The 57,671-nt window shown below is 68.7% G+C and carries 52 protein-coding genes, 1 tRNA gene and 1 riboswitch (2 of these 54 cut by a window edge); of the genes, 35 read left to right on the top strand and 18 right to left on the bottom strand.

Annotated features, from left to right (window positions below):
* Window positions 1–17, top strand: partial view of an alpha/beta hydrolase domain-containing protein gene (locus AC1MFI_RS15420; RefSeq protein WP_479817953.1) — the 3' portion only. Its footprint begins 1,537 nt before the window's first position; 17 of the gene's 1,554 nt are visible here — the last part of the coding sequence; its start codon lies beyond the left edge, outside the window; the stop codon is at window positions 15–17.
* A gap of 85 nt (window positions 18–102) precedes the next feature.
* Here AC1MFI_RS15420 and AC1MFI_RS15415 read toward each other — a convergent pair whose 3' ends face one another.
* From AC1MFI_RS15415 to AC1MFI_RS15405, 3 genes are all read right to left on the bottom strand, one after another.
* Window positions 103–654 (bottom strand): hypothetical protein, encoded by a 552-nt coding sequence (locus AC1MFI_RS15415; protein WP_479817952.1) that lies wholly within the window; start codon window positions 652–654, stop codon window positions 103–105.
* 106 nt (window positions 655–760) lie between these two features.
* Complete coding sequence (locus tag AC1MFI_RS15410) at window positions 761–1,531, bottom strand: type 1 glutamine amidotransferase (protein WP_479817951.1); 771 nt, start codon at window positions 1,529–1,531, stop codon at window positions 761–763.
* Window positions 1,531–2,802, bottom strand: coding sequence for a MurT ligase domain-containing protein (locus tag AC1MFI_RS15405; protein ID WP_479817949.1), 1,272 nt, complete (start codon window positions 2,800–2,802; stop codon window positions 1,531–1,533). Before AC1MFI_RS15405 ends, AC1MFI_RS15410 begins: the two co-directional genes overlap by 1 nt.
* Window positions 2,803–2,913: 111 nt before the next feature.
* Here AC1MFI_RS15405 and pdxT point away from each other — a divergent pair, with 111 nt between their 5' ends.
* From pdxT to AC1MFI_RS15360, 9 genes are all read left to right on the top strand, one after another.
* Entirely contained in the window at window positions 2,914–3,723 is an 810-nt protein-coding gene (gene pdxT, locus AC1MFI_RS15400) for a pyridoxal 5'-phosphate synthase glutaminase subunit PdxT (RefSeq protein WP_479817948.1), read from the top strand.
* A gap of 2 nt (window positions 3,724–3,725) precedes the next feature.
* Window positions 3,726–4,484: a YebC/PmpR family DNA-binding transcriptional regulator gene (locus AC1MFI_RS15395; protein WP_479817946.1), complete on the top strand. Its 759-nt coding sequence runs from the start codon at window positions 3,726–3,728 to the stop codon at window positions 4,482–4,484.
* Window positions 4,485–4,532: 48 nt separating this feature from the next.
* Complete coding sequence (gene ruvC, locus AC1MFI_RS15390; RefSeq protein ID WP_479817944.1) at window positions 4,533–5,105, top strand: crossover junction endodeoxyribonuclease RuvC; 573 nt, start codon at window positions 4,533–4,535, stop codon at window positions 5,103–5,105.
* Window positions 5,106–5,286: 181 nt separating this feature from the next.
* Entirely contained in the window at window positions 5,287–5,916 is a 630-nt protein-coding gene (gene ruvA / locus AC1MFI_RS15385) for a Holliday junction branch migration protein RuvA (RefSeq protein WP_479817942.1), read from the top strand.
* Complete coding sequence (ruvB, locus tag AC1MFI_RS15380) at window positions 5,913–7,028, top strand: Holliday junction branch migration DNA helicase RuvB (RefSeq protein ID WP_479817940.1); 1,116 nt, start codon at window positions 5,913–5,915, stop codon at window positions 7,026–7,028. The genes ruvA and ruvB overlap by 4 nt, the downstream gene beginning before the upstream one ends.
* Before the next feature lie 111 nt (window positions 7,029–7,139).
* Entirely contained in the window at window positions 7,140–7,715 is a 576-nt protein-coding gene (gene yajC, locus AC1MFI_RS15375; RefSeq protein ID WP_479817939.1) for a preprotein translocase subunit YajC, read from the top strand.
* Window positions 7,716–7,807: 92 nt separating this feature from the next.
* Window positions 7,808–9,568, top strand: a complete 1,761-nt coding sequence (gene secD, locus AC1MFI_RS15370) for a protein translocase subunit SecD (RefSeq protein ID WP_479817938.1) — start codon at window positions 7,808–7,810, stop codon at window positions 9,566–9,568.
* The gene (gene secF, locus AC1MFI_RS15365) at window positions 9,565–10,563 is read left to right on the top strand and encodes a protein translocase subunit SecF (protein WP_479817936.1); all 999 of its coding nucleotides are present in this window, start codon (window positions 9,565–9,567) and stop codon (window positions 10,561–10,563) included. Before secD ends, secF begins: the two co-directional genes overlap by 4 nt.
* Window positions 10,564–10,733: 170 nt before the next feature.
* A complete protein-coding gene (locus tag AC1MFI_RS15360) occupies window positions 10,734–13,151 on the top strand; it encodes a RelA/SpoT family protein (RefSeq protein WP_479817935.1) in 2,418 nt (805 codons plus the stop codon).
* A gap of 25 nt (window positions 13,152–13,176) precedes the next feature.
* Here AC1MFI_RS15360 and AC1MFI_RS15355 read toward each other — a convergent pair whose 3' ends face one another.
* Entirely contained in the window at window positions 13,177–13,827 is a 651-nt protein-coding gene (locus AC1MFI_RS15355) for a hypothetical protein (protein ID WP_479817934.1), read from the bottom strand.
* 100 nt (window positions 13,828–13,927) lie between these two features.
* On the bottom strand, window positions 13,928–15,643 hold the full coding sequence (locus AC1MFI_RS15350) for a DUF349 domain-containing protein (RefSeq protein ID WP_479817933.1): 1,716 nt from the start codon (window positions 15,641–15,643) through the stop codon (window positions 13,928–13,930).
* A gap of 359 nt (window positions 15,644–16,002) precedes the next feature.
* Between AC1MFI_RS15350 and hisS the strand changes: the two genes are divergently transcribed.
* A complete protein-coding gene (gene hisS, locus AC1MFI_RS15345) occupies window positions 16,003–17,331 on the top strand; it encodes a histidine--tRNA ligase (RefSeq protein ID WP_479817932.1) in 1,329 nt (442 codons plus the stop codon).
* A 48-nt stretch (window positions 17,332–17,379) separates the two neighbouring features.
* Here the strand turns inward: hisS and AC1MFI_RS15340 are convergent, their stop codons facing one another.
* On the bottom strand, window positions 17,380–18,639 hold the full coding sequence (locus AC1MFI_RS15340) for an APC family permease (protein WP_479817931.1): 1,260 nt from the start codon (window positions 18,637–18,639) through the stop codon (window positions 17,380–17,382).
* 178 nt (window positions 18,640–18,817) lie between these two features.
* Here AC1MFI_RS15340 and aspS point away from each other — a divergent pair, with 178 nt between their 5' ends.
* The 9 genes from aspS to hisF all read left to right on the top strand — a co-directional run bounded on the left by aspS (window position 18,818) and on the right by hisF (window position 26,701).
* A complete protein-coding gene (aspS, locus tag AC1MFI_RS15335; protein ID WP_479817930.1) occupies window positions 18,818–20,584 on the top strand; it encodes an aspartate--tRNA ligase in 1,767 nt (588 codons plus the stop codon).
* A 181-nt stretch (window positions 20,585–20,765) separates the two neighbouring features.
* Window positions 20,766–20,907: riboswitch (FMN riboswitch) on the top strand.
* Between the two features lie 116 nt (window positions 20,908–21,023).
* On the top strand, window positions 21,024–21,707 hold the full coding sequence (pnuC, locus tag AC1MFI_RS15330) for a nicotinamide riboside transporter PnuC (RefSeq protein ID WP_479817929.1): 684 nt from the start codon (window positions 21,024–21,026) through the stop codon (window positions 21,705–21,707).
* Window positions 21,704–22,756, top strand: coding sequence for a bifunctional diaminohydroxyphosphoribosylaminopyrimidine deaminase/5-amino-6-(5-phosphoribosylamino)uracil reductase RibD (ribD, locus tag AC1MFI_RS15325; protein WP_479817928.1), 1,053 nt, complete (start codon window positions 21,704–21,706; stop codon window positions 22,754–22,756). Before pnuC ends, ribD begins: the two co-directional genes overlap by 4 nt.
* Window positions 22,757–22,796: 40 nt before the next feature.
* Entirely contained in the window at window positions 22,797–23,447 is a 651-nt protein-coding gene (locus AC1MFI_RS15320; protein WP_479817926.1) for a riboflavin synthase, read from the top strand.
* On the top strand, window positions 23,444–24,130 hold the full coding sequence (gene ribB, locus AC1MFI_RS15315; RefSeq protein ID WP_479817925.1) for a 3,4-dihydroxy-2-butanone-4-phosphate synthase: 687 nt from the start codon (window positions 23,444–23,446) through the stop codon (window positions 24,128–24,130). Before AC1MFI_RS15320 ends, ribB begins: the two co-directional genes overlap by 4 nt.
* A 57-nt stretch (window positions 24,131–24,187) precedes the next feature.
* Entirely contained in the window at window positions 24,188–24,670 is a 483-nt protein-coding gene (gene ribH / locus AC1MFI_RS15310; protein ID WP_400484165.1) for a 6,7-dimethyl-8-ribityllumazine synthase, read from the top strand.
* A gap of 74 nt (window positions 24,671–24,744) precedes the next feature.
* Window positions 24,745–25,008, top strand: coding sequence for a phosphoribosyl-ATP diphosphatase (locus AC1MFI_RS15305; RefSeq protein WP_479817924.1), 264 nt, complete (start codon window positions 24,745–24,747; stop codon window positions 25,006–25,008).
* 63 nt (window positions 25,009–25,071) lie between these two features.
* Window positions 25,072–25,917, top strand: coding sequence for an ATP phosphoribosyltransferase (gene hisG, locus AC1MFI_RS15300; RefSeq protein ID WP_479817923.1), 846 nt, complete (start codon window positions 25,072–25,074; stop codon window positions 25,915–25,917).
* A 13-nt stretch (window positions 25,918–25,930) separates the two neighbouring features.
* Window positions 25,931–26,701, top strand: coding sequence for an imidazole glycerol phosphate synthase subunit HisF (hisF, locus tag AC1MFI_RS15295; protein ID WP_479817922.1), 771 nt, complete (start codon window positions 25,931–25,933; stop codon window positions 26,699–26,701).
* A 53-nt stretch (window positions 26,702–26,754) separates the two neighbouring features.
* Here hisF and AC1MFI_RS15290 read toward each other — a convergent pair whose 3' ends face one another.
* Window positions 26,755–27,399 (bottom strand): TIGR03085 family metal-binding protein, encoded by a 645-nt coding sequence (locus AC1MFI_RS15290; protein WP_479817920.1) that lies wholly within the window; start codon window positions 27,397–27,399, stop codon window positions 26,755–26,757.
* Window positions 27,400–27,479: 80 nt separating this feature from the next.
* Between AC1MFI_RS15290 and hisI the strand changes: the two genes are divergently transcribed.
* From hisI to pyk, 11 genes are all read left to right on the top strand, one after another.
* The gene (gene hisI / locus AC1MFI_RS15285) at window positions 27,480–27,920 is read left to right on the top strand and encodes a phosphoribosyl-AMP cyclohydrolase (protein WP_479817919.1); all 441 of its coding nucleotides are present in this window, start codon (window positions 27,480–27,482) and stop codon (window positions 27,918–27,920) included.
* A 4-nt stretch (window positions 27,921–27,924) separates the two neighbouring features.
* Entirely contained in the window at window positions 27,925–29,478 is a 1,554-nt protein-coding gene (locus tag AC1MFI_RS15280) for an anthranilate synthase component I (RefSeq protein WP_479817918.1), read from the top strand.
* Window positions 29,475–30,329: a Trp biosynthesis-associated membrane protein gene (locus tag AC1MFI_RS15275; protein ID WP_479817917.1), complete on the top strand. Its 855-nt coding sequence runs from the start codon at window positions 29,475–29,477 to the stop codon at window positions 30,327–30,329. The genes AC1MFI_RS15280 and AC1MFI_RS15275 overlap by 4 nt, the downstream gene beginning before the upstream one ends.
* Window positions 30,330–30,549: 220 nt before the next feature.
* On the top strand, window positions 30,550–30,855 hold the full coding sequence (locus AC1MFI_RS15270) for an HGxxPAAW family protein (RefSeq protein WP_479817916.1): 306 nt from the start codon (window positions 30,550–30,552) through the stop codon (window positions 30,853–30,855).
* Window positions 30,856–31,680, top strand: coding sequence for an indole-3-glycerol phosphate synthase TrpC (gene trpC, locus AC1MFI_RS15265; protein WP_479817914.1), 825 nt, complete (start codon window positions 30,856–30,858; stop codon window positions 31,678–31,680). It abuts the gene before it with no gap.
* Window positions 31,681–31,833: 153 nt separating this feature from the next.
* A complete protein-coding gene (trpB, locus tag AC1MFI_RS15260; protein ID WP_479820908.1) occupies window positions 31,834–33,189 on the top strand; it encodes a tryptophan synthase subunit beta in 1,356 nt (451 codons plus the stop codon).
* The gene (gene trpA / locus AC1MFI_RS15255; RefSeq protein WP_479817913.1) at window positions 33,186–34,019 is read left to right on the top strand and encodes a tryptophan synthase subunit alpha; all 834 of its coding nucleotides are present in this window, start codon (window positions 33,186–33,188) and stop codon (window positions 34,017–34,019) included. Before trpB ends, trpA begins: the two co-directional genes overlap by 4 nt.
* Complete coding sequence (gene lgt / locus AC1MFI_RS15250; RefSeq protein WP_479817912.1) at window positions 34,016–35,146, top strand: prolipoprotein diacylglyceryl transferase; 1,131 nt, start codon at window positions 34,016–34,018, stop codon at window positions 35,144–35,146. The genes trpA and lgt overlap by 4 nt, the downstream gene beginning before the upstream one ends.
* A gap of 387 nt (window positions 35,147–35,533) precedes the next feature.
* Entirely contained in the window at window positions 35,534–40,099 is a 4,566-nt protein-coding gene (gene gltB, locus AC1MFI_RS15245) for a glutamate synthase large subunit (RefSeq protein WP_479820906.1), read from the top strand.
* A complete protein-coding gene (locus AC1MFI_RS15240) occupies window positions 40,092–41,549 on the top strand; it encodes a glutamate synthase subunit beta (protein ID WP_479817910.1) in 1,458 nt (485 codons plus the stop codon). Before gltB ends, AC1MFI_RS15240 begins: the two co-directional genes overlap by 8 nt.
* A gap of 48 nt (window positions 41,550–41,597) precedes the next feature.
* Complete coding sequence (gene pyk, locus AC1MFI_RS15235; RefSeq protein ID WP_479817909.1) at window positions 41,598–43,088, top strand: pyruvate kinase; 1,491 nt, start codon at window positions 41,598–41,600, stop codon at window positions 43,086–43,088.
* A 92-nt stretch (window positions 43,089–43,180) separates the two neighbouring features.
* Here pyk and AC1MFI_RS15230 read toward each other — a convergent pair whose 3' ends face one another.
* On the bottom strand, window positions 43,181–43,783 hold the full coding sequence (locus AC1MFI_RS15230; RefSeq protein WP_400484150.1) for an ANTAR domain-containing response regulator: 603 nt from the start codon (window positions 43,781–43,783) through the stop codon (window positions 43,181–43,183).
* Between the two features lie 144 nt (window positions 43,784–43,927).
* Between AC1MFI_RS15230 and AC1MFI_RS15225 the strand changes: the two genes are divergently transcribed.
* Window positions 43,928–44,009: transfer RNA gene (locus AC1MFI_RS15225), tRNA-Leu, on the top strand.
* An 86-nt stretch (window positions 44,010–44,095) separates the two neighbouring features.
* Window positions 44,096–45,226 (top strand): tyrosine-type recombinase/integrase, encoded by a 1,131-nt coding sequence (locus tag AC1MFI_RS15220; RefSeq protein ID WP_479817908.1) that lies wholly within the window; start codon window positions 44,096–44,098, stop codon window positions 45,224–45,226.
* A 35-nt stretch (window positions 45,227–45,261) separates the two neighbouring features.
* Here AC1MFI_RS15220 and AC1MFI_RS15215 read toward each other — a convergent pair whose 3' ends face one another.
* Window positions 45,262–45,390, bottom strand: coding sequence for a hypothetical protein (locus AC1MFI_RS15215; protein ID WP_479817907.1), 129 nt, complete (start codon window positions 45,388–45,390; stop codon window positions 45,262–45,264).
* A 573-nt stretch (window positions 45,391–45,963) separates the two neighbouring features.
* Here AC1MFI_RS15215 and AC1MFI_RS15210 point away from each other — a divergent pair.
* Complete coding sequence (locus AC1MFI_RS15210) at window positions 45,964–47,085, top strand: acyltransferase family protein (protein WP_479817906.1); 1,122 nt, start codon at window positions 45,964–45,966, stop codon at window positions 47,083–47,085.
* 72 nt (window positions 47,086–47,157) lie between these two features.
* Window positions 47,158–48,555, top strand: a complete 1,398-nt coding sequence (locus tag AC1MFI_RS15205) for an O-antigen ligase family protein (RefSeq protein WP_479817905.1) — start codon at window positions 47,158–47,160, stop codon at window positions 48,553–48,555.
* On the opposite strand, the gene AC1MFI_RS15200 is transcribed toward AC1MFI_RS15205, so the two are convergent.
* From AC1MFI_RS15200 to AC1MFI_RS15160, 9 genes are all read right to left on the bottom strand, one after another.
* A complete protein-coding gene (locus AC1MFI_RS15200) occupies window positions 48,506–50,365 on the bottom strand; it encodes a hypothetical protein (RefSeq protein ID WP_479817904.1) in 1,860 nt (619 codons plus the stop codon). The genes AC1MFI_RS15205 and AC1MFI_RS15200 overlap by 50 nt on opposite strands.
* Before the next feature lie 35 nt (window positions 50,366–50,400).
* Window positions 50,401–50,784, bottom strand: a complete 384-nt coding sequence (locus tag AC1MFI_RS15195; RefSeq protein ID WP_479817903.1) for a hypothetical protein — start codon at window positions 50,782–50,784, stop codon at window positions 50,401–50,403.
* Window positions 50,785–50,788: 4 nt separating this feature from the next.
* Window positions 50,789–52,456, bottom strand: a complete 1,668-nt coding sequence (locus AC1MFI_RS15190; RefSeq protein ID WP_479817902.1) for a peptidoglycan DD-metalloendopeptidase family protein — start codon at window positions 52,454–52,456, stop codon at window positions 50,789–50,791.
* Between the two features lie 36 nt (window positions 52,457–52,492).
* A complete protein-coding gene (locus AC1MFI_RS15185) occupies window positions 52,493–53,437 on the bottom strand; it encodes a hypothetical protein (RefSeq protein ID WP_479817901.1) in 945 nt (314 codons plus the stop codon).
* Window positions 53,434–53,718 (bottom strand): hypothetical protein, encoded by a 285-nt coding sequence (locus tag AC1MFI_RS15180; RefSeq protein WP_479817899.1) that lies wholly within the window; start codon window positions 53,716–53,718, stop codon window positions 53,434–53,436. Before AC1MFI_RS15180 ends, AC1MFI_RS15185 begins: the two co-directional genes overlap by 4 nt.
* Window positions 53,719–53,799: 81 nt before the next feature.
* Complete coding sequence (locus AC1MFI_RS15175) at window positions 53,800–54,792, bottom strand: hypothetical protein (RefSeq protein WP_479817898.1); 993 nt, start codon at window positions 54,790–54,792, stop codon at window positions 53,800–53,802.
* Window positions 54,792–55,925, bottom strand: a complete 1,134-nt coding sequence (locus AC1MFI_RS15170) for a Gp37-like protein (RefSeq protein WP_479817897.1) — start codon at window positions 55,923–55,925, stop codon at window positions 54,792–54,794. Before AC1MFI_RS15170 ends, AC1MFI_RS15175 begins: the two co-directional genes overlap by 1 nt.
* The gene (locus AC1MFI_RS15165; RefSeq protein WP_479817896.1) at window positions 55,925–56,854 is read right to left on the bottom strand and encodes a phage tail family protein; all 930 of its coding nucleotides are present in this window, start codon (window positions 56,852–56,854) and stop codon (window positions 55,925–55,927) included. Before AC1MFI_RS15165 ends, AC1MFI_RS15170 begins: the two co-directional genes overlap by 1 nt.
* Window positions 56,854–57,671: the end of a matrixin family metalloprotease gene (locus AC1MFI_RS15160; RefSeq protein ID WP_479817895.1), read on the bottom strand. It continues 3,202 nt past the right edge of the window; only the last 818 of its 4,020 coding nucleotides appear in the window; the start codon falls outside the window, past its right edge; it ends in the stop codon at window positions 56,854–56,856. The genes AC1MFI_RS15165 and AC1MFI_RS15160 overlap by 1 nt, the downstream gene beginning before the upstream one ends.

The following is a 57,671-nucleotide window of genomic DNA, read 5'->3' as shown; positions in this document are numbered from 1 at the left end:
GCAGCGACATCCCCTGAGGCCGACGTAGCGTCCACCGTCGTCCTGCCGGCGAGGGAGGTTCCCGTCACGGGGGAGCCTCCTTCGGCCGGTGACCGAACGGCGTCAGGTCATCGGGCCCGGGTGGCCCGGAGCCGCGTCCGTCCGCCGGTCCCGCAGCGCATCCCCGGCCACCACGGCCAGGGTACTGAGCACGGCCAGTGCAACGCCGATGCGCGTGTGGGCCAGGCGGACGCCCCGGCCCGACAGCCTCTCGCCGAACCGGTACACGACCCGTTCCATGCAGACGGTGACCGCCGCGACGGCTCCGAGCAGGACGGCGGCCACGCCGATCAGTGCAGGACGTCCGGGTTTCGTCCGGTCCGACCGTGCCCCGGGACGCCCCGGTCCCGACTCCTCCGATGCAGGCTCCCCGGGAACCGGATCTCCGGGTGCGGGGTGTGGGAGCACCGGGCTCCCGCCGTCCGCTGACACCGACACTCCCCTCAGCACATACGCACCGTACGCGGCGCTTGCTGCGATGATGCCGGTCTTCACCACCGCGCGGGTCCTCCGGCGTGCGGTGTAGTCGGGCAGGGAGTACCAGAGGGCGATCCCTGCACCGGACACGACATCGGGCCAGACGGATGGACGGGCAGGATCGGCAGGGGAGGTCATGGTTCCAGCCTAGGAAGCGGTCCGCCGGCGCACATCCGCCGTCGTGCTGATCCGGGCGTCCTCCCGCGGGGTGATGCGTACCGCTCAGCTGCCCGTGCGGTCCCTCCTACCGCGGCCTGGCGGCGGCGTGCTGCCGGGCGAGCTCGGCCAGGGAATCGTCCACGCCGTCGTCCTCGAAAGCGCCGAACCTCCGCTCCGCAGCGGTACGCAGCAGGAAATCGGCGATCGCGGGGTTCTTGGGCAGCAGCGAACCGTGGAGGTAGCTCGCCACGATGTTCCTGTACCGGGCGCCCTCGTGCTTCTCCTCGGCGTTGTTCCCCGCTCCCTTGACCACGGTCGCCAGGGGCTTCAGCCCGTCGCCGAGGAAGGTCTGGCCGCTGTGGTTCTCGTAGCCGTGGATCTCGCCGAACTCGTCACTGATGGCCACGACGTTGCCGATCAGCCGTTCCGTCCCGCCGCGCGTCTCGAGGTCCAGCGCACCGATGCCGGGGATGACAGTGCCGTCATGCGTGCGGAAGACGTTGCCGAAAAGCTGGTACAGCCCGCAGATGAGCAGCATCGGGGTGCCGTCCTCCGCGAGTTCGCGGAGCCTGGGGGCGATCGACTGGAGGTCGTCCTGGATGACCACCTGCCCGCTGTCCTGGCCGCCGCCGCCCACGATCAGATCGACGTCGTCCGGGAACGGGTCCCCGGCGTTGTGCTCCAGGATCTCGGCGCCGTAGCCGCGCCAGGCGAGGCGCTGCTTGAGGACCAGGACGTTCCCGTAGTCGCCGTAGATGTTCATCTCGCGCGGATACAGCTGCAGGATGCGCAGGGACCCCTTGGACGGATCGGCGGGGGCTTCGGTCAGGGCACTGGCGGATGGGGCGTCACTCATCAGGAGACCACCTCGACCTTCGTGATCTTGGAGAGCTCGCGACGGACCGCGAGCATGGCTGTGTAGGTGCAGAAGATGCGCTTGGGCCGTCCTGCCGAGCCTCCGACGAACTGCCCGAGCGCGTCCGCGATGTCGGGTTCGACCGTGCCCACGCGGACGTCGTCGTACTTCAGCCGGAGCGCCATGTCGTACGCGCGGACACCGCTGACGACGTCCACGCCGCCGAGGCCGAGCGAATCGAAGTCCACGTCCCAGAGCCAGGACATGTCGCGTCCGTCGGCGTAGTTGTCGTTGATGGCGATCATCGTCGCGCAGCCGGCCGGGTCGAAGGACTTCAGGCCCAGCCGGAAACCGCTGGGATTCTTCACCAGCACGAGTTCGAGGGCCTGGCCGTCGACGACGAGGCTCTCGCCGCGTCCGAAGGCGGGTTCCACGGCGGCCAGCGAGGAGAAGAGCCTGCCGGGGTCCGCCGTCCCGCCGAGGACGGCACGGGCCGCCGCGAGGGCGGCCGCGGCGTTGAAGATGTTGTACACACCCCGCAGGCGGAGATCGGTGCGGGTCCTTGTCCCGTCCACCTCGAACTCGGCCGAGTTGCCGTCCACCGAACGGAGGACGACGTCGGCCGGCAGCGCGGACGCCGGCTCGGCGCCCGCTGCCCCGCGCAGTTCGTCGTCGTTCGGGAACGTACTCCGGAGCGATGCGTCGAGGCCGAAGTAGACGACATCGGCAGCGGTGATCGACGGCGCGAGTCCGGCGACCCGGGGATCCTCCCGGTTGAGGACGACGGTCCCGGTGGTGGCGAGGGCGATGCGTTCGAGGAGGCGCGTCGTCGCGTCGATCTCGCCGAAGCGGTCGAGCTGGTCGCGCAGCACGTTCAGGAGCAGGGAATACCGTGGGGGCACGAGCTTCACGAAGTGCACGGCGTGCGCCTCGTCGAGTTCGAGGACGGCGACGTCCGCCTTCAGCCGGCCGCGCAGGTCGACCTCGCCCAGCAGCGCGGCGGCGACACCGCGCGTGAAGTTGCTGCCCGTGCGGTTCGTGAAGACTGTCAGGCCCTGGCCCTCGAGCAGTTCCACGACCATCTTCGTGGTGGTCGTCTTGCCATTGGTCCCGCTGACGACGACGACGCCGTGGGGGAGGGCGGAGAGCGCCCGGCCCATGAAGCCGGGGTCGAGGCGCTCGACCACGAGGCCCGGGAACGCGGAGCCGCCGCCGCGCAGGCGGGAGGCGAAGCGCACGGCCTTACCCACGAGGACTGGAAGGGGATTCATGCCTCCACAGTATCGCTGGCGCGCCCTCCTGCCCTGTATCCGGCGGGGAGGTGCTGCTCACGCCTGCCGTGCGACACCGGGAACGGGGCCCGAACGGCCTAGAATCGGGGGATGACCTCCCCCTCCTTCCCGGCTCCGCTGCCGACGCCCGAGGCTCCGGGCCCGGGCGGACCCGTCGTGTCCGTTCCCGGCCACGCAGCCGGTGCGACGACGACGGCGACTCCCGCGCACGCGCGCCGCGAGGTCGTCGTCGGCGTGCTGGCCGTGCAGGGCGACGTCCGCGAGCATGTCGCCACGATCGAGTCCCTCGGCGGGCGCGCCGTGCCGGTCCGGCGCGCGTCCGAACTCGCCGCGGTCGACGGCCTGATCCTTCCCGGTGGCGAATCGACCACGATCGACAAGCTGACGCGCAGCTTCGGCCTGGCCGGGCCGCTGCGCGAACTGATCAGGGGCGGCCTCCCCGTCTACGGCTCCTGCGCCGGGATGATCCTGCTGTCCGACGTCATCGCGGACCCCTCGACCGACCGGCAGGGGAACCCGCAGCAGACGTTCGGCGGGCTCGACATGGTGGTGAGGCGCAACGCCTTCGGACGCCAGCGCGAGTCCTTCGAGGCGGACCTCTCCTTCGCGGGCCTCGCGACGACGGGCGAGGCCGCGGGAGACGATCCGGTCCGCGCGGTCTTCATCCGCGCACCGTGGGTCGAGAAGGTGGGCGAGGGGGTCGAGGTCCTGGCGCAGGTGCCCGCGGCCGAGACGCCGCAGGCCGGCCCGTCCGAGGGTGCGGATGCCGACTTGGAGCCGGTCGCTAGAATTGTCGCAGTGCGTTCCAGGAACCTGCTGGCCACGAGTTTCCACCCGGAAGTCACGGGTGAGCGGCGGGTCCACGAACTGTTTATTCGGATGATCAGAGGAGAAGCGTAAGCATGTCGGGGCACTCTAAGTGGGCAACAACCAAGCACAAGAAGGCCGCGATCGACGCCAAGCGCGCGAAGTCCTTCGCCAAGCTGATCAAGAACATCGAGGTCGCCGCGCGGGCCGGTGGCGCCGACGTCGCCGGTAACCCCGGTCTGGAGCTCGCCGTCTCGAAGGCGAAGAAGACCTCCGTGCCCATCGACAACATCAACCGGGCGGTCAAGCGCGGCGCGGGCCTGCTCGGGGAGGCCGTCGACTACCAGACCATCATGTACGAGGCCCGCGGACCCCAGGGCTCGGCCCTGCTGATCGAGTGCCTCACGGACAACAAGAACCGCGCTGCGTCCGAAGTGCGCCTCGGGATCAGCCGCAACGGCGGGACCATCGCCGATCCCGGTTCGGTGGCGTACCTGTTCGCGCGGAAGGGCGTGGTCACCCTGCCGAAGAACGGGCTCACCGAGGACGAACTGCTCATGTCCGTCCTCGATGCCGGCGCGGACGAGGTCAAGGAATCGGCCGACACCTTCGAGATCATCTCCGAGCCGCAGGATCTCCGGGCCGTGGTGGCGGCGCTCGATGAGAGCGGCATCGAGTACGAGACCGACGAGGTCGAGTTCGTGCCGTCCATGCAGGTGGACCTCGACGCCGAGGGCGGCCGCAAGTTCCTCAAGCTCGTGGACGCCCTGGAGGAGCTCGACGACGTCCAGAACGTCTACTCGAACGCCAACCTCTCGGACGACGTCCTGGGCGAGCTCGAGAACGACGACTGACATCGCACCGCTCCACGCCCTCGTCGCCGGCCCGGAACGGGTAGCACCGTGACCTACCGCGTGATGGGCGTCGATCCGGGACTGACGCGCTGCGGGCTCGCCGTCGTCGACATCGAGCCGAACCGGCGCTCGACGCTCGTCGCCGTCGGCGTGGTCGGGACGGAGGCGGGCAGGAGCCTCGACGAGCGGCTCCTGGTCATCTCGGAGGCCGTCGACTCGTGGCTGGACCTGCACAGACCGCAGGCCCTCGCCGTCGAGCGCGTGTTCAGCGGGACCAACATCAGTACCGTCATGGGAACCGCGCAGGCGTCCGGGGTCGTCATCGTGGCCGCCGCGCGCCGTGGCATCCCAGTAGCGCTCCACACGCCGACCGAGGTCAAGGCCGCCGTCACGGGCAACGGGCAGGCGGACAAGGTCGCGGTCACGAAGATGGTCACGAAGATCCTGCGCCTGGAGACGGCGCCTCGACCCGCCGACGCCGCCGACGCCCTGGCCCTCGCGATCACCCATGCCTGGCGCAGGGGAGTGGGACTGCAGGGAGCGGCCGCTGCCGCAGGCGGCTCCGTCACGCCGGCCCAGCGGATCTGGGCCGAGGCCGAGGCCCGTGCCCGACGCCGGTAGCGCCGGGCACGGGTGATGGCGAGGTCCTCCGCACGCCGCGCCGACCGGTCACGCCGGGCCGTTCGCGGTGTGGCGCCTCGCTCCTGACCGAGGGAGCCGGTACCGTTGATCAATAGAACGTATGTTCGACACCGGGTGACCGCCCGGTCGTCCCTTCCCGCACGTGCCCTTGGAGCCCTTCATGATCAGTTCACTGCGCGGAACAGTGACCCACGTGGGCCTGCACTCCGCCGTTATCGACGTCAACGGCTTCGGCATGCAGGTGCAGGCGACGCCGCAGACCCTCGCCGGCCTCCGGCTGGGCGAGCAGGCAACGGTCGCCACCGCCATGATCGTCCGTGAGGACTCCATGACGCTCTTCGGGTTCGAGGACGCGGACCAGCGCGAGGTCTTCGAGACCCTCCTGGCGGTCAGCGGGGTGGGCCCCCGCCTGGCCCTCGCGGTCCTGGCCGTCCACGCGCCCGACGCCATCCGCGTCGCGGCGTCCTCGGGGGACGACAAGGCCTTCAGCAAGGTGCCCGGCATCGGACCGAAGGGTGCGCGCCGGATCGTGCTGGAGCTCGCCGGGAAGCTCGTGCCGCTCGAGGCGAAGCCGGGTGTGTCGAAGCAGACCTGGCAGGGCCAGGTACTCACGGCGATGATGGGCCTCGGCTGGTCCGAGAAGGACGCCGGCGCGGCCATCGACGCCGCTGTGGCCGAGGCGCCCGAGGTCGCCGCCACGGGCGACGTCGGCCAGATCCTCAAGCTCACGCTGCGCCGGCTCGGCCAGGACGGCGCCCGCAGCTCGGCCCGCACGAGGGTCGGATCATGACGGACGGGCAGCCCGAGGAGGCGCCGCTCGTCGCCCCGTCCGCCGATCCCGAGGACCGTGCGGTGGAAGCAGCCCTCCGGCCGAAGAACCTCGACGACTTCGTGGGCCAGAAGCGTGTGCGGCGGCAACTGTCGCTCGTGCTGGAGGCCTCTCGGCTGCGCGGACGCAGTGCCGACCACGTCCTGCTGTCCGGTCCTCCGGGCCTCGGGAAGACGACGCTGGCCATGATCATCGCGGCGGAGATGAACGCGCCGCTGCGCATCACGTCCGGCCCCGCCATCCAGCACGCCGGTGACCTCGCGGCGATCCTCTCCTCCCTGACCGAGGGCGAGGTGCTGTTCCTCGACGAGATCCACCGCATGTCCCGGCCCGCCGAGGAGATGCTCTACATGGCGATGGAGGACTTCCGCGTCGACATCATCGTCGGCAAGGGCCCCGGCGCCACCGCGATCCCCCTGGAACTGCCGCCCTTCACGCTGGTCGGAGCGACGACGCGCGCGGGCCTGCTGCCCGGTCCGCTGCGGGACCGGTTCGGGTTCACCGGACACCTCGAGTTCTATTCCACCGGGGAGCTCGAACTGGTGCTCCGCCGCTCGGCCATGCTCATGGACATGAAGGTCAACTCTGCCGCCTTCGCCGAGATCGCCGGCCGCTCACGCGGCACCCCCCGTATCGCCAACCGATTGCTGCGGCGCGTCCGGGACTGGGCGCTCGTGCACGGAATCGACCTCATCGACGCCCGGTCCGCGAGTGCGGCCCTCGACATGTACGAGGTGGACGCCCGCGGCCTCGACCGGCTGGACCGTTCCGTGCTCACCGCACTCATCACCAAGTTCAACGGCGGGCCCGTCGGTCTGTCCACGCTGGCGATCGCCGTCGGGGAGGAACCGGAGACCGTCGAGACCGTCGCCGAGCCCTACCTGGTCCGCGAGGGCATGCTCGGGCGGACCCCGCGCGGAAGGATCGCGACGGCGGCGGCGTGGAAGCACCTCGGCATCGAGATGCCCCAGAACGTCGCCGCGGCCATGCCCGAGGACCTCTTCTCCGTGGCACCCGAGGACCTGCTGGGCGCCGAAGCGGGCCTTGACAGCTGGGCGCAGCCGGACTCCTGACGCGGGAACGCCCAGCTTTCCCCTTTACACTGGAGTCTTCCGATGTGTGCCGGGGCACAGTCCTGCCGCCCACATCCAGTCCCAGCCCCATTCCCAGGAACGGAATTTCCAGTGCTTGCACATGTAGTCGCCCAGCCCGCGTCCGGAGAAGCTCCGGGCTTCGATATCTTCTCCCTCCTTCTGCCGCTGGCGCTGGCCTTCCTGATCTTCACCATGTTCCGGCGGCAGCGGAAGGCGCAGCAGCAGGTGAAGGAGATGCGGACGAACATGGAACCGGGCACCGAGGTCATGACGCAGTTCGGACTCTTCGGGACGATCGTCTCGATCGACCAGGAGAACAACAAGGCAGTGCTCGAACTGTCGCCCGGCAACCTGGCGACCGTCCACACGCAGGCCCTCTCCAAGGTCATCCAGCAGGAACCCGTCGTCGCCGCTGATACCGAGGACGACGCCGCTACGCGCCTGGACGCCGACGCCCACCACGGCACCACGGTGCCGGACGACGTCTCCTCCATCGACGGCGCCGACCGCACTCCCGCCGCAGGGTCCACCGCGGCGGGATCCTCGAGCACCACCTCGGGCGTCGAGAGCCCGGAAGAGACCCTGGAGCGGCTGAACCGGGAGGCGTCGCGGGAAAACCGCGACGCGCGCGGCTCCCACGACCCCAAAGCGAACCCGGAGAACTAGCATTCCGTAGGGCGCTGCCGCTCGGCCGAGCCCTACGATCCGCCCGCACCCGGGCAGCGCACCTGAACAGCCATTGAATAAGGACACCCACCATGCCTCGTACCGGTCCCGGGACGGCAGCCAAGCGGACACTAGTCTGGCTGGGCGCATTGACAGCACTGCTCGCGATCCTGCTGGGGGCGGGCTCCTACTGGAGCACCGCGAGCTGGAGCCCCCGGTTGGCCCTCGACCTCGAGGGCGGAACCCAGATGATCCTGGCTCCCAGGGTCCAGGGCGGCAGCGAGATCACCCCCGAACAGCTCGACCAGGCCGTGGAGATCATCCGCCAGCGCGTCGACGGCTCCGGTGTCGCCGAAGCCGAGATCAACACGCAGTCGGGCCAGAACGTCATCGTCTCGCTGCCCGGTACGCCGGACGCGCAGACGCGTGACCTCATCCAGGCCTCGGCGCAGATGGAATTCCGTCCGGTCCTCGCCGGCGGGCCCGGCCAGGCAGCCGCGGCGACCACCCCGACACCGGAGGACCAGCTGCCGAAGCCGGCCGCCGAGCCGCAGGACGCCAGCGATCCGAACTGGATCACGCCCGAGCTGTACAAGCAGTTCGAAGCCCTGGACTGCCTCGATCCGGCTGCTCTCGAGCCTGCCGAGGAACCTGCACCGGCCGACCAGCCGATGGTCGCCTGTGAGCCCGACACGCAGGGCAAGTACATCCTCGGACCCGTCGAGGTCCCGGGTACGGACATCTCGACGGCGAGCTACGGGCTGCAGCGCAGCCCGCAGGGCCAGGCGCTGAACACCTGGGCCGTCAACATCGACTTCAACGACGAGGGCACCGAGACTTTCCGCGAGGTGACCGAGCGCCTCTACGCGATCGGGACCGGCGATCCTCGCAACCAGTTCGCCATCGTGCTGGACGGCAGGATCGTCTCGGCGCCGACCACGAACGCGGTCATCGCCGACGGCAACCCCCAGATCAGCGGCAACTTCACGGAGGAGTCGGCCGCGGCGCTGTCGGAGCAGCTGAAGTACGGTGCGCTGCCGATCAGCTTCGAGATCCAGAGCGAGCAGCAGATCTCGGCGACCCTCGGTGCGGACCAGCTGCGGCTCGGCCTGATCGCCGGGCTCATCGGGCTCCTGCTGGTCGCCGTGTACTCGATGTTCCAGTACCGCCTGCTGGGCCTGGTGACGATCGCCTCGCTGGTGGTCGCCGGGATCCTGACCTACCTCGCCATCTGCATCCTCGGCTGGACGGAGAACTACCGCCTCTCGCTCGCGGGCGTGGCAGGCCTCATCGTCGCCATCGGCCAGACGGCGGACTCGTTCATCGTCTACTTCGAACGCATCCGCGATGAACTGCGTGACGGGCGCGGCCTCATCTCGGCCGTGGAGAACGGCTGGCGCCGCGCCAAGCGCACCGTGCTCGCCTCCAAGGCCGTGAACCTCCTGGCCGCACTCGTCCTCTACTTCGTCGCCGTCGGCAACGTCCGGGGCTTCGCGTTCACGCTCGGCCTGACCGCCATCGCCGACCTCGTGGTCGTCTTCCTGTTCACGCACCCCGTGCTCAGGCTGCTGGCGAAGACGAAGTTCTTCGGCGAAGGCCATCCGTGGTCCGGGCTCGACCCGAGCCGTCTCGGCGGCATTCCGCTCTACCGCGGAGCCGGAAGACTGCGCGAGCCGGTCGAGAAGCCCGTTGCCATCACGCGGGCCAAGAACAAGGGCGCGACGGCGGAAGCCGAGCGGCGTCTGACCATCGCCGAGCGCCGCCGCGCGGAGCAGCAGAAGGCCCTCGCCGGGCGCACCGGTTCCTCCGCCGTAGGGCGCGCCGGTTCTTCCGAGAAGGAGAACAACGAATGAGCCGCACAAGCTTTGCCACGTTCGGCAACGAGCTGTACTCGGGGAAGCGCTCCTACCCCTTCGTCCAGAAGCGGAACCTCTGGTTCCTCATCGCGGGCATCGCCCTCCTGGTCTCGATCATCATCCCGGTGGTCAAGGGCGGCTTTAACCTCGGTATCGACTTCCGCGGCGGATCGGAGTTCACGGTCTCCGCCACCGAGAACACGGATGTGGCGATCGGCGAGGCGGCAGTGACCGACGTCGTGCCCGACGCCGTTCCGCGGGTCACCAACATCGCCGGCGACACCATGCGCGTGCAGACGGAGCGGTTGTCGGACGACCAGACACTCAACGTGCGTGACAACCTCATCAGCGGGTACGGAGTGGGCGAGGACCAGGTGACCTCGAGCTTCGTCGGGCCGACGTGGGGGGAGGACGTGAGCCGTCAGGCCCTGATCGGGTTCGGTGTGTTCGTCCTCCTGGCCGCGATCCTGATGGCCATCTACTTCCGTACCTGGAAGATGTCCCTCGCGGCGATGGCCGCGCTCGTCGTCGTCATGGTGGTCACCGCAGGTTTGTACTCGCTCAGCGGATTCGAGGTCACGCCGTCGGCGATCATCGGATTCCTGACGATCCTCAGCTACGCGCTGTACGACACCGTGGTGGTCTTCGACAAGATCCGTGAGAATACGGCGGACATCACCACCACGACCAGGCGGACGTTCGCGGAGCAGGTGAACCTCGCCGTGAACCAGACGCTCGTGCGGTCGATCAACACGTCGGTGGTGGCGATCCTGCCGGTCGCCTCGATCCTGTTCATCGGTGCGTTCCTGCTCGGAGCGGGCACGCTGCAGGATCTCTCGCTGGCCCTGTTCATCGGCATCATCCTGGGCACCCTCGGCACCATCTTCATCGCCGCGCCTTTGTATGCGGCGCTGCGGCTCAATGAGCCGGACCTGAAGAAGCAGGAGAAGAAGGTCCTGGACCGGCGAGCGCTCGAAGCGGCGTCCGCCTGACAGCCGGGTCCGTCCGGCGCGAGGACACCGGCGCCGCCCTTCAGCCGCAGGAAGCCCTCCGGGCCTCCTGCGGCTGAGCTGTTCGCGGCGCGGCTAGAATTGGAGTTGTCGCGCTACCTGTGGCATCTTGAATCCTTTCGGGTTCCGGGATCGAGATTGAGGGACTGTACATGGCTGAAGCGGTGAATCCCGCGGTACGGACCGGGGACGACCAGGGTGCCGAGGCGCCGGGCGCGTCCCGTCCGTTCACCGGCGGTGCGCCGCGGCCGGCTCCGTCCCGCGGACTCGTGCAACCTGCTTCGCCGACCTCCGCGCCGTCGGCGACGAGCGCCGACCAGGTGGCCCCCGGACGGCGCGGCCGGACGCGGGCCCGTATCGCCCGCCTCACGGGCCGTGGCTCATCCGGCTACTCCCCGGTCCTGGAGCCACTGCTCCGCACGGTACGGGTGAACAACCCCAAGGAAGACCTCGACCTCATCCAGCGTGCCTACCTCGTGGCCGAGCGGAGCCACGAGGGCCAGACGCGCAAGAGCGGCGATCCGTACATCACGCACCCCGTGGCCGTCGCCACCATCCTCGCCGAGCTGGGCATGACGGGCACGACCCTCGCCGCGGCACTCCTCCACGACACCGTCGAGGACACCTCGTACACGCTCGAGGAGTTGAAGCGTGACTTCGGCCCCGAGGTCGCAATGCTCGTGGACGGCGTCACGAAGCTCGACAAGGTGTCCTTCGGGGACGCGGCGCAGGCCGAGACCGTCCGCAAGATGGTTGTCGCGATGGCCAAGGACATCCGCGTGCTCGTCATCAAACTGGCAGACCGCCTCCACAACGCCCGCACGTGGCGCTTCGTCTCGCCTGCGTCCTCGGCGAAGAAGGCGCGGGAGACCCTCGAGATCTTCGCGCCCCTCGCGCACCGGCTGGGCATGAACACCATCAAGTGGGAGCTCGAGGACCTGTCCTTCGCGGCCCTGCATCCCAAGGTGTACGAGGAGATCGTGCGGATGGTGGGGGACAGGACCCCGGAACGCGAGAAGCACCTCAGCCTGGTCCGCAACCAGATCGAAGAGGACCTGCGCGCCGTGAAGATCAAGGCGACGATCACGGGGCGCCCGAAGCACTACTACTCCATCTACCAGAAGATGATCGTGCGGGGTAAGGACTTCGACGACATCCATGACCTGATGGGTGTGCGCGTGCTGGTGGACAGTGTGCGTGACTGCTACGCGACCCTCGGTTCGCTGCATTCGCGGTGGAACCCCCTGCCGGGGCGGTTCAAGGACTACATCGCCATGCCGAAGTTCAACATGTACCAGTCGCTGCACACCACGGTGATCGGCCCGGGCGGGAAGCCGGTGGAGATCCAGATCCGGACGCACGACATGCACCGCCGCGCCGAGTACGGTGTCGCCGCGCACTGGAAGTACAAGAACGGCGGCAGGCAGCTCGAGGCCTCCGACAACGGGGACATGGGCTGGCTGCGGAGCCTCGTGGACTGGCAGCAGGAGACCTCCGACCCTGACGAGTTCCTCGACTCCCTGCGGTTCGAGATCAACGCGCGCGAGGTCTTCGTCTTCACGCCCAAGGGCGAGGTCATGGCACTGCCGGCGGGTTCCACGCCGGTGGACTTCGCCTACGCCGTGCACACCGAGGTGGGCCACAGGACCATCGGTGCGAGGGTCAACGGCAAACTCGTGCCGCTCAACAGCGAGCTCAACCACGGTGACTGGGTGGAGATCTTCACCTCCAAGGCCGAGGGTGCCGGACCCAGCCAGGACTGGCAGGGCTTCGTCAAGTCCCCCCGTGCCCGTAACAAGATCCGCCAGTGGTTCACGAAGGAGCGCCGCGAGGAGGCGATCGACAAGGGCAAGGAGCTGCTGACGCGCGCGATGCGCAAGCAGAACCTGCCCCTGCAGCGCATGATGACGCACAGTGCGCTGCTGACCGTCGCCCAGGAACTCCGCCACCAGGACATCTCGGCCCTCTACGCTGCGGTAGGAGACGGCCACACGTCCGCGCAGAACGTCATCGAGCACCTCGTGGCGCTCATGGGCGGCCACGAGGGCGCCGAGGAGAACATCGCGGAGACGGCCGTGGCTACCCAGCCGCGCCGCCCCAAGTTCTCCGACTCGGGCGTCACGGTCCGCGGCGTCGGTGATGTCTGGGTCAAGCTGGCCCGCTGCTGCACGCCGGTGCCACCGGATCCGATCATCGGGTTCGTGACGCGCGGCTCGGGCGTCTCCGTGCACCGGAGCGACTGCCGCAACGTGCAGGAGCTGCGAGACCAGCCGGACCGGATCGTCCCCGTGGACTGGGCCCCGACGCAGTCGAGCGTGTTCCTCGTGGAGATCCAGGTGGAGGCCCTCGACCGCAAGAGCCTCCTCTCGGACGTGACGAGCGTGCTCGCCGAGAACCACGTGAACATCCTGGCGGCCAATGTGAACACCTCCTCGGACCGCGTTGCGATGTCACGGTTCGCGTTCGAGATGGGTGACCCGAAGTACCTGAACCACATCCTCAGCGCCGTCCGCCGGATCGACGGCGTGTTCGACGTCTACCGGACCACGGGCTCCCAGCGCCGCCCCTGAGGCGAGCCCCTGACACGCCGCGCGGTCACGTCCTGCCTCCCGGCTGCTGTGCCGTGCGCAGCCGCGTCAGTGCACGCGTCTTGCCCGGCACGCGCGAGGTGTTCATGAGCGCTGCTTCGACGAGCCGCAGCGGGCAGCCGAGCTCCGCCGCCCGGCCGATCGCGCGGAGGATGGCGACGGCGTCGCCGTCCTCTCCGTGGACCGCGATGTCCAGTGCCGTCCGGAGCGGGGTCGTCACGGACACGCCACCCACCAGGTTGACGTCGAACGGGCCCAGCGCCACCTGGTGCATGACGGCGGGCGTGAAGGGCGGCAGGGCCGTGGTGCGCCGGCGGTGGTCCGTCACGAGGCTGATCAGCACGGGTGGCCGGGCGCAGCCGTAGATCCAGGCCGCGCAGGAGCGTCCCAGCGCGACCCGCGGGCGGATGGAGGAGGGGACGCTGCGGGCGGCGGCCTGCGACCTCGTCGCGGGATCCTCCCGGAAGTCGCTGCGGAGGTAGGAATCGCCGATGACCAGGTGCACTAGCCCGTCGAGCCGCATGGCCTGGAGCTCGGCCGAGGTGAAGATCTCGCCCGCATGGAACAGAGCGCCGCCCGTGGATGTCACGGGATTCCGCGCCCCGCCGACGATGCGTTCGGGAGGGGCTGCGGCATGGGCGCTGTCCAGGGGAGGCATTGCCCCAGCATCCCATCGTGCCGGCCACGGAAAAGCCCTCCGGCGGCCGATGTGGACAACGGTGCCGGAGGGCCCGGGTGCCGCCCGTGGCGGCCTGCTGTCAGGAGAAGTCCTGCGCGGACCTCTGCAGCATCTCGAGCCATTGTTCGCGCGCCGCGAGGGCTTCCTTCGCTGAAGCGATCTTCTTGGCGTTCCCCGCGCGTTCGGCGTCCGCGAGGTCCTCCTTGAGCTGGGCGATCGTCGCCTCGAGCTGGCTCAGCGCGCTGTTCGTGCGTGCCTTCGTCTCGGGGTTCGTCTTCGTCCAGTTCTCGTCGTCCGCAGCCTTGACCGCGTCCTCGACCTGACGCAGGCCGCCGTCGATGCGGCCCATGTCGGCGCGGGGGACCTTGCCGGCCTCGTCCCATCGGTCCCGGACGGACTGCAGCGCCTTCTTGGCCGCGGCGAGGTCCCTGATCGGCAGGATCTGCTGGGCCTCCTTGAGGAGAGCCTCCTTGGCGGCGAGATTGCCGGCGTACTCCTCGTCGACGGCCTCGTTGGCCGACTTGCGAGCCTCGAAGAAGCGGTCCTGCGCCGCACGGAACCGGGCCCAGAGGGCGTCATCGTCCTTGCGGCTGGCGCGCTTCGACGCCTTCCACTCGTCCATCAGGCGCCGGTACTCGGCCGCCGTCGGACCCCAGTCCGTCGACGCCGCGAGCTGCTCGGCCCGGGCGATGAGCGCCTCCTTGGCCTGCTTCGCCTCCGCGTTGTCGCTGTCGAGCTGGGAGAAGTATGCCCGGCGGTGGCGGTCGAACACGGTGCGCGCGGACCGGAAGCGCTTCCAGAGGGCGTCCTCCGTGCCTCGGCCGAGCCGCGGCCCGTTCTTTTGGGCCGCCTTCCAGAGCTCGAAGAGCTCGTTCATGCGGGTACTGCTGGCCTTCCACTGCACGGTCGAGGGATCACGGCCGGCGAGCTCCTCGGCCTCCGCCACGATCGCCTCGCGAGCCGCGAGTTCCTTCGCCTTCAGTTCGTCCTGCACGGCACGCTCGGCCTTCTCGAGGCCCTTGACGGCGTCGAGAAGGGCATCGATCCGGGCCTCGAGGGCGAGGACGTCGCCGACCATCTTGCGTTCGCCGACCTGGGCGCGCAGGTGCTTGGCCGTCTTGGCCATGTCCGAGGACGGCGCCTTCGCCTCGACACGCTGCTCCAGCAGCGCGACCTGGCTCACGACGTCGTCGTACTTGCGCACGAAGTAGGCCAGGGCCTCGTCGCGCGTGGCGTCGGGGTACTGGCCGACCGGGTGCTCCTCACCGGCGACGAGCAGGAAGACATGGCCGTCCTCCTCCACCCGGGCGAAGTGGGCGGCCACCTCGAGGGACGTGCTGTGTGCAGTGGGAGCGGCCAGGGGCTGGGCGGCCTTCTTGAGCGGCCGCGGCGCCATGGCGGTAGGCAGCGGCGGTCGTGGGGCGGCCACGGTCGGCGACGGGGTGCTCAGTGGCGCGGGTCCGTCAGCGAGGGGTACCGGCAGCTGGTCCGCCTCGGCGGGCGCGGCGGCTGATTCTTCCTCGCCGGGCGCCGACGCCTCGGCCTCGGCGGTACCTGCGGCGTCCGCCGCCGCCGCCTCGTCGGCAGGAGGCTCCGGCGACGCCGTCGGTTCCGGCGCGTCCGCGCCCGTTCCGTCCGTGCCGGTCTCATGCGTGCCGTCGGCTGCGGACGGGAGGGTGCCGGGACCGGCGCCGTCGGCTGCGGACGGGAAGGTGCCGGCTCCATCGGCTGACACGGCGTCCTGCTGCGTGTCCTGGTCGATGGTCGTTTCGTCGGATTGCTGACTGTCTGTCACCGCTAGAAGTCTTTCGCTCGTCGGATGGCCGTGAGCAACGCCGGGGCCATTTCATGCAGGGTCTAGGAGTCTATCGGTCCGGCCGATCGGCTCGTGGCGGCAGAGCCGTGGACGACCTTCACCAGTACCACCGATCACCGGGACACCGCGGTCCCTGCCCTGAGGCTACTTTACCCATCAGCCCCCTGATCCGCGCCGGGGAGCGAATGCCGGGCCTTCCGCTGGACGGGCGCCGTCCCGTCGGTACGGCGCCTTTTCCCGGGAACCTCCCGCGGGACCTAGGATTGAGGCCGCAGAACCGGGCCGCTCTCCCCATCGGGCGGCGATGACGGCACCCAGCGCAGGAGGAGACCAACCCCATGGCCCGCAAGGCATCACTGTCCGGCTTTCCCGAATGGCTACCGGAGGAGCGCCTGATCGAGCTCCATGTCCTCGAGGTGCTGCAGCGGACGTTCGAGCTCCACGGCTTCTCCAGCATCGAGACCCGCGCGGTCGAGACGGTGGACCAGCTCCTCCGCAAGGGCGAGATCGACAAGGAGGTCTACGCCGTCTCCCGCCTGCAGGCAGAGGAGGCGTCCGCCTCCGAAGGCGGCCTCGCGCTGCACTACGACCTGACGGTGCCCTTCGCACGCTACGTCGTCGAGAACGCCGGCCACCTCGCCTTCCCCTTCCGCAGGTTCCAGATCCAGAAATGCTGGCGCGGTGAACGGCCCCAGGAGGGCCGGGCGCGCGAGTTCACCCAGGCGGACATCGACGTCGTCGGCGACGGTGTCCTGCCGTTCCGGTACGACGTCGAACTCGCCCTCGCGGTGGTCGAGGCCCTCGGCGCCCTACCGATCCCGGAGTTCACGCTGCGCGTCAACAACCGGAAGCTCGCCGAGGGCTTCTACCGCGGCATCGGTCTCGAGGACACCGCGGCTGTCCTGCGCAGCATCGACAAGCTCGAGAAGATCGGCCCCGAGAAGGTGGGCGCCCTGCTCCGCGACGAGGTCGGCGCCGACGACCACCAGGTCCGGCTCGCCCTCGACCTCGCGGGCATCCGTACGCCGGACACCTCGTTCGTCGACCGCGTGCGGGCCCTCGGCGTCACGAACGATCTCCTCGAAGAAGGCCTCGAGGAGCTCCGGCAGGTCGTCGGCGAGGCGTCCCGGCGGGCGCCCGGGCGTGTGGTCGCGGACCTGAGCATCGCCCGCGGACTCGACTACTACACGGGAACGGTCTACGAGACGGTGCTCGACGGACACGAGGGGCTCGGATCGATCTGTTCCGGCGGCCGCTACGACTCCCTCGCGCGCAAGGGCAACCGCACCTTCCCCGGCGTCGGGCTGTCCATCGGGGTCACACGGATCGTCTCGCGCATCCTCAGTCAGGGCTTCGCCACGGTGTCCCGGAAGGTACCCACGGCCGTCCTCGTGACGCTCGCCGACGACGACTCGTGGTCGCAGGCGCAGGACGTCGCCGCTGCGCTGAGGAACCGCGGCATCTCCGTGGAGGTCGCGGCGACCGCAGAGAAGTTCGGCAAGCAGATCAAGTTCGCGGACCGGCGCGGCATCCCCTTCGTGTGGTTCACCTCGCCCGAGGGCTCGCACGAGGTCAAGGACATCCGCTCCGGCGACCAGGTGCCCGCCGACCCCGCCTCGTGGTCGCCCCCGGCCGAGGACCTCCGCCCGGTGGTCGCCTCCGCCTGACGGTCCCGTCCCCGGTGCTCTGGTCCGTGGCGAAGACGCCTGGCGCGGTCAGGCCGCCCGGCGGCGCCGGGCGAGCACCACGCCCCGGGCAGCGGCGCCCGCTGCGAGGACGCCGAGCATCGAGGCGACCGAAACCGCCGGGAGGGTGAAGGCGAGCAGCAGGCACCCTGCCGCGCCGAGCACGTTCAACCAGCGCGGGGCGTACCACTGCCGTTCGGCGAGCGTGAAGGCGGCGATGTTGGCGACCGCGTAGTAGACCAGGACGCCGAAGCTGGAGAACCCGACCACCGTCAGCACATCGGTGGTGAGCAGGAGGCCGACGACGACGGCGGCTGTCGCGACGTCGGCGACCCAGGGCACGGAGTAGCGCGCAGAGATGCGCGCGAGAGCGCGCGGCAGGTCGCCCTGGCGCGCCATGGCGAGGCTCGTGCGGCCCACCCCCGCGATGAGCGCGAGGAGGGCCCCGAGGCTGGCGAGTGCTGCAGCGATGGTGACCACGGCTCCACCCCGACCCATGGAGCCTTCCCCGGGGACGCCGACGTCGATGACGTCCCGGAGCGGTGCTGTAGCGCCCGCGAGCGCCTCGGGTCCGAGGGCGTGCAGGAGCGAGAGCGCCAGGAGCAGGTACAGCAGCAGTGTGAAGCCGAGGGCGCCGAGGATGGCCGCGGGGATGTTCCGGCGCGGATTCCGGACCTCCTCGCCCATCGTGGCGATCCGGGCGTAGCCGGCGAACGCGAAGAACATCAGCGCGGAGGCCTGCAGCACGCCTGTGATCCCGGCCGGCCCAGCGGTTGGCGACGGGGCCGCGGGCGACGAGAAGCCGACGACGACCACGAAGGCCAGGACCGGGACCACGAGCGAGACGATCACACGCGTGGCGAGGGCCGTGCGGGTCACGCCGAGGAGGTTCACGACCGTGAGCCCCACGACGGCGGCCACCGCTGCGGCCTTCTCGGCGCCCGGGGCCGCGTACAGGCCGAAGACCAGGGCCATCGCCGCGCAGGACGCCGCCTTGCCGGTGACGAAGCTCCAGCCGGCGAGGAATCCGGGCCAGTGCCCGAGCTGTTCGCGTCCATAGACATAGGTGCCTCCGCTCGAGGGGTACCGCACGGCGAGGGAGGCCGTCGCCGAGGCGTTGCAGTAGGCGACGAAGCCGGCGATCACGACGGCGAGGGGCAGGAGCGCTCCCGCGGCCGCGCCGGCCGGGGCGAAGACCACGAAGGCGCCGGCTCCGATCATGGCGCCGATCCCCACGGTGGTGGCGTCGAAACCGCCCAGGATGCGGCGGAGCGCCGGTTGCTCGGACATGGTCCTCCTCGGGGATCGGTAGCAGCGGCCGGACGGTGGACGCGGGACGACACGACCCTCCGGGTTCCTGTCCGGGCGTCCGGACCGGGACCGGTAAAGTTGGTCGGGCTTGAAGCAACTCTAGGCAGGTACTCACGACGCCTGCGACTCATCTGACACATCTGTGGGAAGGAATGCTGTGCTCCGCACGCATGAACTCGGCTCCCTTCGGCCCGAGCACGTAGGACAATCGGTCACCCTGGCGGGGTGGGTCGCCCGCCGCCGGGACCACGGCGGGGTGGCCTTCCTCGATCTCCGCGACGCGTCGGGATTCGCCCAGGTCGTGGTGCGCGAGGAGGACGTCTTCTCCAGCCTGCGCAACGAATACGTCCTGCAGATCGTCGGCACGGTGCAGCAGCGGCCCGAGGGGAACGAGAACCCCGCACTTCCCACGGGGGCCATCGAGGTCATCGCCGACACCGTGAGGATCCTCAACACGTCCGAGCCGCTCCCGTTCCAGATCGACGAGCACGTCGAGGTGGGTGAGGAGGCGCGACTGCGCCACCGGTACCTGGACCTCCGCCGTCCGGGCCCGCAGGCGAACCTCCGCCTGCGCTCCGAGGCCAGCCGGGTGGCGCGCGAGCTCCTGCACGCGGACGGTTTCGTGGAGATCGAGACCCCGACGCTGACCCGTTCCACCCCCGAGGGTGCCCGCGACTTCCTCGTGCCGGCGCGCCTCGCGCCCGGCTCCTGGTACGCCCTGCCGCAGTCGCCCCAGCTGTTCAAGCAGCTCCTGCAGGTCGGCGGGTTCGAGAAGTACTACCAGATCGCCCGCTGCTACCGGGACGAGGACTTCCGCGCCGACCGGCAGCCGGAGTTCACGCAGCTCGACATCGAGGCGAGCTTCGTGGAGGAGGACGACATCATCGCCCTCGGCGAGCAGCTGGTGTCATCGCTGTGGAAGCTCATCGACGTCGAGATCCCCCTGCCCATCCGCCGCATGACCTACGCCGAGGCGATGGCGAAGTACGGCTCGGACAAGCCCGACCTCCGGTTCGGGCTCGAGCTGACGGAGCTGACCGATTTCTTCCGGGACACGGAGTTCGGTGTCTTCAAGGCGCCCTACGTCGGAGCGGTCGTCATGCCCGGCGGCGCTGCCCAGCCGCGCCGCCAGCTGGACGCCTGGCAGGAATGGGCCAAGCAGCGCGGCGCCAAGGGCCTTGCCTACGTGCTGATCGACGCCGACGGCAGCCTCCGCGGCCCGGTCGCGAAGAACCTGACGGACGCGGAACGGGACGGCCTCGCGGCTGCAACGGGCGCCGAGCCCGGCGACTGCATCTTCTTCGCGGCGGGCGACCGCTCGTCGTCGCGCGCCATCCTCGGCGCGGCCCGGGTGGAGATCGGACGGCGCACGGGCCTCATCAAGGAGGGCGACTGGGCCTTCGTGTGGGTCGTCGACGCCCCCATGTTCGAGCCGGCGTCGGCCGCGGTGGCCGCGGGCGACGTCGCCGTCGGCGGAGGCGCGTGGACAGCCGTCCACCACGCCTTCACGTCCCCGAAGCCCGAGTTCCTCGACACGTTCGACACCGACCCGGAGAACGCCCTGGCCTACGCCTACGACATCGTCTGCAACGGCAACGAACTCGGCGGGGGATCGATCCGTATCCACCAGCGCGACATCCAGGAGCGTGTCTTCGCGGTCATGGGCCTGAGCGCGGAGGAAGCCCAGGAGAAGTTCGGCTTCCTGCTCGAGGGCTTCAAGTACGGCGCGCCGCCGCACGGCGGCATCGCACTCGGCTGGGACCGCGTCGTCTCCCTGCTCGCGGGAGCGGATTCGATCCGCGACGTCATCGCCTTCCCGAAGTCCGGTGGCGGCTACGACCCGCTGACGGCAGCACCCGCACCGATCACGGCCCAGCAGCGCAAGGAGGCCGGCGTCGACGCCAGGCCGAAGGCCGAGGGCTGAGCGGCGCTCCCCATGCCCTGATGCCGGCCCGGAGGGACGGGGCACTCCTCACGGAGGGTCCCGTCCCTCCGCGTCGGTGCCGTCCCGGCGCGAACCCTGGATGCGCCGTCGCCGATCGCTGTCGGACGAATTGTGACGTATCGGCCGAGGGCGTGGGCGCGCTGTGAAATAATCGGGTCAGTACGTGCTCCGGGGTCGGTGTAAGTCCGAACCGGCGGTCATAGTCCGCGACCCGTCAGGGGTCCCGCACCCGCGGGACCGCGACGGTTGAGCCGGTGGAATTCCGGGACCGACAGTCAAAGTCTGGATGGGAGAAGCACGAACAGCAGGGACTGGCCGCTGCCCGCGACGGGCGCCGGCACCCGTCGCGGCTCCGCCCGCCACGGAGCGTCCCTCCTGCTGCCATCGCCCGGAGCCGTCGTATCGGTGAAGGATCGGCATGGATTTTCTGCAGTGGCTCTTCGAAGCCCGCATCCCGGTGGGTAGCGGTTCCCTCCTGCTGCGTGAAGTGGTGGGGAACGTGTTCGGCCTCCTCAGCGCCCTCGGCGGCATGCGCCGTCGCGTCTGGGCCTGGCCGGTCGGGATCCTCGGCAACCTCCTGCTCCTGACGGTCTTCCTCGGATCCGTCTTCGGGGCTGCGAGCGCCGCCAACCTGCTCGGACAGGCCGGGCGCCAGGTCATGTTCATCGCCGTCTCGATCTACGGATGGCGTCAGTGGCAGGCCAGCCGCCACCGCGACGGGCAGGCCGTGACGCCGCAGTGGGCCGGCACGAGGGCCCGCTTCGGCATGGTCGCCTTCCTGATCGTCGGCACCTTCGCGCTGACCCCGCTCTTCCGCGCCCTCGGCTCCTACGAGCCCGTCTGGGCCGACGCCTGGACCTTCGTCGGATCCCTGCTCGCCACCTACGGCATGGCCAAGGGCTGGGTCGAGTTCTGGCTCGTCTGGGTCGCCGTCGACATCGTCGGGGTACCCCTGCTCTTCAGCGCCGGCTACTACGCCAGCGCCTTCATGTACGTGTTCTACGGTGCATTCACCCTCATCGGTTTCTTCGTGTGGGCCCGCGCCCAGCGCACGGCCAAGCCCGGCATCGAGACCCTCCTGCCGGATCCGACGCTGCGATGAGCACGACGACGCCCGGGACCACCGCGGCCGAATCAGCCGCCATGCTGCGCGCCCTGGACCTCGCCGCGAGGGGCGTGCGGGGAGCGAACCCCCTGGTGGGGGCCGTCGTCCTCTCCGCCGGCGGCGTAGTCCTCGGCGAGGGATACCACCGCGGTGCGGGCACTGCGCACGCCGAGCCGGCCGCCCTCGCGGACGCCCGCCGGCGGGGCAACGACCCGCGCGGCGCCACGATGGTGGTCACCCTCGAGCCGTGCGATCACACCGGCCGGACCGGGCCCTGCAGCGGTGCCCTGATCGAGGCCGGCGTGGCACGCGTGGTCTACGCCGCGGACGACGTCAACGGTGCCGCTGCCGGAGGCGGCCGAAGGCTCCGTGACGCCGGCATCGACTGCCTGGGCGGACACGAGGCCGCCCGCTCGCAGGAGCTCAACGAGCGCTGGAGCGCAGCCGTCCTCGGTCGGCGACCCTTCGTGACCCTGAAGTCCGCGCAGTCCCTCGACGGCCGTGTCGCGGCGTCGGACGGCTCCAGCCAGTGGATCACCGGCGCCGAAGCGCGCGCGGACGGGCACCGGATCCGCGCCCTCGCCGACGCCGTCCTGGTGGGCACCGGCACGGTCCTCACCGACGATCCGCAGCTCACCGCGCGAAGCGCCGGCGGGGAGGCCCCCGGAGCGGGAGGTCTCCGGGTCGTCATGGGTGAGACCCCCGTGCCCGACGGCGCCGCCGTCAGGGGAGAGGGCTTCATCCAGCTGCAGAGCCGGGACGTGGACGAGGTCCTCGAGGAGCTCCACCGCAGGGGAGTCCGCCACCTCCTCGTCGAGGGAGGCCCGCGGATCGCCTCCGCGTTCCTCCGGGCCGGTGTCGTCGACGAGCTGTTCAGCTACGTCGCGCCGCTGATCCTCGGCGACGGCGCACCCGCCTTTCCGGATCTCGGCGTCGGGACCCTCGCCGATGCCGGCCGGTGGGTGCTCGACGACGCCGGCGGACCAGGCGTCCGCCAGCTCGGCGAGGACGTCCGGCTGCACCTGCGTCCGCCGCCGCTCTCCTGATCCTCTTCCACCCGCAAGCCACCACCCGAAGGAAGTACCAGTGTTCACAGGAATCGTGTCCGAGCAGGGCAGCGTGGTCTCACTCGAGCTCACGGCGGACGGCGAGAGCGGCCTGCTCGTCTTCGAAGCGCCGGAGACCGGCAGGGACCTCACGCCGGGTGCCTCGATCGCCGTCAACGGGGTGTGCCTGACGGCCGTCACCCTCGACGCCGGGCGTGTCGGCGTCGATGTCATGGGTGAGACCCTCCGCCGCACCACCACGGGTGCGCTGCAGCCCGGCGCACCCGTCAACCTCGAGCGGTGCGTGCCTGCGGGTGGACGCCTCGACGGCCACGTGGTGCAGGGCCACGTGGACGGCATCGGCGTTCTCCTCGAGCGTGAGGACCTCGGCGCATGGCACCGGCTCCGCTTCGGGCTGCCCGCCAGGCTGGGACGTTATGCCGCGGAGAAGGGCTCCGTGGCGATCGACGGTGTCTCGCTGACCGTCACGGCCGTCAGCACGCCCGACGAACCGGAGCAGTGGTTCGAGGTGGGACTCATCCCGACCACCCTCAAGGAGACCGGCCTCGGCGCCAAGGCCCTGGGCGATCCGGTCAACCTCGAGATGGACGTGCTCGCCAAGTACGCCGAACGCCTCCTCGGGTTCGCCGCCGCGGACGCCCGGGCCGCCGGCGTCGGGGGAGCACAGTGACGGGCAGCGGGGCGATCCTGCTCGACCCGGTCACCGACGCCATCGCGGCGATCTCCGCCGGCCGCGCCGTCGTCGTCGTCGATGACGAGGACCGCGAGAACGAGGGCGACATCGTCTTCGCAGCCGAGGACGCGACGCCGGAACTGGTCGGCTGGACGGTTCGCTGGACCTCCGGTGTCCTCTGTGTGCCGCTGCGGGCCGACGACGCCGACCGCCTCCTCCTGCCGCCGATGACCGCGGTGAACGAGGACTCCAAGGGCACCGCCTACACGGTGTCCTGCGATGCGGCGGCCGGCGTCAGCACGGGCATCAGTGCCGCGGACCGGGCCCGCACCGCCAGGGTCCTCGCCGATCGGTCCAGCGTGGCGGCGGACCTCACGCGGCCGGGGCATGTCTTCCCGCTGCGCGCTGCTCCCGGCGGCGTCCGCGAACGCCCCGGGCACACGGAAGCGGGAGTCGAGCTGAGCGTCCTCGCAGGAAAGAGCCCCGCGGCCGTCATCGCCGAACTGGTGCACGACGACGGCGGCATGATGCGCCTGCCCGCGCTGCGCCGCTTCGCCGACGAGCACCGCATACCGCTCGTCTCGATCGAGGACCTCGTCGCCTTCGTCCGCGGACGCGACGAAGGGCAGGAGGACGAACCGCGGGAGCGCGCCGTCCGGACGGACCCCGCCGGCGCCTGACGGCGCCCGACCACCCACCCCACAGCACCACCGAAACAGCACCACCGAAGGAGAACCATGAGCGGTCACGGAGCACCCAGCATCGACATCAGCGGACTGACAGGCCAGGAGGGCGCGCCCCTGCGCCTCGCGATCATCGCGGCCAGCTGGCACACGGAGATCATGGACGGGCTGCTCGACGGCGCACGCCGCGCCGCGGCCGAGGCCGGAGCGGACGTGACGGAGATCCGCGTGCCGGGAAGCTTCGAACTGCCCGTCGCGGCCGCACGCATCGCGCCGCACGTCGACGCCGTCGCAGCCCTCGGCGTCGTCATCCGGGGAGGCACGCCGCACTTCGAGTACGTCTGCCAGGCGGCGACGTCGGGCCTCACCGACGTCAGCGTGCGCACGGGCGTGCCGGTCGGCTTCGGCGTGCTGACCTGCGACACCGAGCAGCAGGGGCTCGACCGCGCCGGACTGCCCGGCTCCTCGGAGGACAAGGGGCACGAGGCCGTCTCCGCGGCCCTGGCGACCGCGGCCGTCCTGCGGTCCTGGGCCTGATGGCCGCGGAGGCGTCCGTCACAGGACGGGGGCCCGGTGCCGGGACAGGCCCGCGAGCCGATAACCTAGGGGGTGTGAAAACCTTTGATTCCCTGTTCGAGGAACTCAGCGCGAAGGCCGCCGAACGGCCGGCCGGTTCGCGGACGGTAGCGGAGCTCGATTCCGGCGTCCACGGCATCGGCAAGAAGGTCGTCGAGGAGGCCGCCGAGGTCTGGATGGCTGCCGAGTACGAGTCGACCGAGGATGCGGCCGAGGAGATCTCGCAGCTGCTCTACCACCTGCAGGTGCTCATGCTGGCCAAGGGACTCAGCCTGGCGGACGTCTACAAGCATCTGTAGCCGCGCCGGCGTCTCCGCCCGCGGCTCCTGCTTGCCCGTCCCTCCTCCAGCGAAAGACATCCCATGCTCCGTGTAGCAGTCCCCAACAAGGGCGCCCTCTCCGAGGCCGCCTCGTCCATGCTCGCCGAGGCCGGCTACCGCCAGCGCCGCGATTCCCGCGAGCTCGTCCTGGTCGATCCCGAGAACGAGATCGAGTTCTTCTTCCTCCGACCCCGTGACATCGCGGTGTACGTCGGGTCGGGAACCCTCGACGTCGGCCTCACCGGACGCGACCTCTTCCTCGACGCGCAGGTCGAGGCCGTGGAGCTCATGCAGCTCGGCTTCGGTGCGTCCACCTTCCGGTTCGCCGGACCCGTGGGCGATTTCGCCTCGCCGGAGGAGCTCGAGGGCAAGCGCCTGGCCACCAGCTACGAGGGACTCCTCAAGGACTACCTCGCCGAGCGGGGCATCACGGCCGCCGTGGTCCGGCTCGACGGCGCGGTCGAATCCTCGGTCCGCCTCGGTGTCGCCGACGCGATCGCCGACGTCGTCGAGACCGGCAGTACGCTGCGCGCCGCGGGCATGGAGATCTTCGGCGAGCCCATCCTCCGGAGCGAGGCCGTGCTGATCGGCCGGGCCGGCGTCGAGGCCCCGGCCGGGCTCGACGTCCTGCTGCGGCGCCTCCAGGGTGTCCTCGTGGCACGCCAGTACGTGATGATGGACTACGACATCCGGAAGGACCTCGTCGACGAGGCCGCGGCCCTGACGCCGGGTCTGGAGTCCCCGACCGTCTCGCCGCTGCGCGACTCCGACTGGGTGGCCGTGCGCTCCATGGTCAAGCGCAACCAGACCAACCGTGTCATGGACGAACTGTACGAACTCGGTGCGCGCGCCATCCTCGTCAGCACCATCCACGCCTGCCGGATCTAGGGGAGGGGCAGCCATGACCGTCGCCATCCGCGTGATCCCCTGCCTGGACGTCGACGCCGGGCGCGTCGTGAAGGGCGTCAACTTCGAGGACCTGCGCGACGCCGGGGATCCGGTGGAACTCGCGCACCGCTACGACCGCGCGGGAGCGGACGAACTGACCTTCCTCGACGTCACCGCGTCCTCCGGGAACCGGGAGACGACCTTCGACGTCGTCGCCCGGACCGCGGAGGAGGTGTTCATCCCGCTGACCGTGGGCGGGGGCGTGCGCGAGATCTCCGACGTCGACCGCCTCCTCCGCTACGGCGCGGACAAGGCATCCATCAACACGGCCGCCGTCGCGCGCCCGTCCGTGATCGACGAGATCACGCGGCACTTCGGGGCCCAGGTCCTCGTCCTCTCCCTCGATGCACGCCGGACGCGCGATGCCGACACGCCGTCGGGGTTCGAGGTGACCACCTACGGTGGCCGCAAGGGCACCGGGATCGACGCCGTCGCCTGGGCCAGGGAGGCCGCGGACCGGGGCGTGGGCGAGATCCTGCTCAACTCGATCGATGCGGACGGGACCAAGGAGGGCTTCGACCTCGAACTCATCCGCGCCGTGCGTGCCGCCGTGGGCGTGCCGCTCATCGCCTCGGGCGGGGCGGGCAGGCCGGAGCACTTCCCGCCGGCCGTGCAGGCCGGTGCCGATGCGGTACTCGCGGCGTCGGTCTTCCACTTCGGACCGGTGGACGCGATCGCACAGGTGAAGACCGCCATCCGGAACGCGGGCTTCCCCGTCCGCTGAGGGTTCTGCCGCAGGAGGCCGTCCCCGAGGACAGAGTACGTCCGGAGGGCCGCTCAGATGCCGACGTCGGCGCTCTCGAGCAGGGCGACGGCGTCGGGCTGGCCCTCGAAGGTGACCAGGGCCTGCCGGCGGCGCCCGTGGGCGTGCATCAGCAGTTCGCCCGGATCGCCCACGATCGCCACCGAGACCGGTGCACGCTTGGCCACGTGCCGCGGGCCGTCGGGCCGCACCAGCACGATACCGAGGTCCACGCCGCGGTAGAGGATCGCCGCACGCTTGACGAGTTCTTCCCAGAGCGCTCCGGCGTAGTCCTCGTCGAGGGACCTGGGCGCCCAGCGCGTGGTGGCGCGTCGGACGTCCTCGGTATGGACGAAGTACTCGATGAGGTTGGCGCTCCTGTCGATCGACCTGATGCGCATCGGCGAGAACGACGGCGGTCCGGCCAGGAAGCGGTTCACCAAGGCCTCGTAACCGGCCGGGGACGCAGCGCGCTCCGCCGTCTCCCGCGTGGCACGCTCGGTGACCCCCGCGAGCTTTTTCACGACCATCCCGAGCCCGAGCGCGGGCCTGTGCTCGCGCAGGTAGAGATGCGCGGCCAGGTCGCGCGTCCGCCACCCCTCACACAGAGTGGGGGCGTCGGGACCGGCTGCCAAGAGCGTCTCGGCCAGGACCTCACGGGACGGGGCTACGTAGTGCATCACAGCTGAAAGTAGCATGTCCCGCGCGGGCGGGGCAGGCGCGCCGCGCCCCGCCGTGGACGGCACTAGAATCACAGGTGATGCCTTCCACCACGTCCCCCCAGAAGAACCCCGAGACCTCCGCCGACGCCGCCACCGGGGAAGCCGGCCGGCTCCTCGATCCCGCCATCGCCTCGGCCCTCAAGAAGGACGACGCCGGCCTGGTCGCCGCCGTCGTGCAGCAGTACGACACGCGCGAGGTCCTGATGCTCGGCTGGATGGACGAGGAGGCCCTCCGGCGCACACTGACCAGCGGGCGCGTGACCTTCTACTCGCGGTCGCGTGCCGAGTACTGGCGCAAGGGGGACACTTCCGGCCACCGCCAGTGGGTCAAGGGCGTGGCCCTCGACTGCGACGGCGACGCGCTGCTCGTCACCGTGGACCAGGAGGGCGCCGCATGCCACACCGGCACGCGTACATGCTTCGACGGACGGACGCTGCCCGCCGCGACCGCCGGCCGCCCCGAGACCGAAGGATCCTGACCCGATGCAGCAGCTGGGCACCATCAGCCCCACCCTGAAGGAATTCCGCGACCTGGCCAAGGCCCGCCGCGTGGTTCCCGTGCACCTGAAAGTCCTCGCGGACGCGCACACGCCGATCGGCATCTACCGCAAGCTCGCAGCGGGCCAGCCCGGGACCTTCCTCATGGAGTCCGCTGCCGTCGGCGGCGTCTGGTCGCGCTATTCCTTCATCGGCTCGTCCTCGCGCGCCACGCTCACCACCCGGGACGGCGAGGCCTTCTGGCTGGGGGAACCGCCCGCCGGCGTACCCTCGGGCGGAGACCCGGTCGAGGCCCTGCGCCTCACGGTCGAGGCGCTGCGGACCGAACGGTTCGAGGAGCTCCCGCCGTTCACATCCGGGATGGTCGGGTTCGTCGGCTGGGAAGCGGTACGCCACTGGGAGCGGCTCACGAGCCCGCCCGAGGACGACCTGCTCCTGCCCGAACTCGCGATGTGCCTCGTCTCGGACCTCGCCATCCACGACAACTCCGAGGGCTCGCTCACGCTGGTCGCCAACGCCATTAACTTCGACGGCACCGACGAGCGCGTGGACGAGGCCTGGCACGACGCCGTCGCGCGCATCCGGCAGATGCTCGCGAAGCTCGTCGCTCCGACGGAACTCGCCGTCTCGGTGATGGCCGAGGACGCGCCGACCGCCGAGGAGTTGATGGACCGGGTCCGGGATTCCTGGTTCGAGCCCGACTACCTGCGGGCCATCGAGCGCGGCAAACGGGCCATCGTCGACGGCGACGTCTTCCAGGTGGTCATCAGCCGGCGCTTCGAGATCGAGTGCGACGCCTCCGCGCTCGATGTCTACCGCATCCTGCGCACCACCAACCCGAGCCCCTACATGTACCTGTTCAGCCTCGAGGACGCCGAAGGCCGGGCCTACTCGATCGTGGGCAGCTCCCCTGAAGCGCTCGTCACCGTCACGGGGGACGAGGTGATCACGCATCCGATCGCGGGTTCGCGTCCTCGCGGCAGGACCACGGAGGAGGACCGCGACCTCGCCGTCGAGCTCCGCGCGGACACGAAGGAGAAGGCCGAGCACCTCATGCTCGTCGACCTCGCGCGGAACGACCTCTCGAAGGTCTGCACCCCCGGCAGCGTCGACGTCACGCAGTTCATGGAAGTGGAGAAGTTCAGCCACATCATGCACCTCGTGTCCACCGTGGTCGGCCGGCTCTCGCCCTCGAAGAGCGCCTACGACGTCCTTGCGGCGACCTTTCCCGCCGGAACGCTCTCGGGCGCGCCGAAGCCCCGCGCGCTGCGCCTCATCGACGAGGTGGAGCCGCACCGGCGCGGCATCTACGGCGGTGTGGTCGGCTACCTGGACTTCGCCGGGGACATGGACATGGCCATCGCCATCCGGTCGGCGCTGCTGCGCGGAGGCAGGGCCTACGTGCAGTCCGGCGGGGGGATCGTCGCCGACTCGGTCCTCGAGGCGGAAGCCCTCGAGACGGTCAACAAGGCGGCCGCTCCCCTCCGGGCAGCCCTGACGGCGGCTGGTCTGCGGCCCGCGACGACGGACTCCCAGTGAGCACCACCGGGCGTCCCGCTCCCGGCCGGTTCACCCGGCGCGGCATCGTGGTGATGGGCATCGTGGTCCTGGCACTGCTCGCCTTCGGGTCCACGACGCAGACGTGGCTCACCGTGCGCCTGCCCCAGGAAGCCGTCCAGACACCGGATCTCCGGGTTCCCGGCAGTGACGCGGCGACACCCGTGACGGCGTTCGCGCTCGTCGCGTTGGCCGCCGCCCTCGCCGTCTCGATCGCGGGCCGCGTGGCCCGCTGGGTCATCGCCGGGATCCTGGTGCTCTCCGGCATCGGGATCGCGCTGTCCAGCGCCTCGGTGGCACTGGATCCCGCGACCGCCGCCGAGCCCGCCATCGGCGCGGCCATCGGCGTCAGCGGCCTGGCCGGAGCCGATGCGACGGCGAGTGCCATGCCCTGGCTCGCGGTCACGGCAGGGGTCCTGCTGGTCCTCTCGGCCGTCTGGGTGGTCCTCGCCGGCAGGACCTGGGGAGTGAACAGGCGCTACGACGCCGGGGCGTCCCGCACGGCCCGGTCGGCGCCCGGGATCCTCCAGCCCGGAGCGCCCGCTCCGTCGACCGGTGATGTGGCTCCCGGCGCCGGCCCGGAAGGGAACGGGGATCCGGTCCTGCCGGATGCGACGGGCAGGGTGCCCGATGACGCGACAGCGGCCGGCACGACCGCTGCACGTGACACGGGGTCCGGCGACGCGTCGACCGATGATGCGCCGGCGGCCGTCGCGCCCTCCGGCGAGCCCGGCACCCGGGGGCCGGCACGGGGCCGCAGCCGGGCCAGCGCCCACGCCGACGAGATCGACAGCTGGGATCAGCTCTCACGCGGCAACGACCCGACGCGCTGACGCGGGTGGCCGCCCCCTGACGCAGGTCTCCAGCCGTCGACGCAGGTCTCCACCCGCCGACGCAGGTCTCCACCCGCCGTCGTCCGTCTCCACCCGCCGTCGCCCGCCCCGGCGCACCCCGGGGCGGCGGTTCCGCCAGCCCTGCCGCGCCCGCAGGTGTTCGGCCGGGCCGCTCCATCAATGGCAGAATGGAACCAGACCCGTTCGAAGGAGATTTCCCATGGCATCCGAGACCCGTAGCGCCGCTACCCGCAACACCCCGGCGAACCACGCCCAGATGGGCGACGAGACGATCGGTCACGGCAACAGCCCCGCTGCCTGGACCTGCGTGCTGATCATGCTTGCCGGTGCGGCCCTGGCCTCCTTCGCCTACATCCTTGCGAGCACCGAGGGCAACCACGACTTCGGGACGCTGCTGTTCTGGGTGGGTATCGGGATCATGTTCGTCGGCCTCCTCGTCGGCTTCATCCTGCGCAGGATCGGCTACGGCGTGGGTGGATCGAAGCTCAAGAACAACGGCCACTAGATGACGGTCCTCGACGACATCATCGAGGGCGTCCGCGAGGATCTCGCGGAGCGTCGGCGCGCGCTGCCCCTCGAGGACGTGCAGGCGGCAGCCCTTGCGGTACCCGCTCCCGTCGATGCCTTCGAGGCGCTCGGCGCGGGACGCGGCGGCGCGCTGGCGGTCATCGCGGAGGTCAAGCGGAGCAGCCCGTCCAAGGGTGCGCTGGCGGCCATCGCCGACCCCGCGGCCCTCGCAGCGTCCTACGAGGAGGGCGGCGCGGCCGTCATCTCCGTCCTGACGGAGGAACGGCGCTTCGGCGGGTCGCTCGCGGACCTCGACGCCGTGCGTGCCGCCGTGGCCCTCCCGGTGCTCCGCAAGGACTTCACGGTGGACGAGTACCAGATCTGGGAGGCCCGGGCCCACGGTGCCGACGTCGTGCTGCTGATCGTCGCGGCGCTCACCGACGAGGAGTTGCGCTCGTTCCTCGCCCTCACGCAGCGGCTCGGGATGAGCGCGATCGTGGAGACGCACACCGCCGAGGAGGTGCGGCGCGCCGTGGCCGCCGAGGCGACGATCATCGGCGTGAACGTCCGCAACCTGAAGACCCTCGATATCGACAGGAGCGTCTTCAGCGGGCTGGCGCACCTCATCCCGTCCGGCACGGTCGTCATCGCCGAATCGGGAGTGCGCGATGTCACGGACGTCGCCGACTACGCAGGCAGTGGCGCCCACGCCGTCCTGGTGGGGGAGGCACTCGTGCGGCACACCGACCCCGCAGCGACGATCGGTGAGTTCCGGCGGGCCGGCAGCGAGGCCTGGCGGGCCATGGACGCAGCCGACGCCTGACAGCGGGCGGCAGCCGGAGCGGACGCCCGCCGGAATGGACGGGGAGCACAGCGAGCAGGAAACGGACCGGCCATCGCCGATCCGCCAGGGACCCGGGCGGCACCGCCGCCGGGTCAGGACCAACAGGACAGGAATGCTGAAGTCATGACTGATATGCACCAGGACACGGGCCTCCCCGGCACGGATGCCGGAGCAGCGGATGCCATCGACGCCGGGACGGCGGAGGCCTTCCTCAGCCACGACCAGAGCCTCCGCCACGCCCCCGGTCCCTACTTCGGCTCGTACGGCGGCCGGTGGATGCCGGAATCGCTGATCGCGGCCCTCGACGAACTGCAGGACACGTTCGACAAGGCCAAGGCCGACCCCGAGTTCACGGCGCAGGTCGCCGAGCTGAACAGGAACTACGCCGGGCGGCCGTCCCTCCTCACCGAGGCACAGCGTTTCGCCGAGCACTGCGGCGGCGTGCGGGTCTTCCTGAAGCGCGAGGACCTGAACCACACCGGATCCCACAAGATCAACAACGTGCTCGGACAGGCCCTGATCGCCAAGCGCATGGGCAAGACCCGCGTCATCGCCGAGACCGGCGCGGGCCAGCACGGCGTCGCGAGCGCGACGGCTGCGGCGCTTCTCGGCCTCGAGTGCGTGGTCTACATGGGCGCGGAGGACACGCGCCGCCAGGCCCTCAACGTCGCGCGCATGCAACTGCTCGGGGCGACCGTCATCCCCGTCACGAACGGTTCGCAGACGCTCAAGGACGCCATCAACGACGCCCTCCGCGACTGGGTCGCGAACGTCGAGACGACGCACTACCTCCTCGGAACCGCTGCGGGAGCCCACCCGTTCCCGGCGATGGTGCGGTACTTCCACGAGGTCATCGGTGACGAGGCGCGCGAGCAGATCCTCGAGCAGGCCGGCCGGCTGCCCGACGCCGTCTGCGCCTGCGTGGGCGGAGGCTCCAACGCGATCGGCATGTTCCACGGGTTCCTCGACGATCGCGACGTGGCGCTCCACGGCTTCGAAGCGGGCGGCGACGGCGTCGAGACCGGCCGCCACGCGGCCACGATCACCCTGGGTCGGCCGGGCGTGCTCCACGGCGCCCGTTCCTACCTGATGCAGGACGAGGACGGGCAGACGATGGAGTCGCACTCGATCTCGGCGGGCCTCGACTACCCCGGCGTCGGACCCGAACACGCCTACCTGGCCGACATCGGACGGGCGAACTACGAGCCCATCACCGATGCGGAGGCCATGGAGGCGTTCAAGCTCCTGAGCCGCACCGAGGGGATCATCCCGGCCATCGAGACCGCCCACGCCCTCGCGGGCGCCATGAAGGTGGGCCGGCGGCTCGCCGCGGACCTCGGACCCGGGGAGCAGGCGTCGGACAAGATCGTCGTCGTCAACCTCTCGGGCCGCGGCGACAAGGACGTGGCGACCGCCGCGGGCTACTTCGACCTGCTTCCGGACGACAGCGCCGAGCAGGAGATCGCCCAGGAGGGTGAACAGCTGTGACCACGCATCCCACCGACCGTCCCGCACACATCGCTGCCGGCTCGAAGGCGGCAGCTGCCATCGAGAAGGCACGCAGCGAAGGCCGCACAGCCCTCATCGGCTACCTGCCCGCGGGCTTCCCCGACGTCCGGACCACCATCGACGCCGGGATCGCCATGGCCGAGAACGGCGTGGACCTCATCGAGATCGGCATCCCCTATTCGGATCCCGTCATGGACGGCCACGTCATCCAGGAAGCGACCGTCGAGGCACTGGCCAAGGGTTTCACCGTGCCGCAGATCTTCGACGTCGTCGAAGGAATCACCAGCAGGACCGATGCCGCCGTCCTCGTCATGACCTACTGGAACCCCGTCATGCGGATGGGCGTCCGGGAGTTCGCCGAGCGCCTCGCCGCAGCGGGCGGCGCCGGGCTCATCACGCCGGACCTCATCCCCGACGAGGCGTCCGAGTGGCTCGAGGCCTCCGAGGAACTCGGCCTCGACCGCGTCTTCCTCGTGGCTCCGTCCACGTCGCCGCAGCGCATGCAGAACACCGTCGACGCGAGCAGGGGCTTCGTCTACGCGGTGTCCGTCATGGGTGTGACCGGTGCGCGGACCTCCGTCGGTGCGGCAGCACGCGCCGTGGTCGACGCCGCGCACCACGCGGGTGCCGACCGGGTCTGCGTGGGCCTCGGCGTCTCCTCGTCCGCCCAGGTGCGCGAGATCGGCGCCTACGCCGACGGCGTGATCGTGGGGACGGCGCTGGTCGCCGCACTGCGCGACGGCGGAGTGGAAGCCGTCGCGGAGCTGACGCGCGAGCTGAGTACGGGTACCCCGAAGGCATCGGCGTGATCGGCGGGAGCCTCGCGGCATCGATTCCCAGCCCGCCCGCTGAATGGGCGAGCTTCGGCCTCGGCCCGGTGACCGTCCACGCCTATGCGCTGTGCATCCTGGCGGGCATCATCCTCGCGCTGATCCTCACGCAGAAGCGGTTCGTCTCCTTCGGGGGGCACGCCGACGCAGTCTGGGACATCGCCATCTGGGCCATCCCCTTCGGCATCATCGGCGGGCGGCTGTACCACGTGGTCTCCTCCCCGGACGCCTACTTCGGCCCCGAGGGTGACCTGGCCCGGATCCCGCAGATCTGGCAGGGCGGCCTCGGTATCTGGGGTGCCATCGCGCTCGGCGCCGTCGGAGCGTGGATCGGTGCGCGCCGGGCCGGCGTCAAGCTCTCGGCGTTCGCCGATGCCGCTGCCCCCGGCGTCCTCCTCGCACAGGCCGTGGGTCGGTTGGGCAACTGGTTCAACCAGGAGCTCTTCGGTGCCCCCACCACACTGCCGTGGGGCCTCGAGATCGACGCGGACAACGCGAACTTCCCGCTCGACCAGGAGCCGGGCACCCTCTTCCACCCCACGTTCCTCTACGAGCTCCTCTGGAACCTCGCGGGAGTCGCACTGCTGCTCCTGCTCGCCAGGAGGTTCCGTCTTCGCGGCGGCCGCATGTTCTGGCTCTACGCCGCCTACTACACGCTCGGACGCGTCTGGATCGAGATGCTGCGCATCGACGACGCCGAGATGGTCACGCTCTTCGGGGCGACCCAGCGCCTGAACGTGTGGACGAGCATCGCCGTCTTCCTCGTGTCCCTCGCCATCCTCGTGTTCCTCACGGTCAGGCGCCGTCCTGTCGACGCGCCGTCCGTCTACCTGCCCGGGCGGGAACCGGAGGGCGGCGCCCCTCGCGATGCCGATACGGCGGACGCCGACGCCGACGCCGACGCCGGGACGACAGGGGAGGGGGAGGACACCTCTTCCGCCCCGACGGCCTCTCCGGCGAGTGCGGAACCGTCGTCGGACGGACACGGTGACGACCCGGAAGGGAGCCTGTCCGGTAACGCTTCAGCCACAGGTAGCCACAGCGTGGACAAGGGTCGGGGAGCGCGGAATGATCGTGGTAATCTTTCCGAAACAAACGGCTCCTGAGTAACGATTCGCGTTCCTGGGACCCCGCGAGAGCGGAGCCGCGGGATTCGGATCCCCGACAGCAGTCCCCGGGCCACCGCCCCTAAAGGACGCAACACCACACAGTTGTGGACCCCTGGTGCGATGGCCGGATCACCGTCCGAGCCTGCACCGACACCGCCTCCGACCGGCGCAGGAGAACTGCAGCGATCGCCCGCCAACAGCGCCGGGCAGCGCCGGCACAGGTGGTGTGCACGGAATACACAGACGGTGCCCGCTTCCAGACAGCGGTGCCCGCGGGGCCAAGGCTGTCCCCTCCCGACGCTCCATCATGGGGGAAGGATCCTTTCTATGACTGCTTTGACGCCAGGAAAGTCGACCGGGACACACCCGGGAACGACGTCGACAATGGCCGAGGCCGTGGAGTCGCCCTTCACGCGTTTCGCTTCCCTACCGGAGGCGACCGGCCTCTACAACCCGGAGAACGAGAAGGATGCGTGCGGCCTCGCCGTCATCGCCACCCTTCGCGGTGAACCCGGACACGACATCGTCGACGCGGCACTGACCGCGCTCCGCAACCTCGAGCACCGAGGTGCGGTGGGCGCGGACGAGGGCACCGGCGACGGCGCAGGCCTGCTCACCCAGGTCCCCGACGAGTTCTTCCGTGCCGTCGTGGACTTCCCGCTTCCCCCCGCCGGTTCGTACGTGGTGGGGACCGCCTTCCTCCCGTCCGAGGCGAAGGAGGAGGAGACGGCCCGCGCAGGCCTCGAGTCCATCGCCGAGTCGGAGGGCCTGGACGTGCTCGGCTGGCGCGTGGTCCCGGTCGTCGCCGATCTCGTCGGCGCGATGGCCCGGGCCTGCATGCCGCACTTCGTGCAGCTGTTCCTGGCGCCGGCGGACGGCAATCCCTCGGACCTCGACGCGAAGGCCTTCCGGGTCCGCAAGCGTGCGCAGAACAAGTACGGGGTCTACTTCCCCTCGCTGTCCTCCAAGACCATCGTCTACAAGGGCATGCTGACCACCGCGCAGCTGGAGCCGTTCTACCCGGACCTCTCGGACGAACGCTTCAAGACGCGCCTCGGCATCGTCCACTCACGCTTCTCCACGAACACGTTCCCGTCGTGGCCCCTGGCCCAGCCGTTCCGGACCATCGCGCACAACGGCGAGATCAACACGGTCAAGGGCAACCGCAACTGGATGCGCGCCCGGCAGTCCCAGCTGTCCAACCCCCTGCTCGGCGACGCGCCGGAGGAGCTCTACCCGATCTGCACGCCGGGCGCCTCGGACTCGGCGTCCTTCGACGAGGTGGCCGAGCTGCTGACGCTCTCGGGCCGCCCGATCACGCACTCGATCATGATGATGATCCCGGAGGCGTGGGAGAACCACGCCACCATGGATCCTGCCCGGCGCGCCTTCTACCAGTACCACTCCATGCTCATGGAGCCCTGGGACGGTCCGGCCGCCGTGTCCTTCACGGACGGCCGCCTCGTCGGTGCCGTTCTCGACCGCAACGGACTGCGCCCCGCCCGCTACTGGGTGACCGAGGACGGCCTCGTCATCCTCGCCTCCGAGGTGGGCGTCCTCGACGTCGAGCCCTCCCGCGTGGTGCGCAAGGGCCGCGTCTCGCCCGGCAAGATGTTCCTCGTCGACACCGAGGAAGGCCGCCTGATCGAGGATCAGGAGATCAAGGCCGAGGTCGCCGCCGCGAACCCGTGGGGTGAGTGGGTCAAGGAGAACCTGATCCAGCTCGAGGACCTCCCGGAGCGCGAACACGTCATCCACACCAAGGCGTCCATCAACCGCCGCCAGCGCACCTTCGGCTACACGCAGGAGGAGCTGCGCATCCTGCTCGGTCCCATGGCGAAGAACGGTGCGGAGCCTCTGGGAGCGATGGGCTCCGACACGCCCATCGCGGTGCTGTCGAAGCGCCCGCGCCTGCTCTTCGACTACTTCGTGCAGTCCTTCGCGCAGGTCACCAACCCGCCGCTGGACTCCATCCGTGAGGAACTCGTCACCTCCATGGGAGTCACCATCGGGCCGGACGGCAACCTGCTGTCCACCGGGCAGGTGCGCTCCAAGCAGATCGCCCTGAAGTTCCCCGTCATCGACAATGACGAGCTGGCGAAGATCGCGAACCTGGAGACCGAGGACGGCGACCGCCTGACGGTCCGCGTGCGCGGCCTCTACCGGCACGACGGCGGCGAGGCCGCCCTGCGTGCGCGCCTCGCGGAGATCTGCGAGCAGGTGTCCAGTGCGCTCAACCGCGGCGTCGAGTACGTGGTGCTGTCCGACCGCGATTCGAATGCGCAGTGGGCTCCCATCCCGTCCCTGCTGCTCACGAGCGCCGTGCACCATCACTTGCTCAAGAGCGCCAACCGCACCAAGACCTCCCTCGTCGTCGAAGCCGGCGACGTACGCGAGGTCCACCATGTCGCGGTGCTCATCGGTTACGGTGCCTCCGCCGTGAACCCGTACCTGGCCATGGAGAGCTGTGAGGAGCTCGTCCGCAACGGCGACATCACCGGCGTCACGGCCGAAGCCGCCGTCGCGCACCTCATCAAGGGCCTCGGCAAGGGCGTCCTGAAGATCATGTCCAAGATGGGCATCTCGACGGTCAGCTCCTACTGCGGCGCCCAGACCTTCGAGGCGCTCGGACTGTCCCAGGAGCTCGTGGACGAGTACTTCCACGGCACGCAGACGCAGCTCGGCGGCGTCGGCCTCGACGTCGTCGCGGCGGAGACCGCCGCACGCCACGAGAGCGCCTACCCGCAGGACGGCATCGAGGATCCGCACCGCGGCCTCGACAACGGCGGCGAGTACCAGTGGCGTCGCGAGGGCCCTCCGCACCTCTTCAACCCCGAGACCGTCTTCCGCCTGCAGCACGCCACGCGTGAGCGCCGCTACGACATCTTCAAGGCGTACACGCAGGGCGTGGACGACCAGTCGCGGGAGCTCATGACGCTCCGCGGGCTGCTCAGGCTCCGTGGTGACGCCCGCGAGGCCATCAGCATCGACGAGGTCGAGCCCGTCTCCGCCATCGTCAAGCGCTTCTCCACCGGCGCGATGAGCTACGGCTCCATCTCGAAGGAAGCCCACGAGACACTGGCCATCGCGATGAACCGCCTCGGCGGGAAGTCGAACACCGGCGAAGGGGGCGAGGACGTCGAGCGGCTCCTGGACCCGGAGCGCCGCTCCGCCATCAAGCAGGTCGCGTCCGGCCGGTTCGGCGTCACGAGCCTCTACCTGACCAACGCGGACGACATCCAGATCAAGATGGCCCAGGGAGCCAAGCCCGGTGAGGGCGGACAGCTCATGAGCCAGAAGGTATACCCCTGGATCGCTCGCACCCGGCACTCCACCCCGGGCGTCGCCCTGATCTCGCCGCCGCCGCACCACGACATCTACTCCATCGAGGACCTCGCCCAGCTGATCTACGACCTCAAGCGGTCCAACCCCAGCGCGCGCGTCCACGTGAAGCTGGTGTCCGAGGTAGGCATCGGCACGGTCGCCGCGGGCGTCACGAAGGCCAAGGCCGACGTCGTCCTGGTGTCCGGGCACGACGGCGGAACGGGTGCCAGCCCGCTCAACTCGCTCAAGCACGCGGGCATCCCGTGGGAGCTCGGCCTCGCCGAGACCCAGCAGACGCTCATGCTCAACGGGCTGCGCGACCGCGTCGTCGTGCAGGTGGACGGCCAGCTCAAGACCGGGCGCGACGTCGTCATCGCAGCCCTGCTGGGCGGCGAGGAGTTCGGCTTCGCCACGGCACCGCTCGTGGTCTCCGGCTGCATCATGATGCGCGTCTGCCACCTCGACACGTGCCCCGTGGGTGTCGCGACACAGAACCCCGAGCTGCGCAGCCGGTTCACCGGCAAGCCCGAGTTCGTGGTGAACTTCTTCGAGTTCATCGCCGAGGAGGTCCGCGAGATCCTGGCGGAGCTCGGCTTCCGGACGCTCGAGGAGGCCATCGGCCACAGCGAGCTGCTCGACGCCCGCCGGGCGATCGAGCACTGGAAGGCCGACGGCCTGGACCTCGATCCGATCCTGCGGGGCAACGAGTCCGATTCGGGTGAGCCGATGCGGAACATGCTCCAGCAGAACCACGAGCTGGACCAGCACTTCGACAACAAGCTCATCGAGATGAGCGCCGACGCGCTGCAGCACCGCTCGCCGGTCCGCATCTCCGTGGACATCGTCAACACCGACCGCTCGGTGGGGACCATGCTCGGCCACGAGGTCACCCGGACGTTCGGGCTGGACACGCTCGCGACCAACACCATCGACGTCACCCTCACGGGGCAGGCGGGGCAGTCGCTCGGCGCCTTCCTGCCCGCCGGGATCACGCTGCGGCTGCTCGGCGACTCGAACGACTACGTGGGCAAGGGGCTGTCCGGAGGACGGATCGTCGTGCGACCGGACCGTGCGAACGTCTTCCGTGCGGACCACAACGTCATAGCGGGCAACGTCATCGGCTACGGTGCCACGAGCGGCGAGATGTTCCTGCGCGGCCAGGTGGGGGAGCGGTTCCTCGTCCGTAACTCCGGTGCCACCGCGGTGGCCGAGGGCATCGGCGACCACGGCTGCGAGTACATGACCGGTGGCCAGGCACTGATCCTCGGCCGCACAGGCCGGAACTTCGGTGCCGGGATGTCCGGCGGAACGGCCTTCGTGCTGGACCTCGACCGAGCGCGCGTCAACAAGCAGAGCCTCGAGAACGGCGAGCTCCTGCTCGTCGGCCTCGACGCCGAGGACATCGAGATCGTCCGGCGACTGCTGATCCAGCATGTCGAGGAGACCGAGTCGAACCTCGCCGAGAGCCTGCTCGCGTCCTTCGAGGACACCGTTCGACGATTCACGAAGGTCCTGCCGCGCGATTACGCTGCGGTACTGGACGCCCGCGCCACCGCCGTCGAACAGGGCCTCGATCCTGACGGCGAAGAGGCATGGACCAAGATCCTGGAGGTAACCGGTGGCTGACCCACGCGGATTCATGAAGGTGCGCGAGCGCCAGACCCAGCCACGCCGCCCCGTCCCGGTGCGCATCATGGACTGGAAGGAAGTGTACGAGGCCCAGGAGAAGGGCGTCCTGAAGTCCCAGGCGGGCCGCTGCATGGACTGCGGCATCCCGTTCTGCCATCAGGGCTGCCCGCTGGGCAACCTCATCCCGGAGTGGAACGACCTCACGTTCCGCGACAAGGGACGCGAGGCGATCGAGCGGCTCCACGCGACGAACAACTTCCCGGAGTTCACCGGGCGGCTCTGCCCCGCGCCCTGCGAGTCCTCGTGCGTGCTCGGCATCAACCAGCCGCCGGTGACCATCAAGCAGGTCGAGGTGTCCATCGCGGACCAGGCCTTCGGCGAGGGCTGGGTGGAACCGCACCCGCCCGAACGCCTCACCGACCGCACCATCGCCGTCGTCGGATCCGGACCCGCCGGCCTCGCAGCCGCGCAGCAGCTGACCCGGGCCGGCCACACCGTCGCGGTGTACGAGCGTGACGACCGCATCGGCGGGCTGCTCCGCTACGGCATCCCGGACTTCAAGATGGAGAAGATCCACCTCGAGCGCCGCCTCGACCAGATGAAGGCCGAGGGCACGCGCTTCCGCACCGGGGTCGAGGTCGGCAAGGACATCAGCTGGGGCCAGCTCAAGCGACGCTACGACGCCGTCGTCGTCGCCACGGGCGCCACGGTCCCGCGGGACCTCCCCATCCCGGGCCGTGACCTCGAGGGCGTCCACTTCGCCATGGACTACCTCGTGCAGGCCAACCGCGTGGTCGCCGGCGAGGCGATCGAGGACCAGATCCATGCCGAGGGCAAGCACGTGGTAATCCTCGGCGGTGGCGACACAGGCGCGGACTGCCTCGGCACGGCGCACCGACAGAAGGCCGCGTCCGTGACCACGCTCGCCATCGGGCAGCAGCCGCCCGCCGAGCGTCGCCCGGACCAGCCCTGGCCCACCTTCCCCACGCTCTTCGACATCGCGAGCGCGCACGAGGAGGGCGGGGAGCGACGCTACCTGGCGTCCACCGTCGAGTTCGTCGGCGACAACGGTGTGCTGCGCGGCATCAAGGTCGCGGAGACGGAGTTCGTCGACGGCCGCCGCGTCCCGAAGGCAGGCACGGAGCGCGAGATCCCCGCGGACCTCGTCTTCCTCTCCCTCGGCTTCACCGGTGCCGAGCCGGCCGGGATCACCGAGCAGGTCCAGGCGGAGTTCGACGAGCGCGGGAACGTGGCCCGCGACGGCTACTACATGACCAACACGCCCGGCGTGTTCTCGGCGGGCGACGCCGGGCGCGGCCAGTCGCTCATCGTCTGGGCCATCGCCGAGGGCCGCGCGTGCGCTGCCGCGGTGGACCAGTGGCTCATGGGCTCCACCAAGCTGCCTGCGCCCGTCGCGCCGACGGACCGCTCCATCGCCGTCCTCTGACCGGCCCCCACACCAACCCCTCGACCCAAACACGACTAGGCTAGGTTTATGAGACGCGCAAAAATCGTTGCAACATTCGGCCCCGCAATCGCCAGCTACGAGAACACCCTGGCTGTGCTGCAGGCGGGCGTCGACGTCGCCCGGATGAACATGAGCCACGGTGACTACGCCGTGCACAGCAGCACCTACGAGAACGTGCGCCGCGCGTCGGAGGAACTCGGCAAGCCCGTAGGCATCTTCGCCGACCTGCAGGGTCCGAAGATCCGCCTCGGCCGCTTCGCCGACGGCCCCCACGCCCTCGCTCAGGGCGATGTCTTCACCATCACCGTCGAGGACATCGAGGGCACCCAGGACATCTGCTCGACGACGTTCAAGGGCCTGCCCAAGGACGTCAACGTCGGCGACATGCTGCTCATCGACGACGGCAAGGTCTCGCTCCGCGCCACCGCGGTCGACGACGTGAAGGTCACCACCGAGGTCGTCGTCGGCGGGATGGTGTCGAACAACAAGGGCATCAACCTGCCCGGCGTTGCCGTCAACGTCCCCGCCCTCAGCGACAAGGACGAGGAGGACCTCCGCTGGGCCATCCAGATCGGCGTCGACATGGTCGCGCTGTCCTTCGTGCGTGATGCCGGTGACGTGAAGCGCGTGCACGAGATCATGGACGAGGAGGGCCGCCGCGTCCCCGTCATCGCGAAGATCGAGAAGCCCCAGGCGGTGGACGCCCTCGAGGAGATCATCGATGCGTTCGACGCCATCATGGTCGCCCGCGGAGACCTCGGTGTGGAACTTCCCCTGCAGGACGTCCCGATCGTGCAGAAGCGCGCCGTCGAGCTCGCCCGCCGCTGGGCCAAGCCGGTCATCGTGGCCACGCAGGTCCTCGAGTCGATGATCGACAACCCGCGCCCGACCCGCGCCGAGGCCTCGGACTGCGCCAACGCGGTCCTCGACGGCGCGGATGCCGTGATGCTCTCCGGCGAGACCAGTGTGGGCAAGTACCCGATCGAGACCGTGCGCACGATGGCGGACATCATCGAATCCACCGAGCGCCACGGGCTCGAGCGCGTTCCGCCGCTCGGCAGCAAGCCGAAGACCCGCGGCGGTGCCATCACGCGTGCCGCCGTCGAGATCTCGGACCAGCTCGATGCGAAGTACATCTGCACGTTCACGCAGTCCGGCGATTCCGCCCGGCGCCTGTCGCGGCTTCGCCCGAAGAAGCCGGTGTTCGCCTTCACCCCCGTGCAGTCGACGCTGAACGCCATGTCCCTCATCTGGGGCATCCAGCCCAGGCTCGTCGAGTTCGTGGAGCACACGGACCAGATGACGGCCCAGGTGGATCGCGTGCTCTTCGACCAGGGCCTCGTGGAGGTCGACGACCTGGTGGTCATCGCCGCCGGTTCCCCTCCCGGACAGGCCGGTTCGACGAACTCGATCAAGGTGCACCGCGTCGGCGACATCACGGACGCCGGCCAGCTCCCCGACGGCCACACGTCCTACATCAAGGAAGACGTGGGCCCCTGGCCCGTCAAGAAGAAGTAGCCCGGCCCTCCGGGCAGGACACGAAGACCCCCACCCGATCGGGTGGGGGTCTTCGCGTCCGTCGGGCCTGCGCCGTGACCGGCGCTGTGCGGTCAGTTGACCTGGTTGATGATCGTCTCGGCGACCTCGCGCATGCTGAGGCGGCGGTCCATGGAGGTCTTCTGGATCCAACGGAAGGCCTCGGGTTCCGTGAGGCCCATCTTCGTGGTCAGCAGGCTCTTGGCGCGCTCCACCAGCTTGCGGGTCGCGAACTGCTCCTGGAGGTCGGACACCTCGGCCTCGAGGGCCTTGATCTCCTCGTAGCGCGACATCGCGATCTCGATGGCCGGGATGAGATCCGCGGGAGTGAAGGGCTTGACCACGTACGCCATCGCGCCGGCGTCGCGCGCGCGCTCGATGAGTTCCTTCTGGCTGAAGGCGGTGAGCAGGACGACGGGGGCGATGCGAGCCTTCACGATCTGCTCCGCGGCCGTGATGCCGTCCATGACGGGCATCTTCACGTCCATGAGCACGAGGTCCGGCTTGTGCTCCTCGGCGAGGGCGACGGCCTTCTCCCCGTTGTCCGCCTCCGCTACGACCTCGTAGCCTTCCCCACGCAGGATCTCGATGATGTCGAGTCGGATGAGCGTCTCGTCCTCGGCCACGATGACCCGACGTGCGGGTCCGGCGGGCGCGGATTCGGTGGGTTCAGACACTGTTGCTCCTTGATGAATTGGCGTTCCGATGGGTCGGGGAGTGCTTGCTCCCGTTCCCGGAAACAGACTATCGGCATGTACAGTGGATTCGCGCACCGGCGGAGGAGGAAGTCAGCCTTCTCACGTCACGCCGGGGCGCGAATGGCCCGAATGGCGGAATTGGCAGACGCGCTGCACTCAAAATGCAGTATCGAGAGGTGTGTGGGTTCGAGTCCCACTTCGGGCACCTAAAACGCCTAGTCAGAGGCGGGTCACGGCGGAAAGCGTGCACAGAAGTTGTAAATCGGTGCACAGCAATTCATAGTTACCGCCATGGCGAGCATCATGGAACGGTTGCGCAAAGACGGCTCGAAGTCGTACACAGTGCGGTGGCGGGACCCGCAGACCAAGCGTGCCCAGGGCATCACGTTCGATTCCAAGGGCGAGGCTGAGACGCTCAAGCGGCTACTCGAAACCAACGGCAACTCGTTCGAAATCGCGCAGCAGGCCATCATGCAGAACAACACGACGGTGCCGACCGTCAGCGCCGTGGTCACCGAGCACATCGATCAGCTCATCCGGCCCACGAAGCAGACGATCCACAACTACCGGACCATGCTCGAGCGACACATCGCCAGCGTCATAGGCCACATCCCGATCGACAAGCTCAATCACAAGCACGTCACGCACTGGGTGCGAGCCCTCATGGACAAGGGGCTGAGCCCGAAGACGATCCGCAACGTGCACGGACTGCTGGCGAGCGCTATGGAGACTGCCGTCCGGTATGGGTACCGCGGGGACAACCCATGCCGCGGGACCGCCCTGCCGAGTGTAGAGAAGGTTGAGGACGACGCTCAGTTCCTGACGGCCGGGGAGTTCGCCATGGTGCACCGGCAGCTCGATGACCAGTACAAGGACCTGGCGGCCTTCCTCGTGCTCACAGGAGCCCGTTACGGGGAAGCCACAGCCATCACCGTGGGAGACGTCGACCTGATGGCTAAACCGCCGACCGTGCGCATCACGAAGGCGTGGAAGCGCGACGGCTCCAAGGGCCACTACGTCGGAGTTACGAAGACACCCAACAGCAAGCGCACCGTCTCACTACCGCCTACGCTCGTCGAAATGCTCATCCCGCTCGTAGCGAGTCGGCTCGCGACCGACCTGCTCTTCACCGGCCCTCAGAGCGGTCGTGTGCAGCACAAACTGTTCTGGCACCACCACTGGGTACCCGCGGTACGGCGAGCGCAGGCAGAAGGCCTTACAAAGGCTCCGCGCATCCACGATCTGAGGCACACGCACGCATCCTGGCTTATCCAGGACGGGCAATCGCTGTTCAGCGTCAGCCGCCGCCTCGGCCATAGCTCAACGGACATGACAGACCGTATCTACGGTCACAGGATGCCCGACGCCCTGCAGAGATCCGCCGACGCCAGCGAGCGGGCCCTCCAGGGTCTACGGTTCTAGCTCCTACGCCTTCCGGAAGGAGGTAAGGGATCCCCTCAACCGTCCCGATTCGGGCGACGCTCCTCAATCTGCCGGCGCCGGACGTTGCCCGCCCGCACCCACGCTTCCCGCGCCATGGAGTACTCGACCCATTGCACCTGCACGAGCTCCTTCGTCCAAGCCATCGCAAAGCCCTTCACCGTCTGCACTTGTCCGTCCGAGTAGTTCAGCTCAGCCCACACCGGTGGGGCTTTCTCGGTCGTCCAGTGCACGCCTCCGGACTGCTCGGGCAGCGACTCGGGTGGGACGAATCTGTCATGGGATGGCGGTATGCCGTGCCAGCCTGGTCGAGGTGCTCTCTGTTCCATTCGCCCGACCGTAGTACCCGCCGCCGACGGAAGCACCCCACCCTCACGAGGGGATCGGGCGCTACCGGTTGCTGCACCCAGTCAGTACTTGGATACGGATATTCTTCTGACGTGGGAATCCGGGAAGCAATCGCCAGACATCGGATGCAGGAAAATCTAAAGCGCGGCCAGTGCCGGTTCTGCTCCAGACCACTGCGCGATGACGAGACCGGACCTTTCTGCTCAACAGCATGTCTCGACGACTGGCTTCGAGAGTACTTCTAGCCCCCAGCTCGCCGACGACGAAAGCGCCCCACCCTCACGAAGAGGGTGGGGCGCTGCAGGTCACTGCACTAAGCCGGATTTATGGCAGGTACGATTCGGATCAGGTCTCAACACTTGGGGGAAGAAATGCGCCTGGACTCGCTCACTAGCCTGCGCTTTGCGGCCGCGTTACTGGTCTTCGGCTTTCACTCTGTAAGCCTTCTCCAGCAGCCAAGCAGGGATGTCACCTCGATCCTATTCGGTGCTGGCCACGCCGGGGTCTCCTTTTTCTTCATCCTGAGCGGATTTGTCCTCGCGTGGTCATACCGCGAGAACGACACTCCGAGGGCTTTCTATCGCCGGCGGTTTGCACGCGTCTACCCCGCGTATCTTCTGTCACTGTGCGCGGCCGGGCTCTTGGTAGTGATGACCGGGGACCTAGCGCAACTCGCGAGGGGGCTATTTGCGCCGTTCATGCTGCAGGCGTGGGTGCCTGATTCCAGCTACTACTTCGCCCTGAACACGGTCGCATGGTCGCTTTCGGTGGAAGCGTTCTTTTATCTGATGTTCCCGCTGGTGATCGGCAGGTTGTTCTGCCTGTCCGCCCGCGGTCGTCTTGCACTTGGATGTGTGATGGCCGCCGTGATTGTCGGACTTGGCATCTACGGGCAATCTATCCTCGGCGGTGCCGTCTTCCACGAGGAAGGCGCGACAGCATGGTTCGTGAAGGCTTTCCCCGTGTCGAGGTTCCCGGAATTCGTGATCGGCATGCTACTGGCAATCCACATGCGGCGCGGGAAGTTCTTTGATATCGGCGTAAATAGAGCATTGGCGCTAGCGGTATCTACCATCCTCGCCATTGGGGTATTCCCCAGCATCCTGGGATTCGTCGCACTACCGCTTGCCCCGTTCGTCCTGCTCATCGCGGCGGCGGCCTCCAGTGATCTGCAGGGCCGTTCCCCCTGGCTCCGCACGTCGGCGCTCGTAAATCTGGGCGCGTGGTCATACTGCTTCTACTTGTTCCACACCATGGTGATCCGGGTGCTGGCCGACGGCTTCTATCATTTGGGGTACTCGTCTGGGGAGCCGATCGACGGGACGACGGAGCGGCTCCCTCTGAACGGCTGGCCAGTGTGGGTTGCCGCCCTGGGGCTGAGCATTCTGACTGCCTGGCTGGTTCACAGGTTCGTAGAGATCCCACTGGACAAGAAAATTCGCGCTGGCAAAAACGCAGCTAGCTCGGCGGGCCCTGTCGATATTTCCCGCTAGGGGCGACGGTACGATGGGGGCTGATCCTGGGGAGGGCACTTGCAACTAGCATTGGCGACCGTTTTCGGTTGCGTGGCAATCATCGGTCTCGGTTACGCAGCGGTCCGAGCGTTTAGCTCGACGGTCGACAGACGGAGATTCCACTTCGCCGCGGTGCTCTTCTACTTGGCAATGGTTGCTCCCATGGCCGTAACGCTTGTGACTCCTCGAATCTCCACTTTGGCTGGGGGCTTTGCGTCATTCGAGACAACGAGTGTCTGGGGCGGTCGGATCATTCAGGCCGCCAGCGCTACTTACCTTCTCGCCTTCGCGTTCGTACTCATGCAAGTTGCACTTCGGCGATGGAAGATCCCGGCGATCGTCGCCGCACTCGGAGGGTACGCCGCCGCGGGCATCTTCTCCGCCTACTTCACAAACCAGCCCATCGGGGCTGACCTCCTGTACATCTTCCTACCCGCCGCCTGCGTTCTCATCGCCACCCCGCTAACCCCAGACCAAGGCGTCAGGCTCGCAAGGAACGGGCTGCGGCTGTTCCTCTGGGGAAGCATCGCTCTTGCCTTGGTCGCACCGGGGCTAGCGTTCTGGAACGGACAAGGCAGGGAGTGGCTGGGCATCCCGCAACTCGTCGGTGTAACGACACACCCGAACGGGCTGGGGAGTGTTGCCGCGCTGGCCGTGTTCCTCGAGCTAATTCGCACTGAGCACGACCGGTTCCGTCGGCTAAACCTCCTGCTCGCCCTGATCATCCTAGTTGCCACTCAGTCACGGGGTGCGTGGCTCAGCGTCATCGTCGGGCTCGTCGTATTTGCCATCGTGAAGGCGGGTAAGCGCTGGGCGATGGTATGGGCCCTCGCGGGGCTAATCGGTGCACTAATGATGTCCACTGTTGTTCCGAAGGTGGCGGCGTCCATCGGCAGCTGGAGTAGCGGAGGCGATTTCTCCACACTCAACGGCAGGACTGGGCTGTGGCTCGCTTCTCTGGAGGCCTTCTCCCGGAGTCCGCTCATCGGCGCGGGCCCCTCCGTCTTCGCGCCCGAGTATCGGGCGAGCATCCTGGGCCTCGGGTCTAGCCTGAGTTTCAATAGCGCGCACAACCAGTTCGTCCAGACACTCGTGGAGCGCGGTTTGCTCGGCGCCGTTATGCTCGCGTTGCTCGTCGTGCTGTTGATCGTTGCTGTCGCAAAGACTCAAGAATCGCGGCGCCCCGCAGCCGCCGCGATCCTTGCCGTCTACCTCTCACGCTTCGTGGTGGAGACCCCACTCAACATCAGTACCGCCTCGATTAACGGCGCTGTCCTGCTCGTCGTTGTCGTTCTCTTCGCTTCGAGCCCTATCCCATCGACAAAGCTGGGGATGCGGCCCCAAGGGCGGCTGAGCTCGAAACCAGACGCAACGATCGCCATAGCCGAAGGCGGAAGGGTTATTCGCCGACCCACATCCACGCCGGCGCTACGGAGTACTGCACGGTGATTGTTTGACGCGCCGGGACCCGGAACTGCCCTGATGTCATGCCCGTGGTAACTCCACCAATAGACACCCCTGATACCGTCCCGCCTGTTACGAACACCGTCGCATCGACCGGGTAAGGGTTCCTCAGCGCGGTGCCCGACACGGGCATGGCGGGTGCGGTGAGCGGCCCCACCGGGTTGTAGCCAATGTTGTTGCGGGCATCCACTTCTCCAACACTCAGGTTGCTGGGATTCGCCCATTTCAAAGCCCACGAGTTGTCGATCTGGTTGCCCGAGAATGAGGCTCCAGCGCTGGCAATGGCAATACGCATGGCAGCGGAGGGGTGGAAGGATGGGGCCCGTGGAGTTGGGTTACCTCCGATGAGAATGTTGTTGCGCACGATCGTCCGATCACACGGAGTCCCGCCATCGAGGGTAACGCCGTTGTCGCACAAGCCCGCTCCGTCTCCGATGTTCCCTTCGATTAGGTTGCCCAGGGATCCCGGAACCTCGATCAGCGCATAGGTGGGGCCGTAGATGTTGTTGCCTCGGACGATGGCGTAGTCCGATTCGTCGCTGGAGACGCCCATCGAGCCGCCGCGGGTGTGATTGCCTTCGACGAGAATGCCGTTGGCCCGCCTGTAGATGATGCACTGCGCCCGGTGACCGGAGTCGGTGGGGTTGGGCGGCATCCAGACGGTGTTGCCGGTGACTTTGGTGTCGAGCAGGTAGAAGTTTGGTTCGCAGAAGAGATTGATTCCGGCCATCGTCATCGACTTGTCTGCCTGCGAATAGTCCACAAAGCAGCCTGTCACGTCGTAGCCGTACATGTTTGAGCCAGTTCCGACGAAGTGGTTGCAGGCGATACCGTTCAAGGGTTTCGCGCCGGGAGTGGCTTTCACCTGGCATTGATCTGTCTTGCCTACAGTCGGGGCGGCGGTGTTGGAGATGAAATTGCCGATGCCGCCGACGTTCGTGTTTACCCCGGTGATCGTGATGCCGCGTGCCACTGATCCTTTCGCGTGGCGAACGACGTAAGTGAAGGGGAATATCGCTGGCGAAGTCAGCCCGCTCGCGTCGATGGTGACGCCCATGAACGGGGTAGCGGCGAGGGTGCCGCCGTTAAGTTGGAAGGCGTTGAATTGCGCGCCAATTGGGCGGATCGTCGCCTTCGGGCTAATAAATACGGTCTTGCCTTCGGGTACGACAACGGGCCCGTAGATTGGGTAGTCGCCGGCTGGGAGGAAGAACGACGACCCTGCCCCGGACAGGGTCGCGTTGATGCTGGCCGTGCTGTCGTTTGGCTTTCCGGCACTGGTCGACCCGATCGAGCCAGCAATAGTGGCACTTAGTGCAGCGTTGAAGAGGGTTCCCGGAGTCGTCGCGAACTCGGTTAGTGCCTCGTCATTGGCGGCAGCGTCAGTTGCTGGTTGCCCCTTTGGGCCCGTCTTGCCCTGTGGGCCCTCGGGCAGAGGCAGTGGTCCGAGGACGGTGCCGTCGGACAGGGTGAAGTTCGCGGTTCCGTCGCCGTTTCCGTTGGCTTGTACTACTGAGGCGCCGGGCGGCCCTGGGATCGGCATTGTGGTGACGAGCGGAGCTGTGAAGTTCCCTGACTTCCAGATCACTGAGGTTCGGTCCTCGAGGAAGAATGTGGGCAGGACGCAGTTCTCGTTCGAGCGCAGCACCACTGTGGCCCCGCTGGCGTCATATGCAGTGATCGGCACGGAGTACCGTGTGTCGTCGATATCGAAGAGCTGTCCTTCGATGTTCGGTGCTTGCACCCCGGTCGCAGGATCGATGGTCACTTCAGCTCGGTAGGGGTATCGGGTCATGGCGGGCTCCTTCTCAGCGTGCGGGGTGATTGTTGCTATCCGATGAGGTCGCTTGGCGGGTCGTAGACGACGGGCTGGGCGCGGTGCTTGCCCTCGGGCTGGTCAGCGCTGGGCTCGGCCGCGATGGCTTCCTGCTCTGCTGCTGATGCACGGGCGAGTTTGGCGTCCTGGTCTGCGTAGTGCGCTTCGACCTGCTGTGCGAAGTTCTGCCGCAGCGGGTCCATCTTGTAGTACGCGGTGGCGGCCATGGCGGTCAGGGTGACGAACGCGTGGAGCACGCCCGCCCACTGGCCGGCCCAGCCGAAGTGTTCGACGGTGACGAGGCTCAGTGCCCCGGCACCAGCGAATACGAGGAAGCCGATGATGAGCGGCCACGTGAACTTGGGGGAGAGCTGCTTTGGGTCTGCCGATGCTGCCATGGGGCTACTTCCTTGCTTCGAGGTAGGTGGGGATCTGGGTGACGGCGTAGGCGAGGAAGCCTGCGATGAGCTCGGCATCGGATGTGGCACCGGTGGTGGGCACGGCATCGACCATGGCGCGGATGAGGTCGAGGTCGACGTCCTCCCCGCAGCGGGTGTTCATGATCGAGCGGTGGTCGGCGAGTTCCAGGCGGCGGCCTTCGAGCTTCTCGATGTCGCGGATGATCATGACGACGGAAGCGAGGGTCTCGGCGTCCATGCCGCCGTAGATCTCGATGCTCCAGTCGTCATTGCCCGCGGGGCCCGCGTGGTAGGCGCGGTCCTTGAGGGCCACAAACTGGGCGCGTCGGCTCTTCTCAGCGCCGAAGTGGGCGGATGCGATCCGGTCCTGTGCCGGATCGGGGTGGTTCTCGGTGAACGTCCGGATGACGGAGTCGAGGTGGACGGCGAATCGGGTGTCGCCGGCGATGAACTGGTGCAGCCGTATCCGCTTTACGACAGACGGCATGCCGCCGTACTGGAACTTCCCGATTGCGGCTGGCCGGACCTCGGTGATGCACGGCAGGTCCGCCGCGAACGTGTACGGCTCCGGCGCGGGGGCGCCGCTGTCCGGGGCCGGGGCGGGCGTCGGTACGGGCGTCGGCGTGGGCGTTGGGGCGGGTGCCATGTACTCCACGAGCCCGTCGGTGGTCTGTGAGGTGAAGATGCCCGACCATGCGGTGCCGATGCTGTCGCGGAACCAGACGTCCGACGTCACCCCGCCCAGACTGATGCTCTCGCCGCGTTCCCAGTGGGTGAAGTTCTCGATCGTGTCCCCGGGGATCGTACGGACGACACTCGCGGAGCGGGACGCGGAGGAGCGCTGCACCCCACCGCCGGCGCCCGCGAGCCGCTGGTTCGCCTTGAGGCTGGGCGCTGCAGGTGTCGGGGGCGCAGGCGGAGGAGGCGTGAGGTTCGGCAGGCCGGTGATCGTCTGGGACGTGAAGCCTCCGGCCCAGACCATGCCGTGCGAATCGACGTACCAGATATTCGAGGTGACGCCGCCGAGCGTGACCTCCTCACCGATGACGTATCCGGTGAACGTCTCGAAGGTGTTTGCCTCGATGACGCGGACCTGCTGCGCCGAGGTCGACGCTTCGGCGCGCTGCACGAGGTTCGCCGGGCCGACCTTCCGCTGGTTCGGCGTGAGGATCGTGGCGGCCTGCGCGGCGATGGCCGCAACCTGGTCCTCGTGGGCGATCTGTGAGCGCGGGTTGTACCGGCCGAACGGGGCGGCGCCGGGCGACGGGGCGAGGAACACCTCGATGTGAGCGTGGGGGCCCGTGCTGTTGCCCGTGTTGCCGGTCTTGCAGGTCGGGTCCCCGCGGCGGACACGGTCGCCGCGGTTGAGGTGTGTGCTGTCCAGATGAGCGATCATCGACCGCCACCCGTCGTGCTGCACGATGACGCAGATCCCGCCGGCGGGTGAGTTGCGGATCATCATCATCTCGTCGGCGAGGGCACCGCCGAGCTTGCTGCTCCAGTCCGCCCAGATGACCACGCCGTCGGCGATCACCCTGCCTTCGGTGCCGATGGGTACGGCCTTGTCCTCGCCGAGGTGCCCCCATGGCTGCCAGGAGAACTGCGGGTTCGCTCCGAAGACCTGCGATGTGGGTCCGTCTACGAATTCCATGCGCGCCCCTTCCCGGGCAAAGAAAAAGCCCCGTGGTTACGGGGCTTCGGTAGTCGGTGGGGCTGTGGATTCTGTCGGCGGTGGCGCGAACGCTCGGCATGGGCCGGGTTCCGTCTCGGTGGTGCCGTCGGAGTAGGTGAAGATCCACGCGTAGTCGGGGACCTGTTGGCACTCGACGTCGACGAGCGAGCGTCCGGGCGCTCCGTTCGTTCCTGGGATACCGTCGGCGCCTGGTTGCCCGTCGGCACCCGGCGCCCCTGTGCAGGCGCCGGTCGAGCAGTAGGACGCCACCGCGGCGGCCACAGCCTCAGCGGTCGGCAGTGGGCCCTGTGATCCCTCGGGCCCGACGCACGCTCCGGTAGCGCAGTACTGGGTGACGGCGGCGGCCATCAGCTCGAGCGAAGGAGGAGGGGCGTCAGTGCCGGGAGCGCCATCGGCGCCGTCCTCCGCCGGGGGCGCATCCGTGCCTGGCTCGCCATCAGGGCCGGCCGGGCCGGTGCACCTGCCGTCGGCGCAGTATCGGGCGAAGGCGTCCGCGATGTCCTCCGGGGTTGGCTCAGCCCCCTGGGGTCCGCGGCAGTTCCCCTCCGCGCAGTACTGGCGGAAGCCCTGCACGATCTCGGCCTGCGATGGACCGCCGATGACCACCGCGGGTCGGTCGATCATCGGCTCAGAGTCCTCCTCGGCGATGCCGGCGAGCTTCTCGCACAGCTCCCGGTCGTAGATCTCTTGATCTTGGTCCCCGCAGATCGCCTGCCTCGCCTCACTGGCGACCTCGACCTTCTCCTGCTGTGCTTCAACAGCCACGACGGCGGAGGCTTCAGCCTGATCGCGGGTGTCGAGGTACAGGGCGAGCAAGCCGACCGATAGGGCGGTGACGACACCGACGAGCCAGAACAGGATCCACTTCTGGCGCTTGTCCACGTGCCGGGAGGACTTCACCTTGCTCTCGAGCTGCTCGATGGTTGGTTCGTCGCTCATTCATCCTCCTCGGGTAAAGGTGTGCGGTGCGCCGGTTCCGGCGGGATGTCGTTCTGGATCAGCTGCTCCCGGTACGCGGCCGCGTCCGCATCGGCAAGTGCCCATGCCCGTTTCCAGCGGCGGGCCTCCCGCTCGGCTTTCGCCACCTGGGCTTTGAGGTTGTCGATCAAGAGGGCCTCGTTCGTTTCGCGGCGCTTGTCCGCGCGGCGGATGAGGAAGCCGACGCCGGCGCCGACCGCCGTAAGTAGCGCCGTAATGGCGGTGATGAGTCCAGAATCCACACGTGTTGTCCTCCCCGTGCCGGGCACAGAAAAGCACCCGAACGGGTGCCTGAAATGGGTAGTGCGTCGGAGCGGTACAAGCTACGCGGGCACCACGAGGGCGCTGAAGAACTGGTTGAAGCTGGAGAGCCCGAAGTTGCCACTGCCGAACTGCTTGCGGGCGAGGATCTTGACGGTGGCAGGGCCGGTGAGGGGAGATCGCGGGCCGGTGCCGTTGACCTTCCACCACGGGGCGACGGCATCGCCGCGGGAGGCGTCCAGCCAGATGCCGTTCACGTCGAGCATGACGTCCCATCGGGTGCCCGGGCCGCCCCCGCCGGCCTCGACGGTGGCGTTCACGGCCAGGTGGTACGGGAAGCCGGGGTCGGGGATGCTCTGGGTGTAGATGTCGAAGCCGCCACCTTGGCCGGAGTTCGCTGGCTCCGAAAAGGAACCCTCTCGGAGATACGCGCGACTCTTGGCCCCGAAGCGCTGCCACGTGAACTGCCCGTTGCCGTCGGCGACGTACACCCAGTCGATGTCGCCCAGCGCCATCCTGGCCCCTGGCTGTTTGAGGTACTCGAGCGCCAGCTTGTCCAGAATGCGCTTCCCGCCGATGACCCGCAGGTCGATGATCTGCTGCACCACGGTCGACGCGGCGTCGACCCGGCACAACGCCAGCGGCTGGTCGGACTCCGACCCTGGATCGTCCGAGCGGGCAGGAAGTTCCTGCGGTGTCGTTCCGCCTTCGATGAAGCGCACCGCGGTCAGCGAGGGCGCCCCCCACGAGCGACGGGCGACGACCATGAACCACCGCGACCCGCTGGTCACTGCAGGTAGTGAGAATGTGTCGTAGGTCGGCAGGACGTCCATCACGGCGTCGCCGGTGATTGTGCCCGCGTTGACGCGAATCCCGCGGTCGATGCCGACCTGGGAAGTGACCTTCCAGTCCTCCATCCCCAGCGCGGAGAACCGGCCGGACTGGATAGCGGGCCAGTACCGCGCCCCAATTTGGGAGGTGATCGCGCCCTCGATGACTTCGCCGTCGGCGTCGAACACCGCGGGGTACCCGTAACTCTGGATTGCCACTGCCATCAGATGCTCACTCTCAGATCCGTTACCGCGCGTGCGAGCGCGTTGATTGCTTTCATGGCCAGCTCCTCCGAGTTGTCCTTGACGCCGATGGTCGCCGAGAGCTGCAGGCCTTTGGCGCGGTCGTAGCCGACGTTTACCTCGGAGACGACCTTGGACACTTCGATGCCTCCGCCGACCCGCGCCGTTGTCAGCTGTCCGGGCCGCAGCCCCTTGGGGCCGAAGATCCGGAAGTTCCCCGACTCCGCGAGCCGGACAGTGAGGGACGAGGATCCGGTGGTGTCCTCCAGCGCTTGCGCGGCTCGTAGCGCGTGCGTTGCGGTGTCGCTGGTGTCCCGAGCGTCGCGGAACACCTCGATCACATCGCCCCAGAGCTGCTCACGGGCTGCGTCCCTGAACGGGATGAACTCCCGCTCCGTGCCCTGGCCCTGGGCGCCCACGATGCCGCGGGTGGCCTCTGGTGGGTTGCCGCTGAATTCCCAGTGCTGGATTACGCGGGAGGCTTCGGTCAGCACGTGCGGGTACGGGCGTGGCACGACGACGTCGACGACGTGCTTGCCGCCGACCATTTCCACCGTCACGCCGAGGCCCGCGACCTCCATCGCCGGGAACAGCCGGTCGTAGAGCGGGTGCATCCGGAACGACACCGACGTCGGCGCGCCACGCCCCAGATCCGGGGCGACGGCCACTGTCGCCTGCTGCGAGCGCTCCACGATGTTGCGGGTGACGGCGTCCTTCAGGACGGTTTCCGCTGGTTGGTTGCCGATCGTGTAGTACGCCTCGTCGGCGCCCTGCTGGTTCGCCGGCCGGGCCGGGGCCGGCCAGCCGAGGAAGTTGTGGAGGAGCCGGAAGTCGGACTGGCAGCTGAACACCGATTCGCCGCTGATACCGGGCCCGGCACCGGAGCGTTGACGGAGCATCCCGGTCATAAGGGTTTCGCCGCGGAAATTGACGCGGAGCCGGGCGCCCTCGGCAGCCATGGCGCCGATCCGGTGGTGGTTCGACGGGAGGGCCACGGTCGTTTCGCTGATGGCGTTCCACCGGATCGTGGCGTTCAGAGAGGTGAAGTTCCCCAGTGGAGCGACCCACTGCAGGTCCTTGTCGAAGATGTCGATCCGGAAGTCGCGGGCGCCCATCAGAGACTCATCAGGACGTGGTGCTTGAACCGGGCTTCAATCGCGCCGGTTCCGGTCATTTCCAAGGTCAGCTGCACGTCTTCACCGGGCGGCAATGGGGCCGGGTTCCAGTTTCCGAACCCGATCTGATCCATGACGTCGACACCGTCGAGCTCGGCGATCATGTTCAGCGGGTTCGTGTCGATGACCAGACGAGACCCCGAGGGCACCACGAACGGCACCACGGTGACCTGCCCGTCCAAGCCCACGGCCGCGGTCGTGGCTGGACCGACGACCGTCCATTCGATGAAGGCTTCGACGTCGCCCGGGTTAGTAATAGTCGCAGCCGCCACCTGGGAGGCGGGTGAGTGGTAGAACGGAGGTCCGAAGCCCTGGAGCCCGTAGAACGGGATTTGCCGTCCTACCACCCACGAACCGACGATGGTGCCGGCATCCCAGAAGGGGTTCTCGGCGAACATCGCGATCCCGTAGACCTGCCAGCCGTGGCGGGCAGGGTCACGGTTGAAGAGCTGCCGGTTGTCGTCCGCGAGCCGCAGAGTCATGGAGAATCGGTCACCGGTCGGCAGTTCGACCGTCCACACGCCGGTGGTGCCCGGGCGAAGGGTCCGCCAGAACGCCCGGTTCAGCTCGAGCCACTCGGCGGACCCCTGGTCGCTGTAGACGCCGACGTTCCAGAACACCTTCCGGCCCGTCGCCAGCCACCCGTCCCACTCCACGCCGTGCACGACGGGGGAATCGTGCGTGTAGTTCTTGATCTCCGGCAAGCCCATACCCTCGAGGCCCTCGGCCAGGAGGAACACCCCGCCTCGAGCATTGGAGAGTTCCCACACGGAGCCGTCCCAGCCTGTCCAGGTGTGCTTGATGCCCCGCCATGGCTGGAAGGTCTCCGGGACGACCGGAACGTAGGGGACACCTAACAGGATGGGCACTAGATGCTCACCGCCTTCCGCAGGTTGTTTAGGGTGCCGTAACGGCTGACCTTCGTCTGGATCTCGTCAACTATGTCCTGAGGGTTCCCGTAGAACGGGCCCTCGAACCGGTAGGTATCCCCGCAGCCCGCGCTGGCAAGCGCCTCGGCGGCCACGAACCTGTCCCGGGCCGCAAGCTGGCCGGGTGTGTGGATCAGCTCGGGCTTGCGGGTCTTGTTCTGGATCAGGAACGGCTTGCCCCCATTGGTGGGAACCTCCCCGCCGTTGTCGTACAGGGTCGGGAACATGGCCTGCGGGGAGGTGACGCTGAGTCCGACGAGCTTCTTGGCGCCGTCCCAGATGTCCGAGGCGATGTCCTTGAGCCCGCTGATCTTGTCGGTCAGCCACTTCGCGGCCGTGTTCAGGACTTCCTTGCCGGCACCGACCGCGAGGTCGATAAAAGTTCCGGCGCCGGGGAAGTTCTGCCGGATGCTGTCGATGAGTCCGTCCGCGAGTTTCTTGAACGGGCCGAGGATCGTGTCCAGCAGACCCTTGCCGTCGCCGCTTCCTTCGCCGGCCTTGCCGCTGCCGCCCGGGAAGAGCGACTGCAGGTTGCGGATGTCGAAGGGCGTCGGCGTTGGCGACTGCGACCCGAGGTTCGGGTGCATGATCGATCGCTGCCCGGACTCATGCGGCAGGCCGAAGACGTGGCCCATCTCGTGCGCCGACGTCGTCCGCCGGTCACGAGCGCTCAGGACATTCGCCCACGCCGAGGCCAGGCTGATGTCACCGTTGCTGTAGGCGTAGCCGAGGATGTTGGACCCCAGCGGACGCTGGG

The sequence above is a fragment of the Arthrobacter sp. BC5 genome, from assembly GCF_056680255.1.
This window is presented reverse-complemented; position numbering and strand designations above follow the sequence as displayed.

Coding starts and splice junctions, on each gene's coding strand:
- AC1MFI_RS15195 (WP_479817903.1), bottom strand. CDS start 50,784: ATGGCAGCATCGGCAGACCCAAAGCAGCTCTCCCCCAAGTTCACGTGG.
- pyk (WP_479817909.1), top strand. CDS start 41,598: ATGAGACGCGCAAAAATCGTTGCAACATTCGGCCCCGCAATCGCCAGC.
- AC1MFI_RS15185 (WP_479817901.1), bottom strand. CDS start 53,437: ATGAGCGACGAACCAACCATCGAGCAGCTCGAGAGCAAGGTGAAGTCC.
- hisI (WP_479817919.1), top strand. CDS start 27,480: ATGCCTTCCACCACGTCCCCCCAGAAGAACCCCGAGACCTCCGCCGAC.
- secD (WP_479817938.1), top strand. CDS start 7,808: ATGCCTCGTACCGGTCCCGGGACGGCAGCCAAGCGGACACTAGTCTGG.
- pdxT (WP_479817948.1), top strand. CDS start 2,914: ATGACCTCCCCCTCCTTCCCGGCTCCGCTGCCGACGCCCGAGGCTCCG.
- AC1MFI_RS15405 (WP_479817949.1), bottom strand. CDS start 2,802: ATGAATCCCCTTCCAGTCCTCGTGGGTAAGGCCGTGCGCTTCGCCTCC.
- secF (WP_479817936.1), top strand. CDS start 9,565: ATGAGCCGCACAAGCTTTGCCACGTTCGGCAACGAGCTGTACTCGGGG.
- AC1MFI_RS15210 (WP_479817906.1), top strand. CDS start 45,964: ATGCGCCTGGACTCGCTCACTAGCCTGCGCTTTGCGGCCGCGTTACTG.
- AC1MFI_RS15215 (WP_479817907.1), bottom strand. CDS start 45,390: ATGGCTTGGACGAAGGAGCTCGTGCAGGTGCAATGGGTCGAGTACTCC.
- AC1MFI_RS15270 (WP_479817916.1), top strand. CDS start 30,550: ATGGCATCCGAGACCCGTAGCGCCGCTACCCGCAACACCCCGGCGAAC.
- AC1MFI_RS15175 (WP_479817898.1), bottom strand. CDS start 54,792: ATGGCAGTGGCAATCCAGAGTTACGGGTACCCCGCGGTGTTCGACGCC.
- gltB (WP_479820906.1), top strand. CDS start 35,534: ATGGCCGAGGCCGTGGAGTCGCCCTTCACGCGTTTCGCTTCCCTACCG.
- hisG (WP_479817923.1), top strand. CDS start 25,072: ATGCTCCGTGTAGCAGTCCCCAACAAGGGCGCCCTCTCCGAGGCCGCC.
- AC1MFI_RS15290 (WP_479817920.1), bottom strand. CDS start 27,399: ATGCACTACGTAGCCCCGTCCCGTGAGGTCCTGGCCGAGACGCTCTTG.
- hisF (WP_479817922.1), top strand. CDS start 25,931: ATGACCGTCGCCATCCGCGTGATCCCCTGCCTGGACGTCGACGCCGGG.
- AC1MFI_RS15360 (WP_479817935.1), top strand. CDS start 10,734: ATGGCTGAAGCGGTGAATCCCGCGGTACGGACCGGGGACGACCAGGGT.
- ruvA (WP_479817942.1), top strand. CDS start 5,287: ATGATCAGTTCACTGCGCGGAACAGTGACCCACGTGGGCCTGCACTCC.
- AC1MFI_RS15280 (WP_479817918.1), top strand. CDS start 27,925: ATGCAGCAGCTGGGCACCATCAGCCCCACCCTGAAGGAATTCCGCGAC.
- AC1MFI_RS15220 (WP_479817908.1), top strand. CDS start 44,096: ATGGCGAGCATCATGGAACGGTTGCGCAAAGACGGCTCGAAGTCGTAC.
- trpC (WP_479817914.1), top strand. CDS start 30,856: ATGACGGTCCTCGACGACATCATCGAGGGCGTCCGCGAGGATCTCGCG.
- AC1MFI_RS15340 (WP_479817931.1), bottom strand. CDS start 18,639: ATGTCCGAGCAACCGGCGCTCCGCCGCATCCTGGGCGGTTTCGACGCC.
- AC1MFI_RS15415 (WP_479817952.1), bottom strand. CDS start 654: ATGACCTCCCCTGCCGATCCTGCCCGTCCATCCGTCTGGCCCGATGTC.
- AC1MFI_RS15170 (WP_479817897.1), bottom strand. CDS start 55,925: ATGGGCGCCCGCGACTTCCGGATCGACATCTTCGACAAGGACCTGCAG.
- ruvB (WP_479817940.1), top strand. CDS start 5,913: ATGACGGACGGGCAGCCCGAGGAGGCGCCGCTCGTCGCCCCGTCCGCC.
- AC1MFI_RS15395 (WP_479817946.1), top strand. CDS start 3,726: ATGTCGGGGCACTCTAAGTGGGCAACAACCAAGCACAAGAAGGCCGCG.
- AC1MFI_RS15200 (WP_479817904.1), bottom strand. CDS start 50,365: ATGACCCGATACCCCTACCGAGCTGAAGTGACCATCGATCCTGCGACC.
- ribD (WP_479817928.1), top strand. CDS start 21,704: ATGAGCACGACGACGCCCGGGACCACCGCGGCCGAATCAGCCGCCATG.
- AC1MFI_RS15410 (WP_479817951.1), bottom strand. CDS start 1,531: ATGAGTGACGCCCCATCCGCCAGTGCCCTGACCGAAGCCCCCGCCGAT.
- hisS (WP_479817932.1), top strand. CDS start 16,003: ATGGCCCGCAAGGCATCACTGTCCGGCTTTCCCGAATGGCTACCGGAG.
- AC1MFI_RS15355 (WP_479817934.1), bottom strand. CDS start 13,827: ATGCCTCCCCTGGACAGCGCCCATGCCGCAGCCCCTCCCGAACGCATC.
- ribH (WP_400484165.1), top strand. CDS start 24,188: ATGAGCGGTCACGGAGCACCCAGCATCGACATCAGCGGACTGACAGGC.
- trpB (WP_479820908.1), top strand. CDS start 31,834: ATGCACCAGGACACGGGCCTCCCCGGCACGGATGCCGGAGCAGCGGAT.
- AC1MFI_RS15190 (WP_479817902.1), bottom strand. CDS start 52,456: ATGGAATTCGTAGACGGACCCACATCGCAGGTCTTCGGAGCGAACCCG.
- pnuC (WP_479817929.1), top strand. CDS start 21,024: ATGGATTTTCTGCAGTGGCTCTTCGAAGCCCGCATCCCGGTGGGTAGC.